Annotated in this window: 40 protein-coding genes and 1 rRNA gene; 9 read left to right on the top strand and 32 right to left on the bottom strand. The window is 53.5% G+C overall.

What is annotated here, in order from left to right:
- A 16S ribosomal RNA gene (locus tag HNQ92_RS28080) occupies positions 1 to 90 on the bottom strand; the annotation flags it as partial.
- Positions 91 to 317: 227 nt separating this feature from the next.
- Entirely contained in the window at positions 318 to 1,952 is a 1,635-nt protein-coding gene (gene pruA, locus HNQ92_RS28085; protein WP_184180049.1) for an L-glutamate gamma-semialdehyde dehydrogenase, read from the bottom strand.
- Between the two features lie 140 nt (positions 1,953 to 2,092).
- Between pruA and thrC the strand changes: the two genes are divergently transcribed.
- A complete protein-coding gene (gene thrC, locus HNQ92_RS28090) occupies positions 2,093 to 3,391 on the top strand; it encodes a threonine synthase (protein ID WP_184180052.1) in 1,299 nt (432 codons plus the stop codon).
- A gap of 166 nt (positions 3,392 to 3,557) precedes the next feature.
- Here thrC and HNQ92_RS28095 read toward each other — a convergent pair whose 3' ends face one another.
- The 21 genes from HNQ92_RS28095 to folK all read right to left on the bottom strand — a co-directional run bounded on the left by HNQ92_RS28095 (position 3,558) and on the right by folK (position 27,956).
- A complete protein-coding gene (locus HNQ92_RS28095) occupies positions 3,558 to 5,309 on the bottom strand; it encodes a tetratricopeptide repeat protein (RefSeq protein ID WP_246440988.1) in 1,752 nt (583 codons plus the stop codon).
- 492 nt (positions 5,310 to 5,801) lie between these two features.
- Entirely contained in the window at positions 5,802 to 7,415 is a 1,614-nt protein-coding gene (locus tag HNQ92_RS28100) for an Ig-like domain-containing domain (RefSeq protein ID WP_184180055.1), read from the bottom strand.
- 84 nt (positions 7,416 to 7,499) lie between these two features.
- Entirely contained in the window at positions 7,500 to 8,405 is a 906-nt protein-coding gene (locus HNQ92_RS28105) for a class I SAM-dependent methyltransferase (RefSeq protein WP_184180058.1), read from the bottom strand.
- Positions 8,406 to 10,268, bottom strand: a complete 1,863-nt coding sequence (gene mnmG, locus HNQ92_RS28110; protein ID WP_184180061.1) for a tRNA uridine-5-carboxymethylaminomethyl(34) synthesis enzyme MnmG — start codon at positions 10,266 to 10,268, stop codon at positions 8,406 to 8,408. It abuts the gene before it with no gap.
- A gap of 122 nt (positions 10,269 to 10,390) precedes the next feature.
- Positions 10,391 to 10,807 carry an rRNA maturation RNase YbeY gene (gene ybeY / locus HNQ92_RS28115; RefSeq protein WP_184180064.1) on the bottom strand — a complete coding sequence of 139 codons (417 nt, stop codon included), beginning with the start codon at positions 10,805 to 10,807 and terminating at the stop codon, positions 10,391 to 10,393.
- Between the two features lie 184 nt (positions 10,808 to 10,991).
- Positions 10,992 to 14,366, bottom strand: a complete 3,375-nt coding sequence (locus HNQ92_RS28120; protein WP_425504319.1) for a DUF4175 family protein — start codon at positions 14,364 to 14,366, stop codon at positions 10,992 to 10,994.
- A gap of 107 nt (positions 14,367 to 14,473) precedes the next feature.
- Positions 14,474 to 15,280 carry a tryptophan synthase subunit alpha gene (gene trpA / locus HNQ92_RS28125; protein WP_184180067.1) on the bottom strand — a complete coding sequence of 269 codons (807 nt, stop codon included), beginning with the start codon at positions 15,278 to 15,280 and terminating at the stop codon, positions 14,474 to 14,476.
- A complete protein-coding gene (locus HNQ92_RS28130) occupies positions 15,277 to 15,627 on the bottom strand; it encodes a Dabb family protein (protein WP_425504320.1) in 351 nt (116 codons plus the stop codon). The genes trpA and HNQ92_RS28130 overlap by 4 nt, the downstream gene beginning before the upstream one ends.
- A 130-nt stretch (positions 15,628 to 15,757) precedes the next feature.
- Positions 15,758 to 15,958, bottom strand: a complete 201-nt coding sequence (locus HNQ92_RS28135; RefSeq protein WP_184180073.1) for a hypothetical protein — start codon at positions 15,956 to 15,958, stop codon at positions 15,758 to 15,760.
- Positions 15,959 to 15,984: 26 nt separating this feature from the next.
- A complete protein-coding gene (gene trpB, locus HNQ92_RS28140; protein WP_184180155.1) occupies positions 15,985 to 17,184 on the bottom strand; it encodes a tryptophan synthase subunit beta in 1,200 nt (399 codons plus the stop codon).
- An 86-nt stretch (positions 17,185 to 17,270) separates the two neighbouring features.
- A complete protein-coding gene (locus HNQ92_RS28145; protein WP_184180076.1) occupies positions 17,271 to 17,918 on the bottom strand; it encodes a phosphoribosylanthranilate isomerase in 648 nt (215 codons plus the stop codon).
- A complete protein-coding gene (trpC, locus tag HNQ92_RS28150; protein WP_184180079.1) occupies positions 17,915 to 18,733 on the bottom strand; it encodes an indole-3-glycerol phosphate synthase TrpC in 819 nt (272 codons plus the stop codon). Before trpC ends, HNQ92_RS28145 begins: the two co-directional genes overlap by 4 nt.
- 59 nt (positions 18,734 to 18,792) lie before the next feature.
- A complete protein-coding gene (locus tag HNQ92_RS28155; protein WP_184180082.1) occupies positions 18,793 to 19,383 on the bottom strand; it encodes a Uma2 family endonuclease in 591 nt (196 codons plus the stop codon).
- Positions 19,380 to 20,369: an anthranilate phosphoribosyltransferase gene (gene trpD, locus HNQ92_RS28160; protein WP_184180085.1), complete on the bottom strand. Its 990-nt coding sequence runs from the start codon at positions 20,367 to 20,369 to the stop codon at positions 19,380 to 19,382. The genes HNQ92_RS28155 and trpD overlap by 4 nt, the downstream gene beginning before the upstream one ends.
- 52 nt (positions 20,370 to 20,421) lie before the next feature.
- A complete protein-coding gene (locus HNQ92_RS28165) occupies positions 20,422 to 20,991 on the bottom strand; it encodes an anthranilate synthase component II (RefSeq protein ID WP_184180088.1) in 570 nt (189 codons plus the stop codon).
- A 29-nt stretch (positions 20,992 to 21,020) separates the two neighbouring features.
- Entirely contained in the window at positions 21,021 to 22,448 is a 1,428-nt protein-coding gene (locus HNQ92_RS28170; protein WP_184180091.1) for an anthranilate synthase component I family protein, read from the bottom strand.
- A gap of 261 nt (positions 22,449 to 22,709) precedes the next feature.
- A complete protein-coding gene (locus HNQ92_RS28175; protein ID WP_184180094.1) occupies positions 22,710 to 24,299 on the bottom strand; it encodes an OmpA family protein in 1,590 nt (529 codons plus the stop codon).
- A 39-nt stretch (positions 24,300 to 24,338) separates the two neighbouring features.
- A complete protein-coding gene (locus HNQ92_RS28180) occupies positions 24,339 to 24,944 on the bottom strand; it encodes an LOG family protein (protein ID WP_184180097.1) in 606 nt (201 codons plus the stop codon).
- A 150-nt stretch (positions 24,945 to 25,094) separates the two neighbouring features.
- Entirely contained in the window at positions 25,095 to 26,261 is a 1,167-nt protein-coding gene (locus tag HNQ92_RS28185; RefSeq protein ID WP_184180100.1) for an AIR synthase related protein, read from the bottom strand.
- Positions 26,262 to 26,342: 81 nt separating this feature from the next.
- A complete protein-coding gene (locus HNQ92_RS28190) occupies positions 26,343 to 27,326 on the bottom strand; it encodes a Gfo/Idh/MocA family protein (protein ID WP_184180103.1) in 984 nt (327 codons plus the stop codon).
- Positions 27,327 to 27,467: 141 nt separating this feature from the next.
- Complete coding sequence (folK, locus tag HNQ92_RS28195; RefSeq protein ID WP_184180106.1) at positions 27,468 to 27,956, bottom strand: 2-amino-4-hydroxy-6-hydroxymethyldihydropteridine diphosphokinase; 489 nt, start codon at positions 27,954 to 27,956, stop codon at positions 27,468 to 27,470.
- Positions 27,957 to 28,194: 238 nt separating this feature from the next.
- On the opposite strand from folK, the gene recQ reads away from it, so the two are divergent.
- Positions 28,195 to 30,336 (top strand): DNA helicase RecQ, encoded by a 2,142-nt coding sequence (gene recQ / locus HNQ92_RS28200; protein ID WP_184180109.1) that lies wholly within the window; start codon positions 28,195 to 28,197, stop codon positions 30,334 to 30,336.
- Positions 30,337 to 30,357: 21 nt separating this feature from the next.
- Here the strand turns inward: recQ and HNQ92_RS28205 are convergent, their stop codons facing one another.
- On the bottom strand, positions 30,358 to 31,248 hold the full coding sequence (locus HNQ92_RS28205) for a DUF6454 family protein (RefSeq protein ID WP_221307572.1): 891 nt from the start codon (positions 31,246 to 31,248) through the stop codon (positions 30,358 to 30,360).
- Between the two features lie 121 nt (positions 31,249 to 31,369).
- On the opposite strand from HNQ92_RS28205, the gene HNQ92_RS28210 reads away from it, so the two are divergent.
- From HNQ92_RS28210 to HNQ92_RS28220, 3 genes are all read left to right on the top strand, one after another.
- Entirely contained in the window at positions 31,370 to 31,909 is a 540-nt protein-coding gene (locus HNQ92_RS28210) for a hypothetical protein (RefSeq protein WP_184180112.1), read from the top strand.
- Between the two features lie 86 nt (positions 31,910 to 31,995).
- Complete coding sequence (locus HNQ92_RS28215) at positions 31,996 to 33,750, top strand: glycoside hydrolase family 9 protein (RefSeq protein WP_184180115.1); 1,755 nt, start codon at positions 31,996 to 31,998, stop codon at positions 33,748 to 33,750.
- Between the two features lie 87 nt (positions 33,751 to 33,837).
- A complete protein-coding gene (locus tag HNQ92_RS28220; protein WP_184180118.1) occupies positions 33,838 to 34,692 on the top strand; it encodes a pirin family protein in 855 nt (284 codons plus the stop codon).
- 159 nt (positions 34,693 to 34,851) lie between these two features.
- On the opposite strand, the gene gcvP is transcribed toward HNQ92_RS28220, so the two are convergent.
- The 5 genes from gcvP to HNQ92_RS28240 form a co-directional block, all read right to left on the bottom strand.
- Positions 34,852 to 37,737 (bottom strand): aminomethyl-transferring glycine dehydrogenase, encoded by a 2,886-nt coding sequence (gcvP, locus tag HNQ92_RS28225; protein WP_184180121.1) that lies wholly within the window; start codon positions 37,735 to 37,737, stop codon positions 34,852 to 34,854.
- Between the two features lie 205 nt (positions 37,738 to 37,942).
- Positions 37,943 to 38,302: a DeoR family transcriptional regulator gene (locus tag HNQ92_RS29115; RefSeq protein ID WP_343063062.1), complete on the bottom strand. Its 360-nt coding sequence runs from the start codon at positions 38,300 to 38,302 to the stop codon at positions 37,943 to 37,945.
- Between the two features lie 21 nt (positions 38,303 to 38,323).
- A complete protein-coding gene (locus HNQ92_RS29120; RefSeq protein WP_343063063.1) occupies positions 38,324 to 38,596 on the bottom strand; it encodes a DUF4172 domain-containing protein in 273 nt (90 codons plus the stop codon).
- Positions 38,597 to 38,735: 139 nt separating this feature from the next.
- Positions 38,736 to 38,966, bottom strand: coding sequence for a hypothetical protein (locus tag HNQ92_RS28235; RefSeq protein WP_184180124.1), 231 nt, complete (start codon positions 38,964 to 38,966; stop codon positions 38,736 to 38,738).
- Positions 38,967 to 39,076: 110 nt separating this feature from the next.
- Positions 39,077 to 40,330, bottom strand: a complete 1,254-nt coding sequence (locus HNQ92_RS28240; RefSeq protein ID WP_184180127.1) for a metallophosphoesterase — start codon at positions 40,328 to 40,330, stop codon at positions 39,077 to 39,079.
- 188 nt (positions 40,331 to 40,518) lie between these two features.
- Here HNQ92_RS28240 and HNQ92_RS28245 point away from each other — a divergent pair, with 188 nt between their 5' ends.
- Positions 40,519 to 40,740 (top strand): hypothetical protein, encoded by a 222-nt coding sequence (locus HNQ92_RS28245; protein WP_184180130.1) that lies wholly within the window; start codon positions 40,519 to 40,521, stop codon positions 40,738 to 40,740.
- Between the two features lie 57 nt (positions 40,741 to 40,797).
- Here HNQ92_RS28245 and HNQ92_RS28250 read toward each other — a convergent pair whose 3' ends face one another.
- Entirely contained in the window at positions 40,798 to 41,175 is a 378-nt protein-coding gene (locus HNQ92_RS28250; RefSeq protein WP_184180133.1) for a DUF1573 domain-containing protein, read from the bottom strand.
- Between the two features lie 247 nt (positions 41,176 to 41,422).
- Between HNQ92_RS28250 and HNQ92_RS28255 the strand changes: the two genes are divergently transcribed.
- Both HNQ92_RS28255 and HNQ92_RS28260 read left to right on the top strand, forming a co-directional pair.
- Positions 41,423 to 42,595: a sensor histidine kinase gene (locus HNQ92_RS28255; RefSeq protein WP_343063064.1), complete on the top strand. Its 1,173-nt coding sequence runs from the start codon at positions 41,423 to 41,425 to the stop codon at positions 42,593 to 42,595.
- Positions 42,592 to 43,278, top strand: a complete 687-nt coding sequence (locus HNQ92_RS28260) for a response regulator transcription factor (RefSeq protein ID WP_184180140.1) — start codon at positions 42,592 to 42,594, stop codon at positions 43,276 to 43,278. The genes HNQ92_RS28255 and HNQ92_RS28260 overlap by 4 nt, the downstream gene beginning before the upstream one ends.
- A gap of 31 nt (positions 43,279 to 43,309) precedes the next feature.
- Here HNQ92_RS28260 and HNQ92_RS28265 read toward each other — a convergent pair whose 3' ends face one another.
- Both HNQ92_RS28265 and HNQ92_RS28270 read right to left on the bottom strand, forming a co-directional pair.
- Entirely contained in the window at positions 43,310 to 44,059 is a 750-nt protein-coding gene (locus tag HNQ92_RS28265; RefSeq protein WP_184180143.1) for a glucosamine-6-phosphate deaminase, read from the bottom strand.
- A 50-nt stretch (positions 44,060 to 44,109) separates the two neighbouring features.
- Positions 44,110 to 45,534: a Gfo/Idh/MocA family protein gene (locus HNQ92_RS28270; RefSeq protein ID WP_184180162.1), complete on the bottom strand. Its 1,425-nt coding sequence runs from the start codon at positions 45,532 to 45,534 to the stop codon at positions 44,110 to 44,112.
- Between the two features lie 255 nt (positions 45,535 to 45,789).
- Between HNQ92_RS28270 and HNQ92_RS28275 the strand changes: the two genes are divergently transcribed.
- Complete coding sequence (locus HNQ92_RS28275) at positions 45,790 to 46,809, top strand: LacI family DNA-binding transcriptional regulator (protein ID WP_184180146.1); 1,020 nt, start codon at positions 45,790 to 45,792, stop codon at positions 46,807 to 46,809.
- The last annotated feature ends 152 nt before the right edge of the window (positions 46,810 to 46,961 follow it).

Genomic DNA, 46,961 nt, shown 5'->3' on the forward strand with positions numbered 1-46,961 from the left:
GTTCGACGGTGACATTGCTGCCCCCTCGCCTTGCATGTATTAGGCCTGCCGCTAGCGTTCATCCTGAGCCAGGATCAAACTCTCCATTGTAAGTATTATAATTGTAGTCATCTGACTACGAGGGTTCCTTACACTCTTGGTTTACCTCATCATTTCAAAGAACAGGACCCAATCTTTCGCCTCTTTTCTCTTCCTCGTTTGCGATTGGGATTGCAAAGGTAAGACTACTCGATTCACTTTTGCAAGTACGTCTCAAAAAAAAATGCATTAAATCTCATTTTCTTGAGGACGCAAAAAATTATACATACATAGTCCTATTAAGGTTCCCCCAGGAAGGAATATTTATAATCGGTGGGGGATACCAGCGTCTCTTTAAGTACCCGGGGCGAAACCCAGCGTAGCAGGTTTAGGACGGACCCGGCTTTGTCGTTGGTACCCGAGGCCCGGCTTCCGCCAAAGGGCTGTTGTCCTACTACGGCTCCCGTGGGTTTGTCGTTGATGTAGAAATTGCCCGCCGCCTGGGACAACCGCCGGGTGGCCGTTTCGATGGCGTAGCGATCCTGAGCAAAAATAGCCCCTGTAAGCGCGTAGGGTGAGGTAGAATTGACGATATCCAGTACTTGTTCAAAGTCATCGGGCTCGTAGATGTAGACTGTCAATACCGGTCCAAAGAGCTCTTCACAAAGCGTAACGTAGCCGGGATCAGTGGTTAGGATGACGGTGGGCTCGATAAAGTACCCCTTGCTCTTGTCATACTTACCGCCCATGATGATCTCCGCTTTACCGTCCGATTGCTCGGTCTTTTCGAGGTAGAAAACAATTTTATCAAATGATTTTTCGTCGATGACGGCATTGATAAAATTGGAAAAATCCTCTACGCCTCCCATTTTTATTTCCGCTAATGCTTCCTGCATGTACCCTCGGATAGGCTCCCACAGGTTGGCAGGAAGGTAGGCACGAGAAGCCGCGGAGCATTTCTGTCCCTGGTACTCAAAAGCGCCCCGGATCAGTCCCGTAGCGACTGCCTTGGCGTTGGCCGAGGGGTGAGCCAGAACGAAGTCTTTTCCGCCGGTTTCGCCCACGATACGCGGAAACGATTTGTACACCGCAATATTCTCTCCGATGGTTTTCCAGATGGTTTGGAATACCTTGGTACTGCCCGTGAAGTGGATACCGGCAAAATCGGGATGTTTAAAGATGACCTCACCCGCCACGGGGCCGTCCACCAGGATCATGTTGATGACGCCGTCGGGCAGGCCCGCTTCTTTAAAAACTTTCATCAGTACCTGGGCGGCGTATACCTGGGTGTAGGCGGGCTTCCAAAGGACTACGTTGCCCATCAGCGCCGGGGCCGCCGGTAGGTTGCCAGCAATGGCCGTGAAGTTGAAGGGCGTCAAGGCAAACACAAACCCTTCCAGTGGACGGTACTCCATGCGGTTCCAGACGCCCGGCGACGACTCCGGTTGCTGGGCGTAAATATCGGTCATGAATTTTACGTTGAACCGCAGGAAATCAATAAACTCGCAGGCGGCGTCTATTTCGGCCTGGTAGGCGTTCTTGGATTGCCCCAGCATGGTGGCGGCGTTGATCTCGGCGCGGTAAGGACCCGCTACCAGCTCCGCGGCTTTCAAAAAAATCGACGCCCGCTGCTCCCAGCTCAGCGCAGCCCAGCTCGCCTGAGCCGCCAGGGCCGCGTCGATGGCTTCCTGCACGTGAGAAGCGTTGCCTTCGTGAAAGTACCCCAGTACATGTTGGTGGTCGTGGGGAGGCGCTATTTTTATTTTCGTATCCGTAAATACTTCCCGGCTCCCAATGTACATAGGTACTTCGATCTCTTTAGATCGGGCTTCTTCCAGGGCTTTTTTTAGCGAAGCACGCTCTGTAGTACCCGGCGCGTACGTTTTTACGGGCTCGTTGATCGGGGTCGGTACGTTGAAAACTCCTTTAGGCATATAACAAACGGTATTTGTTGATGATTGATTGAGCTAGCTAAGTTAGGTACTTTTCCCAAAATACGCGGAGAGTATGGTCACCAGCCGGTGAGTTTTCCTTAAATTTGCCGGTCATTTCGACCACCTTACCCCTTGTTACCATGCTATTTTACAGTACCCGTACTCCCGGTATCAAAGCTTCGCTGGAAGAGGCTGTTTTCCGAAGCCTTCCGCCCGACAACGGCTTGTACATGCCCGAGACTATTCCGAGCATTTCGGACGCTTTTATGGATAGTATCGAGCAACGTACCTTTAACGAAATAGCCGTTGAAGTAGCGCATACCTTACTACGGGACGATATTTCCCGAGCCGACATGGAACAAATCGTGGCGCGTTCGTTCTCCTTTGAAGCGCCGGTGCGAGAGATCACCCCCGACGACTACGTACTCGAGTTATTCCATGGCCCTTCCATGGCGTTCAAAGATTTTGGGGCGCGCTTCATGGCTTCGCTCATGTCCTACTTCCTGGCCAAGTCCCAAAAAGAAATCAAGATCCTGGTGGCGACTTCGGGTGATACGGGTGGGGCGGTAGCCCAGGGCTTTTTCCAAGTACCCGGTATCTCGGTGACGATCCTGTACCCCAGCGGAAAAGTAAGCGAGATCCAGGAAAAACAGCTGACGACCCTGGGCCATAACGTAACGGCCATAGAGGTGCAAGGTACTTTTGACGACTGCCAGCGGCTGGTGAAGGAAGCTTTTCTGGATGAAGACCTCAACCAAAAGTTCAACCTGGCGTCTGCCAACTCCATCAACATCGCCCGGCTCATTCCGCAGGCGTTCTACTACTTTGCCGCTTACGCCCAATTGAAGCACCGGGGCAAGCCGCTGGTGTTTTCGGTACCTAGCGGTAATTTCGGGAATATCAGCGCGGGCTTGCTGGCTTATGCCATGGGCCTACCGGCGGCGCAGTTTGTGGCCTCGACCAACCGCAACAACGTGGTACCGGCTTACCTACAGAGCGGGCAGTACCAACCCCAGCCTTCGGTAGAGACGATCTCTAACGCCATGGATGTGGGCAGCCCCAGCAACTTCGTCCGGATGACGCGCTTCTTTGGCGACGATTGGCAAAAAGTACAGCAGAAGATCTCGGGTTTTTACTTTGACGACGACCAAACCCGCCAAACCATGCGCGAGCTGTTTGAGCAAACGGGCTACGTACTTTGTCCACATTCGGCGGTAGCCTACCGCGGGCTACAGGCCTACCGGGACAGGTCGGGTCAAGACTTCACGGGAGTCTTTCTGGCCACGGCCCACCCGGCCAAATTCCTGGATTTGGTCGAAAGTACCCTCGGCCAGGCCATTGAAGTACCTAATAGGCTAAAAGAGCTACTTTCGTTGAAAAAGGAGGCCATTCCGATGGGTACTTCATTTGAAGAATTTAAAGATTTGATAATCAATTAGATAATTATCTAAAAAGGTACTTTAAGGGATTTGTATAACGCCGGAGAATTGCGTAGAGGTATTTTTCCGGGCTAAGGTACTTGTTTATAAAAAGCTCGTGGGGTAGCATGAAGACCAAAAGGTACTTTCATGCTACCCCAGTTTATGGAAACGCTCAAGTACCTACCTAGTTAATGGTATCGCCGCGCAACAAGCGGAAGCGCTTCCGCGACTCGGCCACGTAAATACTTCCGGGGTACTTTTCAAGTACCTGCTGGTAGAGGCGCATGGCTTCTTCTTTGTCGTTGAGTTTTTCCTGGTGGAGGCGGGCCAGGGTAAAGAGGGCGTCGTCGCCCAGGATGTCGTAGTGAAATTTCTCCACAATTACCTTGAGCCTTTCCACGGCCTGTTGATTACTATCGAGCTTCATGTAGGTTTTGGCGGAGAGCCACAGAATCTCATCGGCCAGGGAATGGTCCTTATAGCGCGCGTAGAGCGTGTTCAGGGAGTCCAAGGCCTCCAAGGTCTTGTTCTGGAAAAGAAGCAGCTCCGTGGACGCGTAGGCCTGCATGGCGGTTTCGTTGCTGTCGAGCCCCGTGTTATCCATGATGAGCAGGCTGAGCTCGTTGGCATCGTTGGCGATTTCGCGCGTGGTGGCTCTTTTCAAAATATCCAGGACTTCCTTTGAGAGTTCAAAATCGCCCTTATAGTAGTGCAGCTTCGCATTGCGGAGCTTGGCTTCGTAGCCGAGCTTATCGTCTTTCTGAGACTTTTCGACCTGCGAGTACACCAGGGTGGCTTCCCAAGGCTCGCCTTGCAGGAGGTAAATATCACCCAAGTCGAGTTTACACTTATCCACAAACTCTTTTTCGGACTTGCCTACTTCGATGGCCCTGGCCAGTATTTCCACGGCTTTGGTTTTTTCATCCAGGTAGAAAGCATGAAGGATGGCCATGTTGCGCATGGCCTCCAGCGTACGTTCGTTGGTACCCAGCTCGGTCAGGAGCTTCTGGTATTCACCAATAAGCTTTTGGACCTCCGCCCGGTTTACGGGAAAGGTACTTTTGACTTGCTCCTCCCGCGAGGCAATGGCCATTCGGCGGGCAAAAGGATACAGCTGGCCTTTGGGGTACTCCTTGACCAGGTACTCAAAGATCGTAGCGGCGTTTTCGTAATCCTTGTTTTGCAGGGCCAGGTTTCCCAGGTCATAGACCCGCGTACCGTTGTACTTATAACGCTTGTCAAGGGCACGCTCCTGCAAGAAAGCTTTGTAGAAATCTTTCCGCTGTACCTGATGCCACACCAATAACTCGGTATAAAAAGCTTCGTTGGGGCTCTTCTGGATTTTGTCGTAAAGTACCTTCTCGAGCAGGGCTTGCTCTTTTTCTTCTTTCAGGAAATCCTGCAGCATGCTTTGGACAATCTCGGCGTTACGGAACATGATGCCGTAAGACAGCAGCTCCGTCAGCATGTTTTCTGGCTCATTGAGCTCCCGGTACACGCTGGCCATTTCCAGGCGGTATAAGTTTTCGTTCTTGGATACTTCCCGCGCACGTTGGAAAGCGCGCTGAGCCCATGTGGTTTTTTGCGTGCGCCTAAAATCTTCGGCCAGGTCACGGTACATATCAGTCCGTGGACCTACCGCCCCAATGGCTTCCCCAAATTTTTTATTTGCTTCGTTTTCCTGACCCTTTGCTTCCTCCATGAGGCCCCAGTTTAGGAAGTACCAGGTTGCGTTGGCACCGTCGCTTTTGACCTGGCGTTTAAAAAATTTATCGGCCTCCTCCCAGTCTTTGGTTTTGATGAGACAGCTGGTATAATTATTTAAAGCTCTTTTATCAAATGACTTTTTAAATATCTTTTGATAGTAGCTAACAGCCTTCTCACAATCGCCGCTCTTGAAGTACTCCTCGGCCAGCTGTTCGTCCGTTTGCGCCATGGCGCCATGAGCTACCAACAGCACCACTCCACACATTATCCACTTTAGTACCCTTTTCATAAATAATATAAATATTAATTTTTTTCTATTATCTCTAATTTAAGGCTGTGGATATGTGCACAGCTTTCTTTTCCACTCAAGTTCCACTTAAGACTTCCCGGCGTTGTGAACAAGTTAATCAATTATCCACGGATTTTTGGAAGTTGTAAACAACTAAATAACTGTTTTTCAAGGAAAGTGTTGTTTGTCCACTAAAGCGTGTGAACTGTGGATGGATAACTTGGATTTACTTATGAACACTTTCTACAGTGTATTCACAGGCTGTTAAGTCAGGGCTAAGTCCTTCTCTTTCCACTTTAGAAATTCTGCCTGATTTCTGTCCACATCCATTTGCCTTTATAAACACACTTTCCCACAGGATTTTAGCGTCTATCCACACCCTTCTGAAGTTTTCAACAGGGTTATGCACATAAAACGTATTTTGCCGCGAAACTAATCTGTGGTTTGAGAGGGTATAGTGAAGTCCTGATCGCTAAACTCAAAGTTGCTTTTGACCACGATGGAAGACGGGTAGTAGTAGATAGGCTCCGGCTGTTGGCCAGTTTTGAAAATCCCCGTGTCCCAGCGTCGGTTTCGGTTGCGATCCACCGTTACCCGGAGGTAGTACTCGCCGGGCGGGATGCGATTGAACGTAAAGGGAGAGCGGTACTGAGTTTGTATGGGCTTAAAATCCTTATCCACCAGCTCAATGAAAAAGGCAACGCCGGAGTCGGCCTTGATAGATCCCCGAATGACGCCGAAGTCGTCTTCCCGAAGTACCGGATGCTTGATCAGAGCTTGGGGCAAGGTATCGCCTTCAACACTGATGATGGCACCCTTCGGTAGGTCCCATTTAATGCTATCCTTGGCGGTAGCACGCGCTTCCACGTATAGCTCATTTCGGTAGGCATTCCAGCGCCAGGTTAAATCCTTCAGGCTTTGCCGGGAAGTACTGTCGTTTACGAGCTGAATTTGCGTTTCGTTGAGGGAGGCAACGGGCTTGTTGAACGTAAAAGTGTAGCGAACGGCTCGGTCCAGGACTTGGTTGCGATCGGGGGTAGTGCGAAGAGTAAAGGGGTCACGTTGGCGTTCGCGCCCCCGTTGGGGCAGGAAAGCAATCTTTTGGTTTTCCTCAATGATCTGCCCCAGTGAGTCTTTACCTACTATAAAAGCCAGGGTAGTATCGGGAGCCTGTTCGGTCCAGAAAAATTTTACCTGGTTGCCCCCTTCGAGCATGTAGGGTAGCGTGTCGCCCCGCAGAAACCCTACGTTGAGGCTATCCAAGCCTTTGTTGAAAACGACGGTATAGTTGTTCACTTTGGGAATGGTACGTTGAACCCGCGGCACCGTGACGTCCGAGAGGTACACGCCCAGATTGTAGGAGATCGAGTCCGTACCGGCCAGAATAGCGGAGTCTCGGAACGCGATCCGCTCATCTTTGGGGTTGTAGAGTTGGTTACGGTTTTTGTCGTCGAGGGCAATCAGGCGGTACGGAATGGATTGGATATTTTCGATGGCGTAGCGGCCGCTGCTATCGGTTCGGGAAAAGTAGTAGGGCTTCTGCTTTTCCGGATTGAGCGTATCATTGATCCTGTACAGTCCTACCAGCGCGTCAAATACGGGCTGGTTCGTTTTTAGGTCCCGGATGGTTCCGTAGATGCGGGCCGAGTCGATGAAGGGACCCGTACTGAATACCAGCTTAAGGTTCTGGACGGGATTACGCTCCGAAAAGTCCCGGATGGCATCTCCGAAGTTGAAGGTATAGGTAGTACTGTCGTTGAACTTATTCTTGAAGTTGAGCAGTACGGACTTGCCCTTTTGCTTAAAGGTATAGGGGTTTTCAGATTCCGGAGTAATGATGAGTTTCTGTTGGATATTGTCCACGATCACGTATTCATCAAAGAACAGTTCCACGCTTTGCCCCTGGTAGTTTAGTACCTTGTTGGCCGGGAGGGTCATGAGCAGTTGCGGCGGAATAGAATCCTTTTTGCCGCCCGTAGGAGCTACCTGCTGTGCACACCGGATAAATCCAAGAAGAATGAGCAGAAGGGGCCAGTACTTTTTCATACGATAAGGAGTTGGGTAGTTGGTTCATTTAAAAACCCTCAATACAACGAGGCGTATTGAGGGTTCGGTATAGCGGGTTGCGCCTTAGGCTTTGCTTAGTACATAGATGAGGCTGGAGGTATTTGGAAAACCTTTGGAAGACTTTCTTCCCTTCCAATTAGATACACTACCTGACAGCACACTTTTAGGCAAGCTGGTCCGACCGCTCTGGTAGCGGGTACTTAGCATACTTACATAGTACGAATCAAACCACATGGGCTGAACCGACTCTAGGCGGAAAGCGTGTCGGTCCATGAGCTCTTGCATGGTTTTACGCGTAAAGTGGTAGAGGTGGCGAGGTACATCGTAGGCTGCCCAATTGGCTTGGTAGGTCTGGGCGTCGTTGGACTCCGGATTGGGTACCGCTACGAGTAGCTTACCGTCAGCAACCAGCCGAGCACGCAGCCAGTCCAGGGTACCATTCAGGTCGTGTACGTGTTCCAGAACGTGCCACATCGTAATGATGTCAAAGCTTTTTTCTTCAAAATAGGGTGCTTCGATGCTCTCGAAGATGAGCTCCCCTACCCGGCTTTGGGCTACGTCCCGTGCTTGCGCGTCGGGCTCAGTGCCAACGGTGGTCCAACCCTGCTGGCGGCATTGTGAAAGAAAGTACCCCGTGCCACAACCCACGTCCAGCAAGGTACCTTGGCGGCGCGGGCTCACCCGCTCGATGAGGTGTATCTTTTGCCCGGTGGTATAGTTCCGTACGCCGTTGTAAACCCGGCTCATGAGCGTAGTCGCTTCGTCGTGGTGGGAGATGTAGTCTGAGGAGTCGTAATACTGCCCAATCTCCTGCGCCGGAGGACGTGGATTAGTGAACAAAAAACCGCAGCGCTCACAGCGCACGATCTGGAAATCACGTTTGGATACGGTGTGGTCTTTGACGAGCAGGTACTTGGCAAACTGCGTATGGGTACACACCGGGCAGTGGCTGAGTGTTTCGAGGGTCATTTATCTTCCTAGGTAAATCATGAGAACGGATATGTCCGACGGACTCACGCCGCTGATCCGCGAAGCTTGCCCGATGGTTTGGGGGCGGGCGCGTTTGAGCTTTTCTCTCCCCTCAAACGACAGCGCCGCCACGCCGTCGTAGTTAAAGTTCTGAATAATCATAAGATCTTCCATGCGGCCCATCTTCTCCACCATCAGGCGCTCCTTCTCAATGTAGCTGTCATACTTTACATGAATCTCAGCCTGCTCGATGGCCTCGGGCTTAAGGGTACCTAGCCAGTCCGAAAAGCGCGGCTGAAGTACCTTGATCTGTTCCATGGACAACTGAGGTCTTTTTAATAGCTGATACAACGACGTTTTCTCCCGAATGGGTGCCGTAGTCCAATCCTCCAGCCGGTCATTCACTTCTTCGGGTTGGACTTTTGCCTGCATGAGTTCCTGAATCAGCTCATCCGTCTGTGCTACTTTTTTTGCCACGTTCGTTAGGCGCTCGGCATCGGCCAGGCCTAAGGCGTGTCCTTTGGGGGTAAGGCGAATGTCTGCGTTATCTTGTCGCAGCAACGTACGGTACTCGGCCCGCGAGGTAAACATCCGGTAGGGCTCTTCGGTACCTTTATTCACCAGGTCGTCGATCAGCACGCCAATGTAGGCCTCAGATCTTTTAAGGATTACGGCATCTTTTTCATGCACGTTTTGGTGGGCGTTCATGCCCGCCATCAACCCCTGGCAGGCGGCTTCCTCATAACCGGTGGTACCGTTAATTTGTCCCGCAAAAAACAAGTTAGCCACTCGCTGCGTTTCAAGCGTCAATTTCAGTTGGGTGGGCGGAAAGAAATCATACTCGATGGCGTAGCCCGGACGAAACATGCGTACGTTTTCAAAACCCGGTATTTCTTTGAGCGCTTTGTATTGCACATCTTCGGGTAGGGAGGTCGAGAAACCGTTAACATATACCTCTACGGTGTTCCAACCCTCGGGTTCTACGAAAATCTGGTGACGGTCTTTATCCGCAAAACGGTTGATTTTATCTTCCACGGAAGGACAGTAACGGGGGCCCAAGCCTTTGATCCGGCCCGAAAACATGGGTGATTTATCGAAGCCAGTTCGCAGTACTTCGTGTACCTTGTCATTCGTGTACGTGATCCAGCAGCTGCGCTGTTTGAGGAGCGGAGCCGTGTCTTTATAGGAAAATTTGCCGGGTTGTTCGTCGCCGGGTTGCTCTTCCATGCGGCTGTAGTCCAGGGAGCGTCCGTCTACCCGGGGAGGCGTGCCGGTCTTCATCCTTCCTGCCTCGAAACCCAGCGCACTGAGTTGTTCTGTTAGTCCGGTAGCGGCCTTCTCACCCGTTCTTCCGCCGCCAAAGTTCTTTTCACCAATGTGGATCAAACCGTTGAGAAAAGTACCATTGGTAAGTACCACGGCGCTCGAGGCGATCTCCAAACCCAGGCTTGTTTTAACTCCCTGTACCCGGTTGTCTTTAATTAAAATTTCCCTTACTGTATCCTGCCAAAAGTCAACGTTAGGGGTACTTTCCAAAATCGCGCGCCATTCGTTTGCAAATAGCATGCGGTCGCTTTGGCAGCGTGGGCTCCACATGGCAGGGCCTTTGGAGCGATTCAGCATTCGGAACTGGATCATGGTTCGGTCGCTCACCAGGCCGGATTGTCCGCCCAGCGCATCCACCTCCCGCACAATTTGTCCCTTGGCTACACCACCCATGGCTGGATTGCACGACATCTGAGCGATGGTCTGCATGTTCATGGTAATTAACAGTACTTTGGACCCCATATTGGCCGCCGCTGCCGCTGCCTCACAGCCCGCGTGCCCCGCCCCTACTACAATAACATCGTACTTTGGAAACATAATTTCTTTTATACTTCAATGAGCGAATTGACTCATTGCTAGTTTTAGCTAAAGTGAATTGGATTAATACTTAAGATTGCTTTTTGTGAAATCTGTACAAATGTTCCACGTGGAAATATTCTCTAACGATAGGTTTGAAGATGAAAATCCTCACGAGCGCGCATTTCTGCTTTGAGCTTAGGAGTTGTGTCGTCGTAGCGCATAAGGTGTAAGAGACCATGAACTAGCACACGCCTTAATTCTTCTTCGAAAGTTTTACCAAGTTCAGTGGCATTTTCTTGTACTCGATCTACACTAATAAAAATATCTCCTTCTACTTCCTGTTCTGCTTCGCTCGTATCGAACGTAATGATGTCCGTATAGTAGTCGTGATTAAGGTATTGTCGGTTCATGACTAGTAGATACTCATCAGAACAAAAGATGTAATTCAGTTGGTTCAGCTGACCTTCTTCCTGCTCGATAACGGACTTTAACCAACGCTTGGTTTTGATCGGATGAGGTACTTTAAAGGAAATTTCTTCGGCGAAGAAGGAGATCATGATAAAAGATAAGAGGTAAATGAATGCTTTTTTCCGCAAAGGTACTAACTACCCCTTAAATGTTGCTAGTAAATGGAAGAGAATCAGGAGATAAAGGAATATTTTGACTACTACCTCGCTAAAAACAAAAAACCGAGCGTCGCTAGTAACACTAGCCAACGCTCGGTGTAATAGAAAGCGATTATTAGTTGGCCGCCTGGTACTTACGGAAGTAGGCATCTACCTCTCGCTTGTAAAAAGGAGAGAAAGTAGGCGGGATAGAACGTAAAAGCTCAATTTGCTTTTCTTTATCCTTGATGTACTGCTCAAAAGCCGGTGGAGGACGACGATTTACTTCCCGGGCTGTCTCCCCTTTCCGCTTGTCGTCTTCGTCTTGTTCACGCATGGCTTTTTCCGACTCCAGCAGGCGCGTCACTATTTCTTGGTTTCGTTTAATCAATTCCTGACTTATGCGCTTATTGACCAAATCGGTCTCCGTTTCGTCCATTTTTTCGGAAAGTTCTTTTAGCTCATTTCCAAACTTCTGGCCCATTTCGGTACCTTTCTGGGCATCCATCAGCTCCTGGATCATTTTCCGAATCATGGACTGCTCAGCGGCCATGCGTGCCAACTGCTCCGACTGGTTGCCTTCACCTTGGCCACCCTGTCCGCCTTTGCCCATTTGCTGTTGCATTTGCCGCATTTTTTCGTTGAGCTGCTGCTGCATTTCGCCCATGCTGGGGCCGGACTGTTCCTTGCCTTTTCCTTTGCCTTTTCCCGGCATGGCCATGGCCATCGCCATTTGCTGTTGCATTTGCCGGAACACATCACTCAGCATCAAAGCCAGGTTGTTCATGGATGTCATGGCAAACTGTTGCTTAGAGGTAGCCACGTTGAGCCGACGATCCCGAATCCCATTAACGCTCTCACCCATGTAGAGTTTCATGTCATTGAGCTCGCGGGTAATGAACGATTGGATTTGAATGACGCGATTGGCCAGCGCGTAAAGACTGTCTTCAATTACCTTGGCGTCATCCTGAAGTTTAAGCTGATCCTGCCCTAGTTTGACAAAACGTGGGTCCTGCAAATTCACACCTTTGAAATCTTTCATGAGCTGCTCCTGGTCAAAGGAAAGCGTGATGAGGTTTTCGAGGATGTCACGCAGGGCGTCGATGTCTTCCTGCATTTGGGCCATCTGAGAGCTTTGCATGGCCTCGGCCATGGCGCTGGACATTTTACGCATGGACTTCGCCGCCTTTTTCTGCGACTCCGAAGCATCTTTATTTTGTTGCTTGTCGAGCTGCTGCATGCCTTTGTCCATTTGTTCTGAGGCCTGCTCCTGCTCTTCTTCCTGCGCGTCCATCTCCTCGTTAAGCTCTTCGCTCATTTTTTCAATGTCGTCAATCGCTTCCTTCGCTTTTTCGAAGTCTTCTTTTATTTTCTCCTGCTCTTTCTTGAGCTCTTCGTTTTTATTTTTTTTGTCTTCGCTGTTTTTGTTCTTGTCGTTTTTCTGCGATTCCTCCGCCAGCTTCTCTTCTTTATCGGCCAGTTGCTCGAGGTTTTTCACCACGTTTTCCATCTTCTGCTCCATCTGCATCTTCTTGAAAAGATTGAGCGTTCGCTCGAGCTCTTTCTCAAGATTGTTCTCCTTATTGCGTAGCTTCTCGAGCATGTTAGACATCCGTTCGCTCTGCTTTTGTTCTAGGAGTTTTTCAAGCTCTTTATAAAGTTTGCTGGTTTCGTCGTCCATCAGGTCGTCCATCAGCTTCTGGAGCTGATCCAGCTTTTTCTTGATTTCTGAGCTTTGTTCCTGTTGATTGAACTGCTTGGATTTTTCGTTCATGGCTTTGTTTTGCTCCTGCAACGAACGAATATCATTCATCAAATCCTCGCGTTTTTTGATGATATCCTCCACTTGCTTGCGCTCCTGAAAGTCGAAATCCTTATTGGTTTTTAGCCGTTTTTCAAGGTTGTCCAGGTCTTTCTCCAGGCTCTGCGCTTTTTTCAGGGTTTTTTCAATCTGAGCCTCGGTTTGCTGAGCTGACTTGGCTACTTCCGCTTCCAGGCGGTCGCGGGTTGGGACGGCAAAGTTAATGACCCGTGAACGGGTACTTTTTGGGCCATTTACGCCGTCATTGTCCCACACCTGAGCGAAGTACTCGATGCGGTCGCCCGGAGCTAACTGAAGGCTATCTACGTACCATTGAAAATAGAAACTCTGGGTATTTACTGTCTTATTAAACGGAATGTTTATGCTCTTGGGTTGCGGGTTGGCCGCTTCCGAAGCGCCCTCGCGCCGCACGGTATAGAATACTTTGAGTTGTGAAAAGCCGTAGTCATCGCTGATGGAGCCGCCCAAAACCAGGTAGTTGTATAGCGTGGTATCCTGAAAATTTTCCAAGGAAAGCAGGGGGTGTTTATCAGGAATGACGTTGATATAGTACCCAATCTGCTCGGCATTGGGAATATCATCATTTTGTAGCTGGACCTGGTACTGCGACGAGCGCCGAACAGACTTGCGGTATTGAAAACGCTCCCCGCTTCCCCCCGCCGCTTTGTAAAGTACCGAGTCATTCTCAAATCGAATACCCAGCGACTGGGTAGCGGCGGTATTGAAATTCCACTCAATGACGGTACCTTCCGGCACGGTGAGATTTCCCACATTACTGAGCCCTTCGGCAGGTTTATTCAGGTACGAAGGATAGCGCAAGTTAACGTCAAAAGATAACAAACTGGGACGCTCGACCACGGTGAGTGCATATTCCTTGGAATTGAAACCAGCAGCTTCAAACGCAAAATTCACACTTCGCTGCACGTTCTTGAACGTGTAAGAATAGTGTTGGCTGTCTTCGGTAGTGAGCTTAAAGCGGGTACCATTCTGGACCAGGTAGACCGCCTGCGGCAGCGCTTCTCCTTCCAGTTTTAGCCGAAGCGTAAAGTCTTCATTACGAAAAGCCTTCATGCTTTGATTCTCCACCTTAAAAGAAAAGGGCGCGTAGGCGTAGCTATTCTGGAAATGAATGATCCGGTCGGAGCTGGACGTAAAAAAGGCCGGATTAAAGAGCAGAATCATGGCGATAGCGGCCAATGGATACACGGCGTACTTAACGTACCGCTTGTTTTCCTGGTAGCGGATGGCGTCCGAAAACCGGACAATGAGCATCTGACTCGATTTTTGGCTGATACTTGCCTCAATCAGGTCTGTTTGCTGGCCCGAAAGTGCGCGCAGTTGCAGGGTATTGAGGAGCTTATCCCCTACTTCCGGAAAATGCTGCCCAATTTGCAAAGCTGCCTCCTCGTCCGATAGCGGCCGACGCAGCCCGTACAAATGAATGAGCGGCTGCACAACCCACTGAAAGAACGAGAAGAGCAAAACGGCCAGAAAGCCAAAAAACAGCATACCGCGCACCAGGGAGCTAAAGCGGCCAAAGTACTCCAGGGTATTAACCAGTAAAAAAACGCTCAGCAGCAGAGCCGCCGAAAAGATCAGCCCTTTGAGCAGCTGATTGTGGTAATACTTCTGCCGGTATTCTTGTATGCGCAGCAAGAGACTGGCCATTGCGGTAGGAGAAGCTGCCATAGTATATTCTTTTTCACGGTTTAAACAACGGTAATCAAAATGCAGCGATACTAGTGCAGGAATGATACGTTAAAACCGGGGGTCCTAGTCCTGCGCAGCCACCCTTTTTAAACGCCGATCGCGGTTGATTTATTGGCCTTTATGCTACCGATGAACGCTTTGATGTCAGTATCCAGATCCTGGCTCTCCTGTAGTACCCGAATGAACGCACTGCCTATGATGGCTCCCTGGGCGTACCGGCAGGCTTTCTCATAGGTACTTTGGTCTTTGATGCCAAAGCCAATCAGCCGCGGATTGCGCAGATTCATAGCATTGAGCCGGTCAAAATAGGCTTCCATGTCTTCGCTTACGCCGGTTTTAGAGCCCGTCACGCTGGCCGAGGACACGGTATAAATAAAGCCGTCGCTCTGCTGGTCGATCTGGCGGATGCGCGCCTCGTGCGTTTGGGGCGTGACCAGAAAGATATTAAGAATTCCGTACTTTTTAAAAATCGCCTGGTATTCATTTACATAGATATCCATGGGCATGTCGGGCAAGATGAGCCCATCGACGCCCACTTCAGCGCATTTCTGGCAAAAATTTTCTACGCCATACTGAAGGACGGGATTCAGGTACCCCATCAAAAGTACCGGCAGCGTGATGGTTTCGCGCATACCTTCCAGCTGCTCCAGGAGCAGCCGTACGCTCATGCCGTTGTGAAGGGCCTGGTCGTTGCTCTGCTGGATGGTTTCGCCGTCGGCCACGGGGTCAGAATACGGCATGCCGATCTCCACCAGGTCCGCTCCGCCTTCCTGCAAAGCCCGTAGAATGAGGCGGGTGTCGTTCAGCTGCGGAAAACCCGCCGTGAAGTACACGTTGAGTAGCCCGTCCGCTTGGTCCGCTGCCTTTTCAAATAGTTCGGTAATGCGATTCATTTCTGTACCCAGTAATCAACAACAAGTACCTTATCCAGATGAGGGCCAAGTACCTTCCCAAACGCCTTGTGGTCGGGGTGAGGTAGGTAGGTAGCCCGTCCTTCTTCGTTTTCAAAGGTCACAAAAAAGCAGTGTGTAAAGCCCTGATCGAGGCCTTCGGGACTGTTGTTGGTGCCCCATTCCAGATCTTTGATCGTTTTTATTTTGGAGGGTAGTTGACGAAAAGCGTCTTCTACTTCTTTGATCTGCGCGGGCGAAGCGCTGTCTTTGAACTTGAATAATACAACGTGACGAAGCATTTTCTTAGGCGGATTTTTTTCGTAGGTAGTAAAGGCAACGGCTCCCATCAGCAATAGTGCCGTCAGAAGGGTTAGTTTTAATTTCATGGAGTCGTAGTTAGAATGGGTTTATATTTAGAAAAAGAAGGGTACCTGGTAGGAGCAGGTACCTTGTCAGGAGCCGGGACCAAAGTACCTCCTAGCCGGAGCAATTGATACACTCGCCTTCGTCGCTGAATTTAAGTCGGTCAAATTCGCCCAGTTTCTCTTTGATCTCCAGGATTTCGTCTTCCAGGTCGCAGCGTTCAAACAACGACAGCTCCGGCGAGTCTTTCTTGACTTCTAATTCCTGTAGCTTCAGGCGAAGGTCGAATACATCGGGTAACGTTAAAGTAGCCATAAGAATGGTATTTATATAGGTAAAACTTAATCTAGGTACTTCATGTAAGTAGCCATGTCCTTGTCGCCCCGGCCGGATAGGTTCACCACCACTACCTCGTGGGGCTGGGCTCCCAGGCGATCCAGAATGGCCAGCGCGTGTGACGACTCCAGTGCCGGAATGATACCCTCGGTACGGGTAAGCGCAAAAGCCGCCTGAACGGCTTCCTCGTCGGTGGCGGACAGGAAGCGCCCACGCCCACTTTCAAAAAGGTACGCGTGGATAGGCCCGATGCCGGGGTAGTCCAGGCCGGCCGAAATGGAATAAGGCTCCACCACCTGCCCGTCTTCGGTTTGCATCAGGATGGTACGGCTGCCGTGGAGAACGCCCGGCTTGCCTAGCGCCGTAGTGGCGGCCGAGTGGCCCGACCTAAGGCCCTGCCCGGCGGCTTCTACGGCCACCAGTTGTACGTCCGGCTGGTCCAGGAAGTGGTAGAAAGCACCGGCGGCGTTGCTGCCACCGCCCACGCAGGCCACCACGTAGTTTGGATTCTCACGGCCGGTTTGTTCCCGTAGTTGCTGCTTGATTTCCGCCGAAATGACGGACTGAAAACGGGCCACCATGTCGGGATAGGGATGCGGACCTACCACCGAGCCAATGATGTAGTGCGTATCCACGGGGTTATTGATCCAGTGGCGCATGGCTTCGTTGGTGGCGTCCTTGAGGGTTTTGGAGCCGCAGGTCGCAGGACGTACTTCGGCACCCAGCATTTTCATGCGGGCCACGTTGGGGGCCTGGCGCTGGATGTCGAGCTCGCCCATGTACACAATGCACTCGATGCCCATTAAGGCGCAGACCGTAGCCGTAGCTACCCCATGCTGTCCGGCACCGGTCTCAGCGACAACGCGTTGCTTGCCCAGGCGCTTGGCGAGCAGGATCTGCCCGATGGTGTTGTTGATCTTGTGAGCGCCCGTATGGCACAGATCTTCCCGCTTTAAGTACACGTTCGTGTTGTACTTCTCCGAAAGCCGCTGGGCCAGGTACAGCGGTGTGGGCCGACCTACGTAGTTGCGCAGCAGGTCGTCAAACTCCCGCTGAAAGGCCGGGTCGGCCAGGATGCTAAGGTAGTTTTGTTGGAGCTCCTCCACATTGGGATACAGCATCTCGGGAATAAACGCTCCGCCAAAGGGCCCGTAATATCCTTGCTCATTTACGTGAAACGAAACGTTCTCAGCCACTACTTCCATATCAAAAGGGATTGATTTAGCCCGGTGGCAAGTACCTTGCCCTCCGCGGCTGATCATGCTATACTAAAGTTAATTGATCGTAACAATCAGGCTTCTATTTCCTCTTCTTTAACACGAACTTTATGAATTAGTTTCTGGAGCTGCTCAATCTCTTTGACGCCGGGGGCCGACTCGAACTGGCTGTTGACGTCTACGCCGTAAATACGCAGGCTGCGGGCTAGCTCAAGTACCTCGTCGGCGTTGCTCAGGCCGATGCCGCCACTCAGGAAAAAAGGCTTATCGTTGTCGTACTTACGAAGCAGGCTCCAGTCGAAGGGCGTTCCGTTGCCGCCGGGCTGGGTACCTTTGGTATCAAACAGAAAGAGATCGCAGAAGGGCTTGTAGTTGTTCAGCATGGCGAAGTTGAAGGTTTCGTCGATGCTGAAGGCCTTGATGACATTGACGCCCTTCTGTCGGATGCTCCGGCAGAGGTCGGGCATTTCGTTGCCGTGGAGCTGCGCGTACTGAAGGTCGAATCGCTTCACCATGGTCAGGATATAGTCCGGGTTAGCATTCACGAACACCCCTACTTTCTTGATACTTCGGGGCAGGCTTTTTATAAACGCTTCATCCAGCTCTTCTCCCAGGTACCGGGGGGATTTATCGTAGAAAATGAACCCAATGAAATCGGGTTGTAAAGCGGCCAACTGCTCAATATTGGCTTTCTCGCGCATTCCACACACTTTTACTTTCATACGACGGAGGGGTTATGGTTAACGATTCGATTTAGTTCTTCGCGAAGGTCGGCCAGAGACTGGCCCGGATGGGAGGTTTTCATGAACGTTTCGCCAATCAAAAAACCCCGGTACCCCTGCTGGTACAGCTGCCGGATGGTTTCGGCATCCTGCAAGCCGCTTTCCGATATTTTTACAAATGAATTGGGTATTTGCGCGGCCAGCTCCAGGGAGGTACTTATAGAAGTAACGAACGTTTTAAGGTTTCGGTTATTCACGCCTACCATATTCACGTCGTCGCAGAGGCTTCGGTCCAGCTCCTCGGCGTCGTGTACTTCCAAAAGTACCTCCAGGTCCAGCTCACGGGCCCGGCGGCTCAGACTACGTACCTGTTGAGGGCTAAGGCAGGCGGCAATCAGCAGAATGATGTCCGCCCCCAGGGCTTTGGCTTCAAAAAGCTGGTACTCGTCTACCATGAAATCTTTGCGAAGCAGGGGTACTTCGGGATTGGCCTGCCGGGCGCTCCGAAAATCATCAAAAGTACCCCCAAAGAAGGGTGTGTCGGTCAGGACCGAGAGGGCCGAGGCACCAGCCTGGGCGTAGCCTTTCGTGACTACCTCAGGAAGTACCTGGTCGTTGATGATGCCTTTGGAAGGAGATTTTCGCTTAAACTCCGCAATGATGCCGGGGGCCAAAGTACCCTTCAACCGCTCGGTGAGCGACAGGCCTTTTCGCCGGAAAAGTACCTCCTGCTCGAGCTCGGAAATGCTTCGCTGTTTTTTGGCCTCAACTACCTCGAGTTGTTTCTGCGCAACAATTTTTTCTAAAATATTCATGTACTTGATCTTCATCTCAGGACGGGCCCGCGGCCCAGGTACCTGACTCAACTAGCTACTTAATCTTTAAAAATATCGGCTACCTGTAAAGTAAAATCCGGAAACACGTAGCTGGAGATGGTGTCTTCCAGCGTAAACGGGTGCAGACCGATGTAGGTACCTTCGTCGTTGAGTACGTACACAAAAACGATTTCGTTGGTTGGGTCGGCCAGCCAGTACTCTTTCACCCCGTTTTCCTGATATACCTCAAACTTATTTTTCATCTCGGTCTGCGAATTGCCGGGCGAAAGGATTTCGATGATCCAATCGGGCGCACCGATACACCCCCGGTTGTCGAGCTTGACGGGATCACAGATCACGCAGATATCCGGCTGTACTACCGTATAAATTTTAGTGGTTTGGTCGCTTTTGCGGGGCGTCAGCCGTACATCAAAGGGGGCGGAATAAACTTCACACCGTTTTTGACGCAAGAAGGAATAGATCTCGCCAAAGAAAAAGCCCGCTATTTTTTGATGCTTACGCGCCAGGGCGGGCGACATCTTGAACAGTTTGCCCTTGATTAGCTCCACGCGCTCGTCAAACTGCCACTTGAGGTAGTCGGCGTAGGTGTAGGACTTGCCTACGTCGAGTTGATTGATGTCCGTAATCATGCTTCTACCAATTTTTTAAAACAATCCAGGGCTTTTTTGCTTTCCAGCGATTCGCGGGCCGCCGCAACGGCGTCAGCGAGCGCCAGGTTGGGATTGGCTCCGTGCAGGGCTAAAGCCGCGTTAGCCACTACAACCTGTTTCTGGGCGGGAGTGGCTTCGTTGTTCAGTACATTCATGAAAATCCGGGCCGAGGCTTCGACCGTCTCTCCTCCCGAGAGTGCTTCGGGGCGAAGCGTTTCAAGCCCCAGTTGGGAAGGGAGTAAGACTTGCTCCGTGTGAGCGGTGATGATTTTGAAAGGACCCGTCAATGACACTTCATCGTAACCGTCTAAGGTGTGTAGTACCAAAAATTGCTTGTTGGTTTGTTGGTAAAGATAGGCATAAAGTCTGGCTAATTCAAGACTGAACACCCCGGCCAGTTGCTTTTGCGGAAAGGCGGGATTGATGATGGGCCCCAGCATGTTAAAAAATGTTTTCACACCCAGGTCGCGGCGGATGGGGGCCACGTTTTTCATGGCCGGATGAAAAAGCGGCGCGTGCAGAAAACACACCCCCGCCCGCTCAATTTTGCGCTCCAGGAAATCGGCCTCGTTGCTGAATTTTACGCCCAGGTACTCAAGGACCGTCGAGGAGCCGCAGTGCGACGAAACGCCGTGGTTACCGTGCTTGGCCACGCGCTGCCCCGCGCCCGCGACCACAAAGCAGGAAAGCGTAGAGATGTTAAAGGTATCCTTGCCGTCGCCGCCGGTGCCGCATACATCCATGGGGTCGTAGGCGGCCAGGTCTACCGCCAGGCAGAGCTCCAGCATGGCGTCGCGAAACCCTTCCAGCTCTTGTACGGTAATGCTCCGCATGGCGTATACCGTCAGGAAGGCCGCGATCTGCGAGGCGTTGTAGTCGCCCTTCCCGATCCCGAGCAATACCTCCCGGGCCTGCTCTTTGCTGAGTGATTTATAGTCAAATAAATGGGCTAATATCTTTTTCATAGCCAAGGTACCTGTGTGCTGATTTTACAGAAAAGAGTTAAAATGGGTACTTTTATGCGCCCCGAAGCCAGTTTTCCAGCATTTCTTTGCCGTACTCCGTCAGCACCGACTCCGGATGAAACTGAACCCCTTTGACGTCATATGTTTTGTGAGCCAGGCCCATTACCCTACCCTGCTCGTCCACCGCCGTGATAGTCAGGGTGTCGGGTACGGTCTCGGGCATGACGGTCCAGGAATGGTACCTACCTACCTGGATCTCGGCCGGAAGTCCCCGAAAAAGCCGCTCGCTGCTATCCGTCACCAGGGCTTTGTCGCTGATGCCGTGCAGCACGTCGGTCATGTTCTCAAGCGTGGAGCCAAATACCTCGCCAATGCCCTGGTGGCCCAGACACACGCCCAGAATGCTCTTCGTGGGGGCGTATTCACGAATGACGTCCGGCATAATGCCCGCCTCGGAAGGGATGCCCGGTCCCGGCGAAAGCAGAATTTTGTCGTAGGCAGCCACGGCTTCGAGGGCCATCTTGTCGTTCCGGACTACATCTACCTCATCGTGGAGCTCGCGCAGGATGTAGACCAGGTTGTAGGTAAACGAATCGTAATTATCGAGGACCAGAATTTTCATGTTGGTTGTCTAAAAAAATCAATGAGGGACTAAATTTCTTCGGCCAGGTCAACGGCTTTGCGCAGGGCGGCCAGCTTGTTGTTTACTTCCTGAAGCTCGCTTTCCACGTCGGACTTGGCCACGACGCCCATGCCCGCCCGGTAAAAAAGCGTGTTGTTTTTGCTCATAAAGGTACGGATCGCGATGGCGTGGTTGAAATCGCCGTTGAAGTCCATGAAACCGATGGCTCCGCCGTAGATGCTCCGGTTGCTGCTTTCCAGGCCGTTGATGAGTGTCATGGCCATGTGCTTAGGCGCACCCGACAAAGTACCCGCCGGAAAGGTATCGGCCACCAGCTGCAAGGGATTGGTACCTTCTTTCATGGTACCTACTACCTTGGAAACCAGGTGAATCACGTGCGAGTAAAACTGCACCTCTTTGTACGTCTCTACTTTTACCGTGTGGCAGCTGCGGCTCAGGTCGTTGCGGGCCAGGTCTACGAGCATCACGTGCTCGGCGGTTTCTTTGGGGTCTTCCAGGAGCCGCTGCGCCGCTTCGGCGTCGGCCTGGTCGTCGCCGGTACGCCGGAAAGTACCCGCAATGGGATGGATCTCAGCCTGCTGCCCTTTGATCGAGATCTGAAGCTCGGGCGATGAGCCGAAGATTTTGTAGCTGCCGTAATCAAAGTAGAAGAGGTAGGGCGAAGGATTGACCGAACGCAGCGCGCGGTACACGTTGAACTCATCGCCCAGAAAACCGCGGCTAAACCGGCGCGAGGGCACGATCTGGAACACATCACCGCGCAAACAGTGATCGATGCAGGTCCGGATGACACCGCGCATTTCGTCGTCGGTGACGTTGGAGGTTTCGGCCGAAGTCGCTTTAAAACTGTAGGTCGGGAAATTGCGGTTTTTGATCAGTACTTCCAGCTGCTCCAGGCCATCCTCCTGCGGGGGCTGCCCGTAGGCATGTTCAAAAAGGTACAGCTCGTTTTTGAAATGATGGATCGCAATCACGTAGCGGTACACGTGGTAGAAGATCTGGTCGATCTGGGTTTCGGGGCTGGGCGGCTGGATGGTAATATCTTCGAAGTAAGCCACCGAGTCGTAGGTCATGTGGCCAAACAAACCGTTGGTAATGAACGGAAAGGTACTTTTCTCAAGCGAAAACCGCTGCGCAAATTGTTGCAAGGTACCTACCGCTTCTTTAGGGGTACTTAGTGTAATCGTTTCCTGCGTGCCGTCCGGAAACTGCTGGGCTACGACGCCGTCGTTGAGCTTAAAAGAAGCCACCGGGTCGCAGCAGATGTAAGAGAACGAATCCTCGTTGCCGTGGTAGTCGGAGCTTTCGAGCAGGATGGTATTGACGAAGCGGTCGCGCAGTTTGAGGTAGATCGACACGGGCGTGAGCGTGTCGGCCAGGAATTTTTTGTGACGCGTGGTGATCGGGTAGCGGGTTGGGTGATGATCGGACGGCATACAGATAGAGTTGGTTTTAGGTACAAAAAAAGCGGCTCGCTATTCCGATGAACAGCGAGCCGCTTTGTATATATAGTGCTTTATACTAGATACAATGGCTTACTCGTCCATCTTGTTAAGACGGGCACGCCACCACCAAATAGTATTTACGTTCTGAATCATTGGTTTTTCTAGATCATCCAAAGTACCTTGAAAAGGGGGTACTTTGCTCCCGCAAATATACAAAAGGCTTTTTTACAAAAACAAACGCCGGGGGGTACTTTATTTTTTCAGGATTTTAAATTCCACCCGGCGGTTGGCGGCCTGACCCTCGGGGGTATTGTTGGAGGCAATGGGCCGGGCCTCGCCGTAGCCCTTGCTGGCCACGCGGTCGGGCTCGATGCCCTTGCCGATGAGGTACTCCCGAACGGCGTCGGCGCGGTCTTGCGAGAGCTTGAGGTTGGCTTCGTCGCTCCCCACGTTGTCGGTATGGCCGCCGAGCTCAATGGTAATGTTCGGGTTTTGCGTCATCGTGAGCCCGATCCGATCCAGTTCGGGAAAGGATTCGGTGGTGAGGGAAGCTTTCCCAAATTCAAAGGAAATGTTGTTCAGCCGCACGATCTGCCCGGCTTCAATAGGTACCAGTTTCAACGACTTATTCGCAATTTCGCGGTAGCCTTTGCCCTGAATCGCCGCGATGGAGTCCGTGAGGTCTACCTGTTCACCTTCAGCAATGAAGTTGGGGGCTACGGCCCTCATGCTGTACTTTTTCCCGTAAGGAAGTACCACTTTGTACTCGCCGGTGAGGGGGTTGGTGGTGGCGGTACCGGCTTCTTCGCCCGTGGCCATGTCTTCGTACACGATCTGAGCCTCCACGGGTTTGCCCGTTTTGGAGTCAAGTACCTTGCCGCTGAGCAGTACCACGGGGTCTGGCGCAGGTACCACGGGTTGGGCGGGCTGGGTGTCGCCCGGCTTAGCGGGAGCCGGGCGTAGGTCAATGCGCACGATGTCGCCCTTGCCCAGGGTTTCCGTAAAAGACGTCATGTAGGCGTAGTCGCCGGTGGCCGAGACGCTGTAGTAGGCGTCGTAGCCGTCGGTATTGACGGCCGGGCCCAGGTTCACGGGCTTGCTCCAGCGCTTCCAGGTTTTGTCGATGCGCTTGGTGAAGTAAATGTCGTTGCTGCCCTGCCCGCCGGGGCGGTCGCTGGAAAAGTAGAGCGTCACGCCGTCGGGAGCCAAAAAAGGCGTCGTTTCGGTAAATTGATCGGTATTGATTTCCGGGCCCAGGTCCTGGGGCTTGCTCCAGGAGCCGTCGCGTTGCTTGAAGCTCACGTAGATGTTATCGACCTTGCTGTTCTTTTTTTCGCTAAACGACATCACCAGTACCTTGCCGTCGGTTGAGAGCTGCCCGCAGTCAAACTGCCCCTTGCTCATTTTTTCGTAGCCCGCAATGTTGAGTTTCTGCGGCGGCGACCACCCCTTGGCCGTACGCTGGCTGGACGAAAAACCGCGCGTTTCGTAGCGGCCGGCGTTGTAAGCTCCTTTCAGCAGCAGCGAGTTACCGTCGGGCGAGATGCTGTACAGGCTGTTGTATTCTTCTTTGTTGAGCGGTGCGGGCAGGCGCCGCGCCGCGCTCCAGCGGCCATTTTGGTTTTCGGAGTACCAGATGTCCTGGCTTCCTTTATCACCAAAGGCATTTTGGGGGTGGCTGATGCGGGCAAAGTACAGCGTTTTGCCGTCGGGGGCAATCACGGGGGCGATTTCGTTGTATTCAGAATTGATCGTCTTTCCCAAATTCTCCAACTTCCCGTTTTGGGCTTGGCTACTGACAGCCAGGATGATCCAGAAGGCAACTAACGTAACGAATCGCATGGTACTTATTCTAGAAGAGAGATGGCGAAGACGGAGCGTTTACTCCTCCTCGGGTTTTGTAACGTATAACGTCGTATCCAGCGGCTTATTTTCTGCGGGCCGGATCAGGAAAGCCTCCATTTGTTCCAAAAGTACCTCGGCCGTATCGGCCACGAGCAGGAGGGCGCGGTTTTCGGGGCGCAGGAAGCCTTCTTCGACCATTTTGTCAAGGTGCAGTAACAGGTGGTCGTAAAAGCCGTTGACGTTGATCAGCCCCACGGGCCCGTGGTAAATCCGCAGCTGCGACCAGGCCAGGATCTCGAAGAGCTCGTCGAGGGTACCGTAACCACCGGGCAGCGCAATGACACCGTCCGAGAGCGACACCATTTTGGCTTTGCGCTCGTGCATGGTATCCACAAAGTGCAGCTCCGACAGCGTGGCGTGGGCTACCTCAAGCTTGGCCAGGAAGTTGGGAATAATGCCCGTCACGGCACCGGCTTGGGCCAGTACCCCGTCGGCTACGGCCCCCATCAGGCCCAGGTTGCCGCCGCCGTAGATGGCCCGGATGTTTCGCTCGGCCAGCGCTTTCCCCAAGTTGTAGGCTACCTCCCGGTAAATAGGCTTATGGCCCGGATTGGCCCCGCAATACACCACTACTGATTTCATAACGTACTTTTTTATTCGACGCTTCACTACAAAGTACCTACTTACAGGTACTTGGGAAAAGCAAAGATGGATTGTTTTTTGAAACGATTAAACGGATAAAGTACCCCCTGAGCAACCAGGTACCTGGCCCAAACAGGGCAAAAGGGTATTTTATGAATACACAAATTCGCCCACTTCGCTCCGGATGGTTACTTGCTTGGCGGGAGCGGCCTCTACCCTACCGATGATCTGGGCCTCGATCCCGAACGACTGCGCCAGCTCCACCACGCGCGGCGCGGCGGCTTCGGGTAGGTATACCTCCAGCCGGTGGCCCATGTTGAATACCTTGTACATTTCCTGCCAGGAGGTACCGCTCTCGGCCTGAATAAGCCGAAACAGCGGCGGAATGGGCAGCAGGTTATCCTTAATCACGTGCAGGTTTTCTACAAAGTGAAGTACCTTGGTCTGGGCACCGCCGCTGCAGTGTACCATGCCGTGGATCTGCGGGCGCAGCTCGTCCAGCAGGGCTTTGGCCACGGGCGCGTAGGTACGGGTGGGCGACAGAATGAGCTGACCTACGTCAAGCGAGGTACCTTCTACGGCGTCGGTCAGGTACTTGGAGCCGCTATATACCAAGTCGCTGGCCACTTCGGGGTCGAAGCTTTCGGGGTACTTGGCGGCCAGGTACTTGGCCAGCACGTCGTGCCGAGCGGAGGTAAGGCCGTTGCTGCCCATGCCGCCGTTGTAGGTGCTTTCGTAGGTAGCTTGGCCGTACGAGGCCAGGCCCACCACCACATCGTCGGCCTGAATGCGCGCGTTGTCTACTACCTCGGCGCGTTTCATGCGGGCAATCACCGTGCTATTGACCGTGACCGTCCGGACCAGATCCCCCACGTCGGCGGTTTCGCCACCCGTGCTGTATATTTCCACGCCGTAGCTACGGAGCATCTCAAGTACCTCTTCGGTACCGTTGATGATCTCGGCAATGACCTCCCCCGGAATTTTATTTTTATTGCGGTCAATGGTCGAGGAAAGCAGCATAGGGCCCGTCGCGCCCACGCAGAGCAGGTCGTCGGTGTTCATCACCACGGCGTCCTGGGCTATTCCGCGCCATACCGAGAGGTCACCGGTTTCTTTCCAGTAGAGGTAGGCCAGGGAGGTTTTGGTACCGGCGCCGTCGGCGTGCATGATGGTGCAGTAGTCGGGGTCACCCGCCAGGGTGTCGGGTACTATTTTACAGAAAGCCTTAGGGAAAATACCTTTGTCCAGCTTCTCGATGGCCTTGTGTACGTCTTCTTTGGAAGCCGAAACGCCGCGTTGCAGATACCGGTCGGTCATGGGTAAAAAATGAAAATGTATTTTTAAAGACACTGATTTTGTGCCGACAAAGGTACGTATAATCCTGGCATAGGTAGGTACCTAGTCGAAAGATTCGTAGCGCAGGCCAATCTCCCGCCGGACGTCGTCCAGGAGCTGCATCAGATGCAGGCTGTCGTCGAGGGTCCAGAGGGTACTTTCGGTTTTTCCCGCGCGCAAGTACTCGCCCACGGCCTCGATTTCGTAAGAGTACCCCCAGGTACTTCGCTCAAAGCTAAACGTCTGGGGCTCTTCACCGTAGCGCTCCAGCGTGAGGGCCTGGCTCTCGTGCCAGCGCGGATGTACTTTGATAATCCCCTCGGTGCCGTACACGTAAGCTTCGCAGGGCGTGCGGGCCAGAAACGTACAGTCCAGAAAAGCGAAGCGCTGGCCGGGGTAGGTAAGTACCATGCCCGTGGCCGCATCGACGCCCGTAGCGCTGAAAACCGCCGAGGCCTTCAGCGACTCAGGTACCCCCAGCACCGCGTACGACCAGAACAGCGGGTAGATGCCAATGTCCAGCAGGGCCCCGCCGCCCAGCTGCGCGTTGAAAAGCCGCCCCAGCGGATCGTAAGTACCCTGAAAACCAAAGTCGGCCTTGACTCCCAGTACTTCCCCAATGGCCCCGCTCTGGATGAGTTCGAGGGTTTTAAGCGTAGTGGGCAGAAAACGGCTCCAGAGCGCTTCCATCAGAAAGACGTTTTTTTCGCGCGCCACGCGGACCATTTCCTTCACTTGGGGGCGGTTCATGCCAAAGGGTTTTTCGCAAAGTACCGGAATGCCCGCCTTCAGGCAGAGCAGCGTATGCTCGTGGTGCCCAATGTGCGGCGAGGCAATGTACACCGCGTCCAGCTCCGGGCAGGTAACGAGCTCTTCGTAGGTACCATAGGCGTAGGGAGCGCCGTATTCTTGCGCAAACGGCTGCGCCCGGCTCAGGTCGCGCGAGGCGACGGCCGTAAGGCGGGCGTTAGGTACCTGGCGGAGGTCCTGGGCAAACTTGTGGGCAATGCGCCCCGGAGCCATAATGCCCCAGCGGATTGGATTCATAGAAGGATTTAGGTTGTTTAATTGATAGGATTGAAAGTAGCGCAGAAAATGGCTTTATAGCAAAGAAGTATCTTAAGTTTTTGCGGGATATTCTATGGCGATTTGCAATTCGCGAATTGCAAATCCCTACCACCCGTAGGCTTAGCTCGACTCCCAACGCACCACCTCGCCTGCATCCGGGCATTCGGCCAGGAGCTGCGCGTTGGTTTTTTGAAAAACGGGATGCACAAAATCCGGCGCCAGCTCAGCCACAGGTACCAGCACGAAGCGCCGCTCGTGCAGACGCGGGTGCGGTACCGTGAGGCGGGCGCTATCAAGTACCTTCGTGCCGAAGTACAGAATATCGACGTCGAGGTGGCGGGCCCCCCAGCGCTCGTAGCGCACCCGTCCGAGTTCATGCTCGATGTCCAGGATCAGCCGAAGTACCTCCTCGGGGGCTAGGTCCGTAAGTACCTCAAGTGCCTGGTTCAGGAAAGCGGGCTGGTCGGTGATGCCCCAGGGAGCGGTCTCGTACAGGGCCGATGTCCGTCGAAGAGCCCCGACGCGCAGGTCAATTTGCTCACGCGCGGCTTGAAGCTGCGCGGGCCGATCGCCCAGGTTAGAGCCCAACAGCAAGTATAGGGTAGTCAAAAGAAAAGTAGTTTGGATATAAAACAAGGACCGAAAGTCAGCAAATTTAGGCGTAATACCAAAGCGAACCGTTTGTAAGCAGGAGGTACTTTCACGAGGTGGAACACGGTATTTTTCCAAAAAGACTTTCTGGCCAGGAATACGAAAGGCGGGCTTTTCGTTGAGAGAATAGTCCTAAAAATCGTAAATTCGTATTTTTTAAAGAAAACTCCCGGCGAAAACCGCCCTACTTTACACCATGTCGCTTTCCAAAGAACAAGCCCTCAAACAGTACTTCGGCTACGATAGCTTCCGGCCCCAACAGGCCGAAATCATAGATACCGTGCTTCGGGGCGACGATTGCCTGGTACTGATGCCTACGGGCGGGGGTAAATCCATTTGTTACCAGCTCCCGGCCATTTTGAACGACGGCCTGACGATCGTCGTTTCGCCGCTCATTGCGCTCATGAAAGACCAGGTGGAAGCCCTGCGCGTCAACGGCGTCAAGGCCGCCTACCTCAACTCCTCCCTGTCGCGCAGTGAGGAAGATTCGGTACTTTGGCAAGTAAAGCTGGGCGAGCTGAAGCTCCTCTACATTGCGCCCGAACGGCTTTTTTCGGGGGGTACTTTTGATTTGCTTCGCGAGTGGAACGTGCGCCTGTTTGCCATCGACGAGTCGCACTGTATTTCGTCCTGGGGGCACGACTTCCGTCCCGAGTACCGCCAGCTCACGGTGCTGAAAACGCGCTTTCCGCAGGTACCCGTCGTGGCTCTTACCGCCACCGCCGACCGCGTCACGCGGCGCGACATCATGAAGCAACTGGGCATCAGCCACGCACCTACGTTTGAGTCGGGTTTCGACCGGCCCAACCTCAGCCTGACGGTACTTCCCGGCCAGAAACGCTTGCAGCAGATCAAGGATTTTCTGGCGCGGCACGACGGCCAGCCGGGGATCATCTACTGCCTGAGCCGCAAAGGGACCGAAACCCTGGCCGCCAGCCTACAGGGCGCGGGCTACGCCGCCGAATATTACCACGCCGGCCTCCCCTCCGAACGCCGCTCGCGGGTGCAGGAGCAATTCCTAAAAGACGACATCCAGATCATCGTGGCCACGATTGCCTTCGGGATGGGCATTGATAAATCAAACGTGCGCTGGGTGATACACTACAACCTACCTTCCAACGTCGAGAGCTTTTACCAGGAAATTGGCCGCGCCGGGCGTGACGGCGAACCTGCCGATACGGTGCTATTTTACAGCTACTCGGACATCGTGACCCGCCAGGACATGATTGGCAAGTCGGAGCAGTCCGAGGAGCAGAAACAACTCCTCTATGCCAAGCTCAACCGCATGAAGCAATACGCCGAGGCGGACATGTGTCGGCGGCGGATTCTGCTCAGCTACTTCAACGAAGAAGTAGTGCAAGACTGCGGTAACTGCGACGTGTGCCGGAACCCCCGCACGCGTTTCGACGGCACGGTTATTGCCCAGAAGGCGCTTTCGGCCATTGCGCGCACCAAAGAGAGCGTCGCGATGGGGATGCTTATCGACATCCTGCGGGGTAGCCGCAACCGCAACGTACTCCAGCACGGCTACGACCGCCTGCCTACCTTCGGCGTGGGCCACGACCTGCGCGGCGAGGAGTGGGGCGAGTACCTGGGCCAGCTTCTCAACTCGGGCGTGATGGACATCGCCTACGACGAAGCCCACGCCTTTAAGCTTAATCCGCTGAGCCGAAAGGTACTTCGGGGTGAGCACGCCGTGGAGCTGGTGAAATTTATCCCGCTGGCCGAGCGTAAGGCGCGCGAGGAGGCGCTTTTGCCCAAAGAAAAACCCAAGCAGGAGGTCATCCGCGATGCGCTCTTCGAGCAGCTGCGCCTGCTGCGTAAACAGCTCGCCGACTCGCTCAATGTACCTCCTTACGTGGTATTTAGCGACGCCACCCTGTCCGAAATGGCGCAGAAACGTCCCATCTCCGAGGCCCAGATGAAAGCCATCTCGGGCGTGGGGGCCGAGAAGTACCGCCGCTACGGGGATCTTTTCGTGAAAGAAATTGTGTCTTTTGCCAAAGAAAATACCAAGCCCGGTACCCGCGTAGTGAAGGGCATGACCTACCTCCAGACCCACGAGCTCTACCAACAAGGCTACCCGCTGGACGAAATCGCTCAGCAGCGCGGGCTCACCAGCTCCACGGTGGTGTCGCACCTGGTGAAGCTCCGCGAAGAGGGCCACGACATCAACCTGCGATCGCTGATCTCAGACAAAGCCTACGAGGCCATTCGGGAAGGAATGCGGGAGATGAATTTCCAGAAGGGCGACCCGCTCGTGCCGCTCTTCGAGCACCTGGGCGAGCGCTACGACTACGGGCAGCTGCGCCTGGCGCAAGCCATCTGGGAAGGGTAGTTGGCTGCTTCCGTAAAGTACCTATTCAATAACGGCCTCGTACACGTAAAGCGTCGAAGCCGCGTCGTCGTCGGGGACAAAGTACCCCCGCAGGCCGTGCGCGGTGGCCTCGACCCAGAACGGGTTGTTGGTCATGGGCGCGCCCGTGGGCGACCAGAGCGGCACAGGTACCTGATGCACCGGCCGGTGGTCGAGCAGGCTCACGAGCTCGAGCCCGCCCAGCCGAAACGCCGGGGCATTGGCCGGGCCGGGGTAGTTTTTGAGGCCGCCGCACAGCATCAGGTGGTTGCCCAGGTAGTGGCAGTCCTGATAGTCGATGTAAAAGGCCGGATTAGGTACCCGCAGAGGTACTTTTTGGGGCTCATTCAGCGACCATTGGTAAAAATCACGCGAGCCCCAGCTGACGCCGTGCAGGGTGTGGGCGTCGATGTGGTGTACGAGGCCACCCAGGTGGTCGTCGTGCCGAAGTACCTCTTCGGCAACTAGAGTAGCCGGGTCCACCCGGTATAGGACGGAGCGGCTGCGCGGGCGGTATTCGGCCACGGGCACCCACAGGTACCTTCCGTCGTAGTCGATGCCGCCGGGGTGGTAGAGGGTACTTTCGCCCAGCGTTTGCTGCGCCAGTAGTTTTCCTTCCGCGTCAAATTTGAACAAGTACCCTATGCCTTCACCCGGACTACCCTCGGCGGGTTTCTGAAGTACCTGCACCGACGACAGGTAGAAGTCCGGGCCAATCTTGACCATGCCCTGCGGGTGGTAGGTCGGGAAGCGCAGCGGAACGGACGCGACGAGCGTCCAGGGCGTATCGGGCCGCAGCTTTTTTATTTTCGCGATGAGGACATCCGGCGTAGCGGGCTGGGCTTGTCCACTTATATGTATTAGCAGCAGTAACAGCCAGGTACATTTTTTCATGAGGAGGTACTTTGGGTAAAGTACTTCCTAAAGCACCGGCCCAGAGGTACTTTACTTAGAGATCAAGCAAGCAAATGAATGGTTTTTTGTATTTTTGTTTACTCACTTCAAAACCACACCCATGCATTTTCCCCCCATAAAGCTATTCAGCTCCCTGTTATTACTATTTTTCGCCCAACTAAGCTGGGCGAAAACGTGGCAGCCTCAATTTGTGCCGCTCAAAGTGCTTCCCTATCCAGATTATCATTATGATTTACCCGATTACCTTGCCCAATATACCTATACTTTCTACGAACGCCAGAGGTCGTGTCAGGCCGATTATGGCTTTTTCTATTTTCGGGTAAATGGGAAAGGAAAAGTAGACAGCATCCGCGTAGAGGGTATTTTGGGATCAGAAGTGACGGATCAGATTAAGAAAAATATTTATGCTACCGAAGGTCATTGGTTTTTGCCCCAAGGTACCAAGCCCGAAGCAACCTGCTGGTTTATTTTTCTGTACGGAGCTTTTGGCCGACAAAAAAACTGCTCTGAAGAGCAAAATAGGCTGTTTAAAGTACTGAGCGATTACCGTAATGCGTATAGCACGCTGAGCAAACGGACAGAAACGCCACGCGGTATACTCCTTCGTCCCTATTGGCGCGACCCCATGGCTGAGAAATAAACAAGCGATGGGCAAAAGAGGACGCTTTGACGCCTAACGCATCCGGGTAGATTCGGACCTTTTAAGGCTTCCTTTTAGAAAAATCCATGATTCGATTTCTCAAGTACCTTTTCAGCCTAGTCCTTTTTAATGTGGCTCAGGCCCAGAGCCCATCCGACGCCATTCGGCTCAATCAGGTTGGTTTTTACCCGGCGGCGCCCAAAGTAGCGGTGATGGTGAATGCCCCGGTGGGTGAGTTTGTCCTAAAATCTAAAAAGGACAATAAGGTCGTTTTTAAAGGCAAACTCAGCGAAAGTACCCGCTCGCCGTTCTCGGAAAAAACCACCCGCGTTGCTGATTTCTCGGCCTTCCAAAAAGCAGGTAACTACTACCTGGAAGTACCAAGTACCCCGGACGGAAGTACCTCCTACCCTTTTGAGATTAAAGAAAAGGTACATGAGGGCGCTGCGAAGGCGTCTATCAAAGGCTTTTACTACCAGCGGTTGGGTATTCCGCTGGACGAAAAGTACGCCGGAAAGTGGGCGCGCCCCGCCGGGCACCCCGACACGCAGGTACTGGTACATCCCTCGGCGGCCTCGGCCGAGCGCCCCGCCGGAACGGTACTTTCGAGCCCGTTGGGCTGGTACGACGCCGGTGATTACAACAAGTACATTGTCAATTCGGGCATTACGATGGGTACTTTGCTGTCGGCCTACGAAGATTTTTCCCGGTATTACGATAAACTAAATCTGAATATTCCCGAAAGTACCAACCAGGTACCTGACCTGCTCGACGAGGTACTTTGGAACCTGCGCTGGATGCTTACCATGCAAGACCCGCACGACGGCGGCGTGTACCACAAGCTCACCAACGCCTCCTTCGACGGCATGGTGATGCCGCACCAGGCCACCAAGCCCCGCTACGTGGTGCAGAAAAGTACCGCCGCCGCGCTCGACTTCGCCGCCGTGCTGGCGCAGGCGGCGCGGGTATACCGGCCTTTTGACCAGGCACTTCCCGGCCTGGCCGATTCTTGTTTGCTGGCAGCGAAGCAAGCATGGACCTGGGCGCAAAAGTACCCCAACGTGCTGTACGACCAGGCCGCGATCAACAAGGAATTTGATCCTGACATCGCTACGGGTACCTACGGCGACCGCCACGTGGCCGACGAGTTTATCTGGGCCGCTTCGGAGCTGTACCTCACTACGCGCGACGACGCCTACTACCGGGCCGTCAATCTATTTCCCGATGAAAACATGCCCCTGCCCGCCTGGCCGCAGGTGCGGCTGCTGGGGTACTACTCGCTGCTGCGCTTCCGGGATAAACTCACGCCCGTGGCCCAAAAAGACGTGGCCGAGCTTCAAAAGCGGATGATCCAATTCGCCGATCAACTGCTGGAAGGTACCTCTACGCATTTTTTACGCACGGTAATGGGCCACAAAGCATCTGACTTTGCCTGGGGCAGTAGCTCCGTAGCCGCCAACCAGGGCATTGTGCTCGTGCAGGCCTATCGACTTACGCAGCAGCCCAAGTACCTCCAAGGGGCACTTAGTAACCTGGACTACCTGCTGGGCCGCAACGGCACGGGCTATAGCTTCCTAACGGGCTTTGGCGGCAAGCAGGTTATGCACCCGCACCACCGCCCCTCCGTGGCCGACGGCCTCGCCGAGCCGGTACCGGGGCTGCTCTCGGGCGGGCCGAATCCGGGCAAGCAGGATAAATGTACCACCTACACCTCCGACGTGCCCGACGAAGCCTTCACCGACGACGACTGCTCCTACGCTTCCAATGAAATCGCCATCAACTGGAATGCCCCCTTCGTGTACCTGGCGGGGGCTCTAGAGGCCATTTCGTTCAAAAAGTAAAAGAAAGAACCGTTTTTTGGGTACCTGCGCCAACCCCGAAGGGTACTTTGGGTGTTAAGAATTTACACCAAGAATGATTTTTTCATCATGCGAACCATCAAGCAAATCCATACGGCCCGCTACGCGCCCATCAGTGATCTGATCACGTACTCGGCGCTACCGTCGGCTACGGTCGATTACCTGGACCCGTTTCTGTTTCTGAACCACCACGGCCTGCAAAAGTACCCCGCCCGCAACAACGGCCTGCCCTTCGGGCCGCACCCGCACCGCGGGATGGAGACGGTCACGTTTATTCTGGAGGGCGATATCGCCCATAAGGATTCCGGCGGCCACGCGAGCGTGATGACGGCCGGGGGCGTGCAGTGGATGACGGCCGGGAGCGGGTTGATCCACGCGGAGGTGTCGTCCGACGAGTTTAAGAAAACGGGTGGCGACCTGGAAATCCTGCAGCTGTGGATCAACCTACCCGCCGCGCTAAAAATGACAAAACCAGCCTACAAAGGCCTTCAGCGGGAAGACATCCCCAGCCTGACGCTGGACGAAGGAAAGGTGACGCTGAATTTGATATCGGGTACGTGGGAAGGTACCTCGGGGCCCTTTGAAACGCTGACGGATGTCTTCATGAGTACGCTGTACCTGCGGCCGGGCGGTACTTTTGAGGCCCAGGTACCCGCCGAGCGTACCATTTTTCTTTACGTAGTACGGGGAAAAGTTGTGATAAACGGTACCGACGCGCAGGCGCTCCACCTGGTGGAGTTTGGCTACGACGAAGACGAACTACGGATAGAAGCTTCGGAAGACAGCGTGCTGCTGTTCGGCCACGCCAAACCCTTCGAGGAGCCCGTAGTAGCGCAGGGGCCCTTTGTGATGAATACCCAGGAAGAAATCATCGAAGCTTACAGCGACTACCGCGCCGGGAAGTTTGGTACCTGGCGTGGGTAAAGGTACCTAGCACTCGCCTCCATTTGTAATCAAACGCTCGCCCAGATTTATAATCGGCGGCGGATTCACGTAGCGTTTTTAACGCCTAACACATCACGCAAAAAGCCGCCCGAAGTACTTAGCTCGGGCGGCTTTTTGGTATGTATTCGTTCAAAAAAACTACTGCGCTACTTCCAGCTCGGCGTATTCCTCAATCGGCAAACACGAGCACACCAGGTTGCGGTCGCCGTAGGCGCTGTCGACGCGGCTTACGCTGGGCCAGAACTTGTTGAAGCGTAGGTGCGCCAGCGGGAAAGCCGCCTTTTCGCGGCTGTAGGGCCGGGTCCAGTTTTCGGCCAATACCACGCGGGCCGTGTGTGGCGCGTGCTTGAGTACGTTGTGGGTGCGGTCGGCGGTACCTTCTTCCACTTCCCGGATCTCGTTTCGGATGGCAATGAGCGTATCACAGAAACGATCCAGCTCAGCCTTGGATTCCGACTCCGTCGGCTCGATCATCAAGGTACCTGCCACCGGGAACGAAAGCGTAGGGGCGTGGTAGCCGTAGTCCATGAGGCGCTTGGCCAGGTCCTCGGCCTCGATGCCCGCCGCCTTGAACGGCCGGCAATCCAGGATCATCTCGTGCGCGCAGCGCCCCTGGCTACCGGTATAAAGTACCTGGTAGTGGTCGCGGAGGCGTTCCTTGATGTAGTTGGCGTTCAGGATGGCCATTTTGGTCGCGTTGGTCAGGCCCTCGCCGCCCATCATGGCAATATACGCGTAGGAGATCGTCAGGATGCTGGCGCTGCCAAAAGGGGCCGCCGAAACGGCCGAAATAGCCTGCTCGCCGCCGGTCTTGACCACTGCGTGGCCCGGCAGGAAAGGTATAAGGTGCGCCGCTACGCCAATGGGCCCCATGCCGGGCCCGCCGCCGCCGTGCGGGATACAGAACGTTTTGTGCAGGTTGAGGTGACAGACGTCAGCCCCGATGCTGGCCGGGCTGGTGAGTCCTACCTGGGCGTTCATATTGGCCCCGTCCATGTACACCTGTCCGCCGTGGCTATGAATAACCTCACAAATTTCCTTAATGCTTTCCTCAAATACCCCGTGGGTAGAAGGGTAGGTCACCATAAGACAGGAAAGCGCGTCGCTATACTGCTCGGCTTTGGCTTTGAGGTCGGCCACGTCGATGTTGCCCCGCTCGTCGCACTTGGTAACGATCACCTTCATGCCCGCCATCACGGCCGAGGCCGGGTTGGTACCGTGCGCCGACGAAGGGATCAGCGCTACATTGCGGTGGTGGTCGCCGCGGCTCTCGTGGTAGGCGCGGATCACCATCAGACCGGCGTACTCGCCCTGGGCACCGGAGTTGGGTTGTAGCGACATGGCCGCAAAGCCCGTGATCTCGCAAAGCCAGTCGTTGAGCTCGCCGAAAAGCTGGCGGTAGCCCGCCGCTTGCTTTTGCGGAGCGAAGGGGTGCATTTTGCCAAATTCCGGCCAGGTAACGGGGATCATCTCCGCCGTGGCGTTGAGCTTCATGGTGCAGCTACCCAACGAAATCATGGAATGGACCAGCGAAAGGTCCTTATTCTCCAGCATTTTCAGGTACCGCAGCATCTCGTGCTCGGTATGATGTGTGTTAAATACCGGGTGCGTCAGGTAAGGCGAGGTCCGTTCCAGCGCTTCGGGTAGTGCCAGCTCTATTTCTTCGTCGATGATCATTTCGCCCTGAAAACCCGATACTTCGGCGAAGATATTCAGCAGCTCGATGGTATCACCGAAGGTCTTGGCTTCGTCGAACGATACCCCCACCAGCTCATCGCCCGTGTAGCGGAGGTTGATGCCGTACTTCTGGGTCTCTTGCCGCAGCTTGTTCACCAGGGGCGTCTGGATGGTGATGGTGTCGAAGTAGGTATCAGTAAGTACCCGGTAATTAAATTTCTTGATGGTTTCGGCGAAAAGCTTCGCCAAACCGTGCGTACGGGCGGCAATATTTTTGAGCCCTTCGGGCCCGTGGTAAACGGCGTAGGCTCCGGCCATAACGGCCAAAAGTACCTGGGCTGTACAGATATTGGAAGTCGCTTTTTCCCGACGAATGTGTTGCTCGCGCGTTTGCAATGCCATACGCAGCGCCCGGTTGCCCTCGGCATCCACCGACACGCCGATGATCCGGCCCGGGAGTTGGCGTTTGAAGCTTTCTTTGGTAGCAAAAAAAGCCGCGTGCGGCCCGCCGTAGCCCATCGGTACCCCAAAGCGCTGGGCGGAGCCTACCACCACATCGGCCCCCATTTCACCGGGTGCTTTAAGCAGCGTCAGGGCCAGCAGGTCAGCCGCAACGGCTACGGATAGCTGTGCTTCGTGCGCCGAAGCGATCAGGTCCGTGTAGTCAAGTACCTGGCCGTCGGTGGCGGGGTACTGGAGCAGCAGGCCAAAGAGGTTCTCCTGCGTTAGGTCCAGCGTGCGGTGGTTGCCTACCAGTACTTTAATGCCCACCGGCGTAGCCCGCGTGCGCAGCAGGTCGATGGTCTGCGGGTGGCAGAGTTCCGACACAAAAAACGTATCCGCTGCTTTTTTAGCGGCGGGGCGGGCGCTGTGCAGCATGGTCATGGCCTCGGCGGCGGCGGTACCTTCGTCGAGGAGTGAGGCGTTGGCAATCTCCATACCCGTGAGGTCGGTCACGACGGTCTGAAAATTCAGGAGCATTTCCAGGCGTCCCTGCGCGATCTCGGCCTGGTAGGGCGTATAAGCGGTATACCAGGCGGGGTTTTCCAGTACGTTGCGCAAGATCACGTTGGGCGTGAAGGTGTCGTAGTAGCCAGTACCGATAAATGACCGGAACACGACATTCTGGCTGGCTAGTTTCTTAAAATCGTGCAAAAACTGCTGCTCTGAGCGCGGCGGCGGTAAGCGCAGTGGCTCCGAAAGCCGGATGCCGCCCGGAACGGTTTGTTCTATGAGTTGATCCAGGGAGTCGACGCCTACCGTGTGGAGCATTTCCCGGAGCTCCGTTTCGTCTTTACCGTGATGCCGATCCTCAAATTTTTCCTGGGAATGGAGGTTGATTTTCATTCGTTTGGGGCAGAAAGAACCTGTAAGTACTGGGTTTGAAAAAACAAAAGTAAGCAAAACCAACCGAATCTGTATGATGAATCGTTGGTATGCTTACCATTGCTACATGAACAGCCTAGCCGACAAGTAAGTTTCCGAAAAAGAGCCGGGATGCTCTATTGGAATTGTATAACTTGTCGATTGGACCAACCGGGCCCTACGGCTATCATAAGGTACTTAGGTACACCAACTGATAGCTCGTGCTGCGCCCTCCGGCCGTGTTTTTTACGAGAATACCTTGATTTTCCAACCCTTGAATATCTCGTAGCGCAGTATCCGTCGACACCTTAGTGATTTTGGCCCATTTGGAGGTAGTAAGATTGCCTTCAAACCCATCCAGCAGCTTGTCTAGCATGAGCTTTTGACGAGTAGTGATCGTTTTGGTAGAAAAGAAGGTCCAATAACGAGCTTTGGTAAGCACGGTGTCAAGCGTCTCTTCGGCATTTTCCAAGGCTCTTTCCAAGCATGATAAAAACCAAACAAGCCATTTCGTAACATCTAAATCTCCTTTTTGGGTTTTCTCCAACGTTTCGTAATACCCTTTATGCTAAGGGATAGAAGTACCTATATCCAGGCCCAATTTACGGGCAATGGAAGACCTTACTTGATCTGGATCTAGAAACTCGCCTTCTATTTCAGTCGTTTTCAATGCATCCTGAGTAAGGGTTTTTAGCTCGGCTTCTTCCTGTAAAGCAAAGCCCAAGCTCATCATTCTACCGATGAGCTTTCCTTGTTTATGACGTACCGAAGCTAATAAGGGAATTACCGTGTGAGCATCCCAACGAAATTGAGGCCATTGGCTATATTGATAGATATACATACATTCACCGCATTTTATAAGGTGAATATAAGAACTATTCGCCGCATAAACAGTAGGTACGCCGCAAAAAATGCGGTGAATAGAACAACTATTCACCGCATCGGAAAAGGTCAGGTACCTTTAACCAAAGTACCTACGCTTAGTGCTTGGGGCAGTCGCAGGAGCTGCGGCGTTTAAAAATGCCCAGGAATTTCTTGTTACGAGGCTTTTTATACCCCTTATAGCGTTTTCTTTTTTTCTGGTTTTTCCCCAAATCCTGGAGCTCAACACGGGTAGTTTCTGCGGAGGTAGTAGCGGCGCGCGTTTCCGGAGCCAAACCGCCCAGAAATAGCCCCAGCAAAAAAATCAGGATCGTTGCTTTATTTTTCATAAGGTACTTTGCTATCGAAAGGTACTTTGATCTTTCTTCCTTATTTCACCAACGCACATTCTCCGTATTTATTCCCGCTGGCGGTGAAGAATTTCCGCAGCGGGTACCTGCTACGCTTTTACCAGCTCCAGAATGGTGATTTCGGGCAAAATCCCGACCCGGCCGGGGTACCCAATGTACCCAAAGCCGCGGTTGACGTAGAGGTACTGCTGTGCTTCCTGGTACAGTCCGGCCCACTGCTTGTAGCGATACTGCACCGGACTCCACTTGAAGCCGGGCAGCTCTACGCCAAACTGCATTCCGTGCGTGTGCCCGGCCAGCGCCAGGTCAATGTCCGGGAAAGCGGGCCGCACCTGGGCTTCCCAGTGGCTGGGGTCGTGCGAGAGCAGGAGCTTCACGGGGTACTCTTCTGCGCCGCGGTAGGCTTTGGCCAGGTCGCCTTTCTGAACAAAACTCGTGCCCCAATTTTGAATACCGATGAGTCCTATTTCGGCACCATCTACCCGGATGGCCCGGTTTTCGTCCAGCATCAGGTTCCAACCCATCAGGGCATGGGCTTTTTTGAGGTCTTCCAGGTTACGGCGTTTGGCTTCGGGGTTTGGCCAGTTGTAGTAGTCGCCGTAGTCGTGGTTGCCCAGTACGGAGTACACGCCCAGCGGTGCTTTTACTTTTTCAAAAATAGAAAGGTACTCTTTCACTTCAATGGCCTGATCATTTACGAGGTCGCCGGTGAAAAAGGCCAGGTCAGGCTTCTCGCGCAGGAGCATTTCTACCCCACCTTTGACGGCTGTTTTATTAAAAAAACTACCCGAGTGAATATCCGAAAGCTGCGCGATCCGGATGCCGTCGAATTCTTTGGGAAGATTCTTGAGGGGTACTTTGACGCGCCGGATGCGGTAGTCGTGCGCGCCCGAGAGGATGCCGAAGACAAAGGTACCAAACAAACTACCCCCGGCCACCAAGGCCGTGGTGGCCATAAACTCCGAGCGGGGAATGCGGGCTACATCGGGGCTGGCGGTGGGCTCCGCCGCCGGAGGTACCACCAGCTGGATGGCCCACTGGACCAGCCGCCGTAAGTCATCAACGAGCAGGAAAAGTACTGAGAATAGCTTGGCAAAGTACGGAATGGCGATGCCCGCAAAGACGAAGTTGCGTGTAGCGCGCCCGAAGGTATCGGGCGGGAGCAGCTGCAAGAGCAAAAATGCTGACAGCGGTAGCACGGAGAAAAACCAGTAAATGCCCGATACCCAGCGCTGCGTAGACTCCGAAGAAGTACGTAATACCGTCCGGAGCGCCTGCCACACGTACCAATCCAGCGCAAAAAAGATAAAAGCCAGTACTATAAAGAACAAAGAACGGTTCATAAGCTGAAGAAAAAGCATCTATCGGCATAAAACGCTTCAGTCCGTTTTCTTGTTCATTAAATTCTTCGTAATGAGAATAATACTCATTGAACGGAGATAGAGCGGGCTGAACGGTAACTTTGGCCCCCCTGATCAGGTACCTTATTCTTTTTACGCAAGGATTTTTTCCATTACATCAACCCAACGCGATGGCTACTTTCGATTTCAAACGTTTTCACCTTCGTTCCATCAACGCGCACTCGGAAGCAGAGCGGGCGGCAATTAACCAGGAATTGAAGGCCCTATACGCTTCTTTGTCGTCCGAAGAACAACAGGAATTCAATGAACAGCTGCAGGCCTTTCTGGTGCGCGAAATGGGGCGGCTCAAATCCGACTTTGACTCCGTGAAGGGAATGAATAGCGCCAACTAAAAACCCTACCCCTCAGCGCTGAGGGGTAGGGTTGGGTAGGTACTTAGTAGGATACTTTTACTCCGTCACTTCCCCTTCCAGCCGCAGCACCACCAGCCCGCTGTCGCCATTAGACTCCACGGTAACGGATTTGGCAAAGGGACCCACGACGGCGGCGTTGAATGTGGCCTTAATGACCGCCGACTGGCCGGGAAGCAGCGGCTCCTTGTCGTACTCGACGCCCGTGCAGCCGCACGAGCCGGTAGCCCGGGCAATGAGCAGGGGAGTCGTGCCGGCGTTGGTGTACCTAAACTCGGCCGTGACGGGTTTGCCTTTTGGGATTTTACCAAATTGCTTCGTCGTTTGCGCCCATTCAAAGGCCGCCAGGGGGTAGGCCATGACCAGGGAGGAGATAATTAGGCCGGCAACCAGCAGCATCATACTTTTTCGTTTCATACATTTTTACGGTTTAAGATGGAACATATGTTGATCAACCGGTCAAAAGTAGAGGTTGTTGAATCAGAGGCTTGTTAATGAGTTGGTAAGGTTTGTTAACTAGGTGTTAATGCCTTGAAAAAAGTCGGAAAAGCCCGTAATTAGCGTCGGAATCTTCCTACTTCTTATGCCCAGAAGAACCATACGATGGCTTGTGTTACTATCGGCTCTATCCATTATGGGGGTGGTAGTCACGCAGATATATTGGGTGAAGAAGACCCTCGATCTGCGCGAAAGGCAGTTTAACCAGCGCGCCCACGTAGCCTTGCAGGATGTGGCCGAAGAGCTCACGCGGATCAACGGCGTCATGCAGATCACGAACCCCGTGGAGCAGCTCTCGCCGGATTACTTTTTGGTCAATACCAATTCCACTACCCAGCCGGAGGTACTTGAGCATTTCCTGAAAGACAGCTTTCAGAAGCACGAGCTCATTACTGATTTTGAAGTAGGTATCTACGACTGCACCACCGACCGCTTGCGCTACGGCATGTCGCTCAGTACCCGCAACAACGACAAAACCCCCGCCCCCACCGCCGACTGGATCAAAACGGACAAGTACCCCTATTACTTTGGCATCCGGTTTCCGCAGCAGCGGGAGTACCTGGCGGGCGACCTCCAGGGCTGGATTTGGTCCTCCGGCCTGGTGCTGGTGGCAGTCTGCTTTTTTGCCTACGCCCTATTTGTTATTTTGCGCCAAAAACAGCTTTCCGAAATTCAGCGCGATTTTATCAACAACATGACGCACGAGCTACAAACGCCGATCTCGACCATCCGCATAGCGGCCGATGTGCTACAAACACCTGCCATTACTACCCAGCCTGAGCGCCATAAAAGGTACGTGCAGATCGTACAGGAGGAAATCCTGCGGCTGCAACGGCAGGTAGAAATGGTACTTAACATGGCCAAGGCGGAGCGCAAAAAGCTGGCCATGCAGGTAGAATGGCTGGACGCCCACGAAGTCATTTCGGCCATGCTACGGCCCCATCAGCATAAAGTACAGGTGCAGCTTACGGCTAGTGCGCCCTACGTCCACGCCGATCGCATTCATTTTGGCAACCTGCTCAACAACCTGGTGGACAATGCCATTAAGTACTCGCCCGCCGACGCCGTGGTGAGTATTCGGACGTACGACCGGGCCGAATCGCTGGTGCTGGCCGTGCGCGACCAGGGCATGGGTATTGCGCCCGAGCACCAAAAGAAGATTTTTGAGAAGTTTTACCGGGTACCTTATGGCAATGTGCACAACGTCAAAGGTTTTGGGATAGGCCTGAGCTACGTGCAGCAGATCGTGAAAGCCCACCGCTGGAAGCTGGAGCTGGACAGTGCGCTCGGAGAGGGAAGTGAATTTCGGGTGATCATCCCTAAACATCAAAAGCCATGAAAGCAAAAATTCTGTACGTCGAGGATGATCCCAATTTAGGGTTTACGACCAAGGATAATCTGGAAGCCCATGACTACGAAATTGTGCACTGCCCGGACGGGAAAAAGGCCTGGGCGGCTTTCCAGGAGCAGCATTTTGACCTGTGCGTACTGGACGTAATGCTCCCCGAAATGGACGGCTTCACGCTGGCCCGGCACATCCGGGAAGTTGACGCGCAGGTACCTGTGCTGTTTTTGACGGCCCGCTCGATGCAGGAAGACAAGATCCAGGGCCTGCTGCTGGGCGGTGACGACTACCTCACCAAGCCCTTCAGTATTCAGGAGCTGGTACTTCGGATCGAGGTGTTTCTGCGCCGCACCAAGCCCGACTACCAGCCCGAAAATCCGCAAAGTACCTTTGTGATTGGCAAGTATCGCTTTGACTTTGAGAAGCTCACCCTGAGTCAAAACGGGCAGGTGCATACCCTTACCTTTCGGGAAGCCGAGGTACTTAAGTACCTCGCGTCCAAGCCCCGGCAAGTAGTCAAGCGCGAAGAGGTACTTACCGAGATCTGGGGCGACAACGACTACTACATGGGCCGTAGCCTCGATGTCTTTGTTAGCCGCCTCCGCAAGTACCTCTCCCAGGACCCCGCCATCCGGATCGATAACGTACACGGCGTAGGCTTTCGGCTTAGCTGGTAGTTTTTGGGGCGGGTTCCGCGCCCAGGTACCCTTAGGGGGTACTTGCTTTTTGGGAAAGAAGCTGAGCCGACGACTCGTCCAGAAAAAATGTACAACTAGGGTGTTGCTGCAAAATACTGGCGGGGAACTGATTGCTCACCGCTTGTTCCAGGCTATTTTTAACGGCCTGCGCCTTACGGGCGTCGGGTACGGAACAGATAATGTGGGCCGACTTCATGATCTGCTTTACGGACATACTGATGGCCTGCGTAGGTACCTCCTCCAAGGAAGCAAACCAGCCTTCGTTCATCTGTTGTCTTCGGCAGGGCTCATCCAGGGTGACGATGAGGTAGGGGCGTTCGGTGTCGAAGTCGGCCGGAGGATCGTTAAAGGCCAAGTGGCCGTTTTCGCCCACACCCACCAGCGCAACGTCGATGGGATGTTCCCGGATAAGTACCCCCAGCCGCTCGCATTCGGCTTCAGCATCCACCTCGCCATCAATGAGATGGACGGCCTGCAAGGAAGGTACTTTGGCCAAAAATCGCTCCTGGAGGTACTTACGAAAACTAGCCGGATGCGCCAGCGGTAAGCCTATGTACTCATCCAGGTGAAACATCGTGACTTTGCCCCAGTCGAGATCTTCATGCAGCAGCTGATTCAGCGTTTCAAACTGGCTGGTACCCGTAGCCAGAATCACGTTCGCCTTTCCGTGGTCGGTGATGGCTTGCCGGATCAGCACCGCGGCCCTGGCTCCGGCCGCCTTTCCTAGCTCCGCGGGAGATTTTGCTATGGTAATTTTCATGAATAGTAGGTACTTACATGTAGAGCCCGAAGGCGTAATTTCCTGGAGTCTTAAGCTTTTTTTACCTGCGTGTTGCCGCCTGCGCGCAGCGAAATATCCACCGGCTTGTTGGAAACCCAGGCACCAGCCGTAAAGTCAGGAATGTCGATGGAGTTGGATCGGTTGGCCACCGACCACTCGCTCAGCGGTCCGATGGCACTCCAGGAGGCCGCATCGTATACGTCCTGGTCGAGCGGGAGGCCGTTTCGCAGGCAGTCGATGAGGCGCCAGTCCATCAGGAAATCCATACCGCCGTGGCCTCCTACTTGCTTGGCTAGTTCGCCAATGCGCTTGACGATCTCAGGCTGGTACTTGGTTTCCAAAGCTTTGTATTCTTCGTCCGACAACCACTCGTGTCCCTGAGAGATTCGCTCCGGCAGGGGGTACTTTTGCGCCGTACCCTTGGTCCCGCTGATCAGGTGCAGGCGCGAGTAGGGCCGGGGTGAAGTTACGTCGTGTTGTAGCATGATCGTCTTCCCCTTGTTGGTTCGGATGGTCGTGGTGTTCATATTGCCCCGAAAGTTTCCGCCTAAAAAAGGTTGAAAAGTAGCGTCCGAAGCACCTAGCTCCTGGGTACGTTGCTTCAGCATAAAATCATGGCTACTCATGGACACAAGGTAGTCCATCTTATCACCCCGATTGACGTCCAGGATTTGGCATATTGGCCCCAGTCCGTGCGTGGGGTACAGATTTCCGTTGCGGTGGGCGTTCTCGCGCAGGCGCCACAGATCATAGCGCTTGGTTTTATCAAACAATGACTCGTAAATATCGTGAATGTAAGCACCCTCGACGTGCACGATTTCGCCAAAGTACCCCTGCCGGGCCAGATTGAGCGTAAGGAGTTCAAAAAAATCGTAGCAGCAATTTTCCAGCATCATGCAGTGCTTGCGGGTACGTTCTGAGGTTTCTACCAACTGCCAGCATTCTTCCAGCGTCACGGCGGCAGGTATTTCTACCGCCACGTGCTTGCCTTGCTCCATGGCGTAGAGTGCCATGGGTGCGTGCAGGCTCCAGGGCGTACAAATGTATATCAGGTCCAGGTCGTCGCGCTCGCAGAGCTTTTTCCATGCGTCTTCGGTTCCTGTGTACACCGCCGCCTCCGGGAAGGTGCCTTCCAGTACCTTTTTGGCCGCTGTGGCGTTTTCGGGGCGTACATCACACAGGGCCTTCACCTCCACGTTGGCCAGGTGAACGATCCGTTTGATGGCACCGGTACCGCGGTTTCCCAAGCCAATGTACCCAATTCGGACGGTGTCGATTTTAGGTGCCGCGTATCCACACATGTTGAACACCTGGCGGTGCGCACGAGACGCCTGCTTATGAATGGCAGGTAGAGCGGAAGTACCTTTAGGCGTGGTACAACCCGGCAGCAAAGTACCTCCCGCCAAGCCTATGCCGCCCAAGCTGCTCAGTTTTAAAAATGCTCTTTTTTTCATCATGTATTAAGCTAAGGGAAGAACATGGCATGAGAGACCAGTAAGACTTTCTTTACTCTGCCGCAAGCCGTTTTAAGTAGTATTACAAGCAAGTTTAAGTGGTTTTTTCTAATGACAGACTTTTTCTCGGGTAAAAAGTTGCGAGAACGTTCTCGTACATGCTCCATAAAGGACTTGCCTTAGGTACTTGCTAAATAGCGGCAAAGGGGGTAGTTTGAGGGCAGGGAAAGGTGTTTCCCGATTCATCGAAGAAGCATGCGTCCTAAATATACGACCATCAAGGATATAGCGAAGGCCCTGGATATATCGGTGGCGACTGTTTCACGCGCCTTGCGAGATACCCACGACGTAAGTCCAGAAACTAGAGATAAAGTACTGGCAGTAGCCGCCGCCTTAAACTATAAACCTAATTTTAACGCCACTGGGCTTGTCCATCAAAGTACCCATCACCTAGGCGTGCTCATCCCAACCATTACCAATTACTACTTTTCAACGGTGATTACGGGTATGCAGGAGGTAGCTCATCAGCATGGTTTTAACCTTGTTTTGTATTTAACCAATGATTCGCCGGAGAGGGAGCAAAGGATTGTTCAGAACTTAGTTCGTACGAGCCTGGATGGTTTGCTGGCTTGCGTCTCTTCGCGTGCAGCAGAATACAATCATTTTCAGGAATTACTGGACGAAAGCATGCCTCTGGTTTTTTTCGATCGCGTACCGGATGACACCATCAAAACGTCGAAAGTAGTGCAGGATGATTATGAGGGCGCTTTTAAGGCCGTTGAGCACCTGATCCAAAGCGGCTACACAAAAATTGCCCACATTACCGGGCCCAAAGGCCTACAGCTGACAGAGAATAGAGCGCAGGGATACCTGGATGCCTTGCGGAAATACAACTTACCCGTCAGGTCCGACTGGCTCATTTACTCGGGTTTCTCCCAGCAAGAGGGAGAAATGGATGCGGAGAAATTGCTGGAAAGCCGGGATAGACCCGATGCTGTTTTTGCCGTAAACGATCGAAAAGCGGTGGGAGCTATTTTGGTTTTAAAAAGGAAAGGGATTCGGGTTGGAAAGGAGATAGGAGTCATGGGTTTTACCAATGACCCAATCTCGGAAATTGTTTCTCCCACCCTATCGACCGTGGCCGAGCCAGCCTATGAACTTGGGAGAGCGAGCTGCCAACTACTGCTAAACCAGCTCAAAAAAAATACCTTTGTCCAAGAACAGGTAGTACTGCGCAGTCAACTCGTGGCGCGCGCTTCGACGCAACGCATATAGCGGGTCCAGGCCTTTTGCCTATTAGCTGTTTTTTTGGGGCTTGATTTTTAGGGTTGCCTTAAGCAGAGCGAGCAGCCTTTTGAGGGGCTGCTCGTCTGGTTTGATGGTCTCGTGGCGGCTACCTACTTTTCCGGGGGTTGACCCAGTATCAT

Source organism: Rhabdobacter roseus, from assembly GCF_014202275.1.
GTDB lineage: Bacteria > Bacteroidota > Bacteroidia > Cytophagales > Spirosomataceae > Rhabdobacter > Rhabdobacter roseus.

What these genes read in the sequence shown, in the direction of transcription:
- HNQ92_RS28095 (WP_246440988.1), bottom strand. Translation starts at nt 5,309, where the DNA reads ATGGCGCAAACGGACGAACAGCTGGCCGAGGAGTACTTCAAGAGCGGC.
- HNQ92_RS28220 (WP_184180118.1), top strand. Translation starts at nt 33,838, where the DNA reads ATGCGAACCATCAAGCAAATCCATACGGCCCGCTACGCGCCCATCAGT.
- recQ (WP_184180109.1), top strand. Translation starts at nt 28,195, where the DNA reads ATGTCGCTTTCCAAAGAACAAGCCCTCAAACAGTACTTCGGCTACGAT.
- HNQ92_RS28170 (WP_184180091.1), bottom strand. Translation starts at nt 22,448, where the DNA reads ATGCCGTCCGATCATCACCCAACCCGCTACCCGATCACCACGCGTCAC.
- gcvP (WP_184180121.1), bottom strand. Translation starts at nt 37,737, where the DNA reads ATGAAAATCAACCTCCATTCCCAGGAAAAATTTGAGGATCGGCATCAC.
- HNQ92_RS28175 (WP_184180094.1), bottom strand. Translation starts at nt 24,299, where the DNA reads ATGCGATTCGTTACGTTAGTTGCCTTCTGGATCATCCTGGCTGTCAGT.
- HNQ92_RS29120 (WP_343063063.1), bottom strand. Translation starts at nt 38,596, where the DNA reads ATGTATATCTATCAATATAGCCAATGGCCTCAATTTCGTTGGGATGCT.
- HNQ92_RS28185 (WP_184180100.1), bottom strand. Translation starts at nt 26,261, where the DNA reads ATGACCGACCGGTATCTGCAACGCGGCGTTTCGGCTTCCAAAGAAGAC.
- HNQ92_RS28135 (WP_184180073.1), bottom strand. Translation starts at nt 15,958, where the DNA reads ATGGCTACTTTAACGTTACCCGATGTATTCGACCTTCGCCTGAAGCTA.
- HNQ92_RS28215 (WP_184180115.1), top strand. Translation starts at nt 31,996, where the DNA reads ATGATTCGATTTCTCAAGTACCTTTTCAGCCTAGTCCTTTTTAATGTG.
- mnmG (WP_184180061.1), bottom strand. Translation starts at nt 10,268, where the DNA reads ATGTTTCCAAAGTACGATGTTATTGTAGTAGGGGCGGGGCACGCGGGC.
- HNQ92_RS28265 (WP_184180143.1), bottom strand. Translation starts at nt 44,059, where the DNA reads ATGAAAATTACCATAGCAAAATCTCCCGCGGAGCTAGGAAAGGCGGCC.
- HNQ92_RS28270 (WP_184180162.1), bottom strand. Translation starts at nt 45,534, where the DNA reads ATGAAAAAAAGAGCATTTTTAAAACTGAGCAGCTTGGGCGGCATAGGC.
- HNQ92_RS28165 (WP_184180088.1), bottom strand. Translation starts at nt 20,991, where the DNA reads ATGAAAATTCTGGTCCTCGATAATTACGATTCGTTTACCTACAACCTG.
- HNQ92_RS28240 (WP_184180127.1), bottom strand. Translation starts at nt 40,330, where the DNA reads ATGAACCGTTCTTTGTTCTTTATAGTACTGGCTTTTATCTTTTTTGCG.
- HNQ92_RS28260 (WP_184180140.1), top strand. Translation starts at nt 42,592, where the DNA reads ATGAAAGCAAAAATTCTGTACGTCGAGGATGATCCCAATTTAGGGTTT.
- trpA (WP_184180067.1), bottom strand. Translation starts at nt 15,280, where the DNA reads ATGAATCGCATTACCGAACTATTTGAAAAGGCAGCGGACCAAGCGGAC.
- trpC (WP_184180079.1), bottom strand. Translation starts at nt 18,733, where the DNA reads ATGAATATTTTAGAAAAAATTGTTGCGCAGAAACAACTCGAGGTAGTT.
- ybeY (WP_184180064.1), bottom strand. Translation starts at nt 10,807, where the DNA reads ATGATCTCCTTCTTCGCCGAAGAAATTTCCTTTAAAGTACCTCATCCG.
- HNQ92_RS28190 (WP_184180103.1), bottom strand. Translation starts at nt 27,326, where the DNA reads ATGAATCCAATCCGCTGGGGCATTATGGCTCCGGGGCGCATTGCCCAC.
- HNQ92_RS28120 (WP_425504319.1), bottom strand. Translation starts at nt 14,366, where the DNA reads ATGGCAGCTTCTCCTACCGCAATGGCCAGTCTCTTGCTGCGCATACAA.
- HNQ92_RS28130 (WP_425504320.1), bottom strand. Translation starts at nt 15,627, where the DNA reads ATGGGAGCCGTTGCCTTTACTACCTACGAAAAAAATCCGCCTAAGAAA.
- HNQ92_RS28245 (WP_184180130.1), top strand. Translation starts at nt 40,519, where the DNA reads ATGGCTACTTTCGATTTCAAACGTTTTCACCTTCGTTCCATCAACGCG.
- HNQ92_RS28145 (WP_184180076.1), bottom strand. Translation starts at nt 17,918, where the DNA reads ATGAAAGTAAAAGTGTGTGGAATGCGCGAGAAAGCCAATATTGAGCAG.
- HNQ92_RS28180 (WP_184180097.1), bottom strand. Translation starts at nt 24,944, where the DNA reads ATGAAATCAGTAGTGGTGTATTGCGGGGCCAATCCGGGCCATAAGCCT.
- trpB (WP_184180155.1), bottom strand. Translation starts at nt 17,184, where the DNA reads ATGGAAGTAGTGGCTGAGAACGTTTCGTTTCACGTAAATGAGCAAGGA.
- pruA (WP_184180049.1), bottom strand. Translation starts at nt 1,952, where the DNA reads ATGCCTAAAGGAGTTTTCAACGTACCGACCCCGATCAACGAGCCCGTA.
- HNQ92_RS28155 (WP_184180082.1), bottom strand. Translation starts at nt 19,383, where the DNA reads ATGATTACGGACATCAATCAACTCGACGTAGGCAAGTCCTACACCTAC.
- HNQ92_RS28250 (WP_184180133.1), bottom strand. Translation starts at nt 41,175, where the DNA reads ATGAAACGAAAAAGTATGATGCTGCTGGTTGCCGGCCTAATTATCTCC.
- thrC (WP_184180052.1), top strand. Translation starts at nt 2,093, where the DNA reads ATGCTATTTTACAGTACCCGTACTCCCGGTATCAAAGCTTCGCTGGAA.
- HNQ92_RS28205 (WP_221307572.1), bottom strand. Translation starts at nt 31,248, where the DNA reads ATGAAAAAATGTACCTGGCTGTTACTGCTGCTAATACATATAAGTGGA.
- HNQ92_RS28105 (WP_184180058.1), bottom strand. Translation starts at nt 8,405, where the DNA reads ATGACCCTCGAAACACTCAGCCACTGCCCGGTGTGTACCCATACGCAG.
- HNQ92_RS28210 (WP_184180112.1), top strand. Translation starts at nt 31,370, where the DNA reads ATGCATTTTCCCCCCATAAAGCTATTCAGCTCCCTGTTATTACTATTT.
- HNQ92_RS28100 (WP_184180055.1), bottom strand. Translation starts at nt 7,415, where the DNA reads ATGAAAAAGTACTGGCCCCTTCTGCTCATTCTTCTTGGATTTATCCGG.
- HNQ92_RS28275 (WP_184180146.1), top strand. Translation starts at nt 45,790, where the DNA reads ATGCGTCCTAAATATACGACCATCAAGGATATAGCGAAGGCCCTGGAT.
- trpD (WP_184180085.1), bottom strand. Translation starts at nt 20,369, where the DNA reads ATGAAAAAGATATTAGCCCATTTATTTGACTATAAATCACTCAGCAAA.
- HNQ92_RS28235 (WP_184180124.1), bottom strand. Translation starts at nt 38,966, where the DNA reads ATGAAAAATAAAGCAACGATCCTGATTTTTTTGCTGGGGCTATTTCTG.